Origin of the sequence: Parabacteroides sp. AF14-59, assembly GCF_003479515.1 — a bacterium.
Classification (GTDB): Bacteria; Bacteroidota; Bacteroidia; order Bacteroidales; family Tannerellaceae; genus Parabacteroides; species Parabacteroides faecis.
This window is the reverse complement of the sequence record NZ_QUHH01000003.1, coordinates 380,638-424,587: the sequence shown is the minus strand read 5'-3', so window position 1 is coordinate 424,587 and position 43,950 is coordinate 380,638. Positions and strand designations below refer to the sequence as shown.

Sequence of the window (43,950 nt, the reverse complement as noted above, 5' to 3'; positions counted from 1 at the left end):
ATTTATCGCGATTGGCGCAATACGTTGGAGTATGCAGTGGAAGAAGCTGAAGAGAAAGGGTTGAAAAAAGGCGTGAAGGAAGGTAAAGCGGAAGAACAGCGTCTTATTGCTGCGAATTTAAAAAATCAGGGAGTAGATATCGAAACGATTGCCCGCTGTACCGGTTTGTCGGTAAAAGAGATTGACGATTTGTAGTTTCGCTATTGACTATAAATAATTTATCAGCCAGGTTGTTATGTTCTTACAACCTGGCTGATTTTGTCTTATATTCCTTCTATAATTGGCAGATCCTCTCTGGAGTTGAGTCATTGCAACCGGTAGGAACAGGTTCAGCTCTACCCTTGCAGCAATATATAAAACAAAAAAGGGCAGGTTTAGAACCTGCCCCTACGAACGAAACCGTCTGTTTATTTTTATTTCCTGCATTTAATTGCAAAATATAATATGTATAGGAATGCTACCAGCGGCACGACAAACCCTATTGCCATATTGTTCTCGCCGATATATCCCATCAGCATCGGGCTGAAAGCACCTCCGGCAACGCCCATCACAATATAGGAAGAGGCTTTTTTGGTATATCCCCCCATCCCTTCCAGTCCCAGCGCAAAGATTGTCGGGAACATGATCGACATGAAAAAGAAAGAAATATACAACGCATACAACGATACCGCTCCGGCCGAAACGATCACCAACGCCATACAAACCGCATCCGCCAGTGCAAACCATGTCAACAGTTTTCCGGGTGACATCCATTTCATTGTGAAACTGCCGGAAAGACGGCCGATCATAAACAAAGCCATCCCACCGAACGCCAGTATCCGCGAAGCCTCGATGTTTGTCATTTGCGGATCAGCCTCGGTCACGTAATTTATGAAGAAGCTGAAAATTCCCGTCTGCGCCGCGCAATAACAGAACTGCGCCAGCACTGCCCGCACAAACTGACCGTGCCGCCACATGGAAGTGGCAGGAAGGGCGGCAGACGCGGTTGTTTCTTCCTGATCCTCTACCTTCACCTCCGGCAGACGGGTGAAAAAGAACAGGACAGCCACCAGCAACACGACTCCGCCGACCAGGATATAAGGCTTGGTCAACGTGAACGGGTCATCCTGTGCACCGCCGAATATCAGGGCGCCACCTACCAGCGGGCCTAATATCCATCCCAACCCGTTGAACGACTGCGAAAGGTTCAACCGCTGTGCACCCGACTCCGCAGGGCCGAGGATGGTCGAATAAGGGTTTGCCGCCGTCTCGAGAATGCATAACCCGCAAGCGATGACGAACAATGCCACCAGAAAAGGGGTTGCCGAATGCAGGAAAGCGGCAGGTATAAAAGCAAATGCGCCTGCTGCAAAAAGTAGCAGGCCGAGGATGATTCCTTTTTTGTAGCCGTAGCGCTTCATAAACATGCCCGCAGGCAGTGCCATGAGGAAATAAGCGATATAGGTGGAGAATTGCACCAGGCCGCTTTCGGCTTTCGTCATGGTGAAAGCACCCTGGAAATGTTTGTTGAGGACGTCCAGCAGTCCGTGAGCGAATCCCCATAAAAGGAAGAGGCTCGTGATAAGGATGAAAGGGACAAGATATGACTTGCCGTTCGGGGCGGCGAACAGGCTTTGTTTAGTTTTCTTTTCCATTGGATTATTTTGATATTGTTTTTTTCACCTTTTTATTTTAATGGTTGCAAAGGTAAGTTTTTCATTTAACAAATGAAGGGATTGGGAAGAAGGATGATTGTAATATCCGGTTGCAGTGCTATCGAATTAAAATAAACCGGTGCGGAAATTATCAGATTTGAATGTTTCAAAGATTGTCAGTTTGAGCTATCCCCTTATCAAAGAGACTTCGCCATTACAGGTTCATTTGCCGTCTGCTTCAGCTGACGGTTTGGTAAATGATCTACTTCTTTGGACTTTAGTCCCATTTTAAACGCACTCTCTATGCTAAGAGAAATGTGGCTAAAGCCAAAAAAAGAAACAACTTGTAATCCGTCAGCTGAAGCAGACGGCAAATAAACCTGCAACTAAGCATGTCTTATTTATGATTGATTGCTTATGTTCGAATAGGCTTAAATCTTTTTAAATTGATACATTGGCAGATCGCCTTGCAGACTCATTTTTATTATTATCAAACATTTGCCACATATATTTGCACGAATTATATTTATTTTTTCTTCTCCAGATAGAACGCCGGTATCATATAAGAAACGGTATAGGCCGAATCGGCAGAAGGACGATACAGATGGATACTCTGGAAGACCAGCTTTGCCGAATCCATATCCAGCACGAGCAGGTCGGGATAGGCGGATTCGGGGATCGTATCCGACGGATTCACTCCTGCATTCTTCAATTGCCCCTCCCAGAAGGATGGAATATCTTTGGTATATAAAACTTCGTCGTTTTTACCGAACAGCCGCAACGTGTCATTGCTATTAACCGCATACATACAATCGTCATTCTTATATCCCGTCACAGGCACCAACGTCCGGTAGCCGGACAGATCGAGCGGATATTTGTTATCTATCTGCATATACGAATTCCGGTCGTATCCTTTTTCGTTCCCCGGCTCATTCTCCCTTCCTTCCTGCGAGATCCTTTCGATATCTTTCGCCGTGATACCCGGAATATAAGTAACCGCCGACAGCAGGACGACCGCCAGGCAGGCCGCATACAAAAACCTTCCCCACCGCTTCGTCAGGAACAGCACGACCAGTCCCGTCAATATTCCTCCCACGGCTACCAGATAAACACGCGGTTCCGTGAACCCGTACTGGTTGATGCGGTAATAAGTCCCGATCCAATACATCGCCAGCGCAGGCAATACTACCCAGCTCGCCTGTTTATAAAACCAGTCGTAATACCTTTTGGAAAGGAACACCTGGCACCCTTTCAACACGAACGTGGCGGATATAAAGCTGACCACGATATAAGCCACCGCCCCTTTCGGCAGCGACCATAGTACGGCCACTTTTATAAAATAAAGGTACAATATCACCGCATAGATCAGCAGCACCGGCGAAAGCACGTAGTTCAGCAAGACTTCAAACAGCCGGTTGCTTCCTTCGTCCCTCTCCTCTTTCTCCTGGTTGAACATCAGGAACAGCAAAGACATCCCGCATATAAATATCAAATAGGCAGCCTCCGTATAGAACCATCTGTAGCTGTCTTCCCATATCTCAAAGATATACCGTACGGATGCATTGACGGATATCGCCAGCAGATAGGCGATCCCGGCAAGCAGCCCCGCCGACAACACTGCTTTGAGATAGCGCAGGGCAACACGGACAAAATCGTCATTGTCGCGTTTCCATCCGCTTATCAGGTAGACGAGCTGCACCACGACCAGCGAAACGAGATAGGTAGGTGTCCAGATAGCTTTGTCGTCCATCCAGAGGAACGGTATGAAAAAGAATGCGGAAAGATAATACAGTACCCGTAACCCGACGGCTCCCTTCGTGTCTGCCTGCCGCATCAACCCGTTCAGCGTATAAGTCGCCAGGAACAGCACCGGAAAATAGACCAGCGGACCTACGAGGAAACTATATTCATACCCGCTCTCGTAGTGGATGCATCCCGCCAGACTGAAAACGACGGACATCACGACCTCTACCGGATGTTGCCTGACAGCCGAACGCAGGCGGTTCACGAGGGCTTTTATTTTCTTTTTCATATGAGCTTCTATTTATTAGCGTGAAACGAAGATAAGAACTTCTTATTTTTGGAACAAATCAGATAGCTGTTTGTTTTATTAATAAACATAACATAAAATACAGCTATGACACTAAGTAGAAAATTATCCGATGCTCTCAACGAGCAGATATTGGCAGAGATGTGGTCTTCCAATCTCTATTTATCAATGTATATCCACTTTACACAGATCGGCCTCGACGGCTGTGCGCACTGGATGAAGAAGCAATCGCAGGAAGAACTGGAACATGCATATAAAATGATCGACTATTCCGTTCAGCGTGGCGGACAGGTGAAGTTGGAGCAGATCAATGTGGTGCCGACGGCTTTCGGTACGCCGCTGGAGGTGTTCGAGCATGTCTACCAGCATGAAGTACATGTGTCGGGATTGATCGACAAATTGGTCGACATCGCCCATGCCGAAAACGACAAGGCTACGCAGGATTTCCTTTGGGGATTCGTCCGCGAACAGGTGGAAGAAGAAGCGACTACCAAGAATATTGTCGAAAAACTGAAATTATACGGCGAACATCATGTGGCCATCATGGACCACCATCTCGCCAAAAGATAAAAGAATGTCCTATTACTTACAACAGACTTTTACATTGAATGACCGGATGCGGCTTTTCTGCCATTAAGCTGCGTTCGGGAAAAATAAGAAACCCTTCCGGACGTGAAAGATGATTTCAGCCGGGAGGGTTTTTATTTTGTTATCAATAAGTATCCGGTTTATTCGACAGCCTTCAGGATGGCTTTTCCCCAGAACTCGCCCAACACCGCTGCACCTTTCTCGTTGGGATGGAGATAGAAGGTTCCGGCATTCCCGTCTTCAGGGAAAAGGTCGGTCAAGTAGTTCTCCTTGAAATAATCGAATGCCTCTGTGTCGCCCATGAACACTTGTCCGGGGAAACGTTTGGCATATTCTTCCACGAGCGATTGCAGTACCGGGTAGTAACTCTGCAAACGGTTCAGCCCCTCCTTCAAATACATCGCCCCGTTGTATGTGTTCGGACTGTACCATACCGGACGGTTCAGGACAATCTTGCAATTCGGGTACAAGGCGAGCAACTGGTTGATGATGGCTTTCATGTTTTCCTCGTATTTCTCCGGCGAAGCGGGTGCACCGTTCGGACCAGTGATGGCGCTGTCGTTCGTCCCCAACATAATGGAGAAGATCAGGGTCGCCCAGGTTTCATCGGCAAACTTGTCGGCGGCGGCTCTCGCTTTCGGGAACAGGGTTTCCGTAGCCGGAAGATAATCCGTGGTCGTGCAGCCGCTTACTCCCTGGTTGGAGTATTTGACCGAGGTGACGGAGGGTTGTTTGGTCAGGTACAAGGCAGCTTTCACCGGAGGGGCATCGTGCGCAGGGTCTGCGATCAATGCACCGGCAGTAATGCTGTTTCCTATAAATACGATGTTCATACTCTTTTTATTTTCCGCCTTCATAAAAGGACTACTGATTGCCAGTCCCAGCAGCAGGCAGGCTATTTTCGCGATCTGTTTCATATCCGTTCAGTTGAGTTAGATTATTTGCCTGCGAAGGTAAAAATAAATCCATTATTTCGGGGTGCTTTTTCAACCAAACTTTTGCGCCTTCCAGTTCGCGTAAGGGATAGTCTTCCATGATGTTCATCAGTTCGCTCAACTGCTCGTTGGTGAATCTGAAGTTTCTGAAGAAGGCTGCCACGAATGGGTGCGTCTCGGAGAAGCCTTTGGTGGCAACGGCTGCAATATGCTCGGTATCGCCATAAACACCTTTGTCGTCGTCGAGGAACTTGAGGTCATAACGGGCGAACATCCAGTGGGGGGTCCAGCCTGTGACGACGATCCAGTCGTTATGCTCCACGGACTTCTGGAGGAAGGCGGTCATGGTCGGGCCGCTGGAAGGCATTAATTTGAGTTGCAGGCCGTAATCGTTTACGGCGTCTTCCGTCAGGTTCATCAGGCTGGCACCGATATCGATACCGATAATTTCGCCTTTGAAGCGTTCCTTATTGGCATTCAGTTCTTCGATTGTATTGATCGTCACGTAGGATGGGACGGCCAGACCTAAACGGGCGTTCTCAAAAGGGATGCCGATCGTTTCCAGGCGGTCGCCGTATTTCTTCATGTAGTCGACGTGAGTATCCGGAAGCCAGGCATCCAGAAAGAGGTCGACTTTCCCGGAAGCTACCGAGGTGAAGATCGGGGCGATGTCGGCATTCTTCAATGTTACTTTGTAGCCCTGCTCCTCCAGCATCGCCTTGGCCAGATAACTCATGGCGATGCCTTCCGACCAGTTCACGTAGCCGATCGAAATTTCTTTCGGGTCTTTGGCACGGTTGCAGCTGACCAGAAACATCAGGACAGCCAGCAGCAGGATCAGGTTGATAAGTATAAATAATCTTTTCATGTAAATTCTTTTATGGAGTGAATAACTGAGTTCCGCTTATTTCTTGCGGACAAATCCCTGGGTGATACGGTCGAGGATGATTGCGAGGATCACGACGGCAATACCGCCTTCAAAACCGAGGCCGATCTTCATCTGGGTGATTCCTTTGAGGACTATCTCGCCCAGACCGCCTGCCGAGATCATCGCGGCGATGACTACCATCGAGAGCGCCATCATGATTGTCTGGTTCACGCCGGTCATGATCGTCGGCAATGCCAGAGGAAGCTGTACTTTGAATAGCAGCTGTCCGGAGGTGGCGCCAAAAGAACGGGTCGCCTCGACTATATCTTCCGGTACCTGCCGGATACCGAGGTCCGTCAGACGAACGACGGGCGGCATGGCGAAAATAACGGTCGCGAATGCGCCCGGGACGGGCCCCAGTCCGAAGAACAAGACTGCGGGGATCAGGTAAACGAAGGCGGGCATGGTCTGCATCAGGTCCATGACGGGGCGGATTATCTTGGCAGCAACCCGGTTACGCGCCGTCCATATTCCCAGCGGTACGCCGAGGATCAGGGCAATCACGGTAGAGGACAGGACCAATGCGACGGTCTGCATAGTCTGTTCCCAGAAGCCCATTCCATAGATAAGGAACAAACCCAGCAGTGTCAGGGCGGCTGTTCCTTTTCCGGCTTTATACCAGGCCAATACGGTCAGGGCCGCGATCATTATATAAAAGGGTATCCATAGCAGGCCGTTCTGGAAAGCATCGATAAAGCCTCCGATTATATTATTGACGACATCAAAAAAATGCGCCCAGTGTTCCGTCATCCAGTTGATGGCGATTTCTATATATTTTCCGATATTGATCATAAATCTATTGCGTTTTGAATTATTTCTTCTATTTCTTTTTCATCCTTTCCTGTCATTTCAATGATGATGGCGGATGGGGGGATAACGCCCAACAAGCGGTTGTTCTCATCGACTACCGGCAATGCCTGCCGTACTTTGGACAGCAGAGGGAGCATATCTTCCACAATGGTGTTTTCGAGGACGGACGGGACTTCCTTTTTGATAATGGGACCGATATCCTTCCCGCCTTCTTTCCGCAGGTTCAGTACATCTTTATAGTGTATCTCTCCGATGAATTGGTCGTCATTGCCGATGACGGGCAGTGCGTAGAGGCGTCTTTCACGCATCTTCCGGAGAATGGTTTCCGGACCGTCTCTTTTGACTCTGACAACGATGGGTTGCCTGAGCATGATCGACGAGGCTGTTACGATTCGGCCGCGGTCCACGCTTTCCGTAAAACGGGTGACGTAATCGTTGGCGGGGTCGGTCAGTATCTCTTCCGGCGTTCCCACCTGCACGATGACGCCGTCTTTCATAATGGCGATACGGTCGCCCAGCTTGATCGCCTCGTCCAGGTCGTGGGTGATAAAGACGATCGTCCTTTTCATCTTCTCCTGCAGGAGCAGCAACTCGTCCTGCATCTGTTCGCGGATCAGCGGGTCGAGTGCAGAGAAGGCTTCATCCATCAAAAGGACCTCAGGATTGTTTGCCAGGGCACGTGCCAGTCCGACGCGCTGTTGCATTCCGCCTGATAATTCATCGACCCGCTGGTTTTCGTACCCTTTCAGGCCGACCTGAAGGATGCTCTCCAGGGCTTTCTTTTCGCGTTCCTGTTTAGGGACGCCTTGCAGTTCGAGGCCGAAGGATACGTTATTCAGGACGGTGCGGTGAGGTAGCAGCCCGAAGTGCTGGAAAACCATCGCCAGCTCTTTTCGCCGGATCTGCAACAGTTCCTTGTCCGACGAACGGGTTATATCTATCCCGTTCACCCGGATCTCTCCCATCGTCGGCTCGTTCAGCCGGTTGATACAGCGTAATAAAGTCGATTTACCGCTACCGGAGAGGCCCATAATGACGAACATCTCGCCTTCTTCTATTTCCAGGTTCGCGTTACGCACGGCAACGGTACAGCCTGTTTCTTTTAGTATTTCCTGTTTGCTTTTTCCTTTCAGGATCATCTTTTTCGCCCGGCTCTTCTCGGGACCGAAAAGGATGGATAAGTTTTTTATTTCTATTTTTGCCATATCTCGTTTATTATTTAGGTTTATGATACAAGGGGTCGTGCTCCGGTTCATACTGGCCGGATAAGCAAAGTTCCTCTTCCGGACGCACGCAGTGAATCCGGAATGACTTTTTAATCGTAAATTTATCTGCTAATTTTTATACCTTAATGGTAGACGAAAATTTTACTCTTTCGTTTATATAACAAGTAAGCCTTGAATTTGTTCATTTATATCAGGAAGTTAATGCTGATGGAAGCATCCGATAGGCTTAGTTTCAGGAAATAAAGAATTATCTTATTTTTGAATGAAATTACGTGAATAAATTCGTACCTGACGAAAGGTGATAACCAATCATATTCAGGAAACCTATCGGTTGCCTGCTAAACAAAAGAAGCGTGGAAACTGTTGATATATAGACATTGAGGCTCTCGACAGGCCCCCCAACAATATATATAACAGTACCACGCTCTTATCCATATACACGAATCAATTTCTACAATTCTCTCGGTGTGTATAAATAGAAAAGAACATTTGCATTTACAGTACTATTATTTGTTGGGATGAAATTGTCGAGATTTCAATGTCAAATAATATTTAAAAACGCTTATGTCTAACTAACAAATCGCCCATGTTGCAACACCTTGCATTTCATGTGCGGAACAAAGATACACAGAAGATTCAAATAATCAATTTTTCGCTAAAAAATATATACATATCTTCCATCCTGCACCAGGCTTCATGCCTACTCCTCATTTAGTTATCCCCAAAGGGATTTGTCTGGCGGTACGTTGAAATTTTTTATGCCTCCCTCGTTTCTGTTTTTCAGGATGCTGAAAACTGATTTAGCGCGAACTAATTTCGTTTATCTATTCGGTAATTCGGAGATAAACATGTACATTTGCATTTTAAAGTATTCAATTAAATCTGTATCACAATGAAGACGCAATTATGCCAAAAGCTTGTAGCTCTTTTTCTCATAAGTATAATTGTCAGCGGTTGTAACACCGGGACAAAAAAAACGGCGGATAATGATATTACATTTGATTCGATCAGTGTGGACAAGACCTATCATCTTCTGGAAAACCCGGAGAATCCGAATTGTAACCTTCAGATAAACTTTACCTATCCGGCCAAATACGACGACAAAGAGATCCTGAAAAAGATACAGCAGCAATTTGTGTCTGCATACTTCGGGGACAGTTACGAAAAGCTATCTCCTGAAGAAGCGGTAGCCAAGTACACGGAGGATTATCTGAATAATTATAAGGACCTGGAGGGCGAATACAAAGAAGAAGTGGCAAAAGCCGACGAAACGCCGGTCGGAGCCTGGTTCTCTTATTACGAAATGTCTACCAACGATATCGCCTATAACCAGAACGATATCCTCAGTTACTCAATTTACGTAGAAAACTATACCGGAGGAGCGCATGGCTCGCATGCGACCGCCAACCATGTCATCAACATGAAAACCGGTGCTCCGGTTACGGAGTCTGATATATTCATCGAAGATTTCCAGGACGACCTGGCGCAGATCCTTGTAGACCGGATCGCCAAACAGAACAGCGTGGAGAATGCCAAGGATCTGGAAAACATCGGTTTCTTCAGCATCGACGAGATTTTCCCGAACAACAACTTCCTGATCGACGAGAATGGGATTACCTATACATTTAATGAATATGAGATAGCAGCCTATGTGGTCGGCGCAACGAGTGTACATCTCCCTTATGAAGAGATACAGTACCTGCTCAAGAAAGAGAGTCCGATCGCACATCTGGCATTTTAAATACAATTTATGGAACTGATAAAAACTTATTTTCCGGAGCTAAACGAAACGCAACTTGCACAATACGAAGCTCTGTACGACTTATATACAGACTGGAATGCAAAGATTAACGTCATATCGCGCAAAGATATCGAGAATCTTTATCCGCATCATGTGCTCCATTCGCTGGGGCTAACCAAAATGATGAAATTCAAAAACGGTTCTACCGTAATGGATATCGGTACGGGAGGCGGATTTCCGGGTATTCCGCTGGCTATCTTCTTTCCTGAAGTACAATTCCATCTGGTAGACAGTATCGGAAAAAAGATCAAGGTCGGGCAAGCCGTTGCCGAAGCGATCGGTTTGAAAAATATCACTTTCCGCCATTGCCGCGCCGAAGAAGAAAAGCAACTGTTCGATTTTGTTGTCAGCCGGGCTGTTATGCCGCTGGGCGATCTGGTTAAAATTTCCCGTAAAAACATACGGAAGGAACAACAGAACGCACTGCCGAATGGTTTAATATGTCTGAAAGGTGGTGAGTTGGAACACGAAATACAGGCTTTTCGGAAACAAGCGATTGTTGTCGAGTTAGGCGACCATTTCAAAGAAGAATTTTTTAGTACTAAAAAAGTAGTTTACGTACCATTATGATCACAATAAAAGCGTTTGAGTTCAATTACTTCCAGGAAAACACATTCGTGTTGTATGATGATACCAAAGAGGCGGTTATTATCGATTGCGGATGCCTTCGTCCGTCGGAAGAAAAAGAATTAAGTGATTTCATTGCAGAGAACAAACTGACGGTAAAGCACCTGTTATGTACTCACTTGCATCTGGACCATATCTTTGGTAATCCGTTCGTATTCAAAACATATGGGCTGTCGCCGCAGGCACACAGGCTCGATGTGGAACAGCTTCCACCTCCCGACAAGCAGGCGCAGGCTTTCGGATTGCCGGGACATTATCAACATGTTCCGGTCCAGAAACTGTTGGTCGGCAATGAAGTGGTCAAGTTCGGCCATTCGGAGCTGCTGGTACTGACTGTTCCCGGTCATTCTCCCGGAAGCGTTGCCTTCTATAATAAGAAGAACGGTTTTGCCATCGTGGGAGATGCCTTGTTTGCCGGAAGTATCGGGCGTACGGACTTGTGGGGCGGCAATCAGGAAGTATTGATCGCAGCCATCAACGACAAGTTGTTGTCACTGCCGGACGAAACGGTCATTTACCCCGGACATGGCCCGGAAACGAGAGTTATCGATGAAAAATTAAACAATCCTTATTTATAAAACACATTAAATACTATGGACACAAATAAATTTGTAAACCGCCACGTCGGCATTGCAAAGGAAGATATTCCGGCTATGCTTGAAGCTATCGGTGTTAAATCGGTTGACGAACTGATTGACCAGACAATCCCGGCCAATATTCGTCTGAAAGAACCTCTGAACCTTCCGGAGCCAATGACTGAAAGGGAGTTTGCAGAACATATCGCAGAACTTGCCTCCAAAAACGAAGTCTTCACTTCTTACATCGGAATGGGATGGTATGACACAGTCTGTCCTGCTCCTATCCAGCGCAATGTTTTTGAAAATCCGGTATGGTACACTTCATATACCCCGTATCAGGCGGAAGTTTCTCAGGGACGCCTCGAAGCGTTGCTGAACTTCCAGACTGTCATCAGTGAACTGACAGCTCTGCCCCTGACCAACTGTTCTCTGCTGGACGAAGCTACCGCAGCAGCAGAGGCTGCCACGATGTTTTACGGAACTCGCAGCCGCGCACAGGCAAAGGCAGGAGCTAACACTTTATTTGTAGATGAAAATGTTTTTGAATCTACATTGGCCGTGATCCGTACACGTATGGTTCCGCAGGGAATCAATGTTGTGGTCGGCAATTACAAGACATTTACATTCACTCCTGAAGTATTCGGTGCGATCGTACAGTTCCCGAATGCAGACGGTTCGGTTGAAGATTATAAAGAATTCATTGCGAAAGCCAATGCGAACGAAGCCCGTGTTGCCGTGGCTGCCGACCTGATGAGCCTGGTATTGCTGACTCCTCCGGGAGAATGGGGTGCCGATGTCGTATTCGGTAGCAGCCAGCGTTTCGGTGTACCGATGTTCTACGGCGGTCCTTCTGCTGCATTCTTCGCTACGAAAGATGAATACAAGCGTGCTATCCCGGGACGTATCATCGGTATCTCGAAAGATGCTTACGGACACCCGGCTTACCGTCTGGCTTTACAGACACGCGAACAGCATATCAAACGCGAAAAGGCGACCTCCAACATCTGTACCGCACAGGCTTTACTGGCAACAATGGCCGGATTCTACGCTGTATATCACGGAGCAGATGGGTTGCGCAACATCGCCGGACGTATCCATGCTTCTGCCGGATTCCTGGCTGCCGAATTGGAAAGGTTAGGCTACAAACAGCTGAATAAAGATTACTTCGATACCTTGAAGATCGAATTACCTGCCAACGTATCCATCAACGCGCTCCGCGAGATCGCATTGGAATGCAAGGTGAACCTTCGCTACTTCGAAGGCGGTCAGGTAGGCATCAGTATCGACGAAACAACACAGCCTACCGATATAGGCGTATTGTTGTATATCTTCGCCGGTGCTGCCGGAAAAGATTATATGCTGGAAGATGCGATCCCGGAAAAGACTTATTTTGATCCGAAATTCGCCCGTACTTCGGACTTCCTGCAAGAAGATGTATTCAAGAAATATCGTACGGAAACCGAGTTGATGCGTTACATCACTCGCCTGGGACGCAAAGACGTGTCGCTGGCTCAGTCAATGATCTCTCTGGGATCATGTACGATGAAGCTGAATGCTGCTTCTGAAATGCTTCCGTTAAGCCGTGCAGAGTTTATGAATATTCACCCGTATGCCCCGGAAGAACAGGTAGAAGGTTACAAAGAGCTGATCGAGAACCTGTGTTGCTACCTGGCTGAGATCACCGGATTCAAAGGTGTTACTTTACAACCGAATTCAGGTGCTGCCGGCGAATATACAGGTCTCCGTGTTATCCGCGCTTACCTGGAAAGCATCGGACAAGGACATCGCAATATCGTATTGCTGCCTGCTTCGGCTCACGGTACAAACCCGGCGAGTGCCATCCAGTGCGGTTATACGACTGTTACCGTTAAATGCGACGAGAATGGCAATATCGACCTGGAAGATTTCCGTGCCAAAGCGGAAGCCAACAAGGAGAATCTGGCTGCCAGCATGATCACTTATCCGTCTACACACGGTATTTTTGAAGCCGACATTAAAGAAATGTGCGACATCGTTCACGCTTGCGGCGGTCAGTTATACATGGACGGTGCCAACATGAACGCCCAGGTAGGATTGACAAATCCGGGAACCATCGGCGCAGACGTTTGCCACCTGAACCTGCACAAGACATTTGCATCGCCTCACGGTGGTGGTGGCCCGGGTGTCGGTCCGATCTGCGTAGCCGAACATCTGGTTCCGTTCCTGCCTTCTCATCCGGTGGTCTGGGGCAGCGATCTGAATACGGTTTCTGCCGCTCCTTACGGAAGTGCCGGTATCCTGCCGATCACATACGCTTATATCCGCATGCTGGGTACAGAAGGATTGGAAACCGTTACAAAAACAGCCATCCTGAATGCGAACTATCTGGCTTCTAAATTCAAAGATACGTACGGTATCGTTTATACAGGTGCCACAGGACGTGTCGGCCATGAATTGATCCTCGAATGCCGCGGCGTAAAAGAAGCATCCGGTATCGACGAAGGCGATATCGCCAAACGTCTGATGGACTTCGGCTACCATGCTCCTACGCTCTCATTCCCGGTACACGGTACCCTGATGGTCGAACCGACCGAAAGCGAAAGCAAAGCCGAACTCGACCGCTTCGCCGAAGTAATGGACTGCATCTGGAAAGAAATCAAAGAAGTAGAAGAAGGTAAGGCATCCAAAGAAGATAATGTGCTCAAAAATGCTCCGCATCCTGAATACGAAGTAACAGCCGATGAATGGAAGCATGAATACCCTCGTAGTAAAGCAGCTTTCCCGCTGGAATGGTTGCATGACAGTAAATTCTGGATCAATGTGGCACGCGTAGACAATGCATACGGCGACCGCAACCTGATCCCGACTCTCTGTGCTTGTGAAATTTAATAACAAACAAATCTGAATGAAAAAAGTATTTATCGCTTTAGCAGCCGTTGCCCTTCTGGCAACGGCTTGCACGAAAGCACCGGAATCAAAAATCAAAGTGTACGGCTGGCAAGGCGAAGGTGGTAACACGACCGAAGAGACCTTACAAGCCGATTTTAGTAAATGGAAATCTCATGGCCTGGACGGTATGTGCTATAATGCCGGACACGACTTACAGAAAATTCAGCGTGCAGCGAAAGTCGCTCATGCAAACGGCATGGAGTATCATGCCTGGATCCCTGCCATGCTGCAAGGGGATATGGATTCAACTCTTTATGCCGTAAACCGTAAAGGTGAACCTGCTTACGAAGTACAGGCATATGTTCCTTATTACAAATGTCTTTGCCCGAACCATGAAGGTACGGCAGAATTCCTGACTGACCTGTATGGCAAAGTGGCTGATATCCCGGAAGTGGATTATGTCCACCTGGACTACATCCGCTATGTAGACGTGATCCTGGCAAAAGGTCTTTGGGAAAAATACGGCTTAGTGATGGATGAAGAATATCCGACTGCCGACTATTGCTATTGCGATAAATGTGTAGCCGACTTCAAAGCTGCTACCGGCATCGACATCAAATCGGTTGAAGATCCTTCCAAATGCAAAGAATGGGCACAATTCCGCTGCGACCTGATCACGAAGCTGGTCGACCGCATTGCCGATACTGTTCACGCAAAAGGTAAGAAGGTAAGTGCTGCCGTATTCCCCGGTCCTGACTCTCATGCCAAATGGATGGTTCGCCAGGAATGGAACAAATGGAATATCGATGCATTCTTCCCGATGAACTACAACGATTTCTATCTGGAAGATGCTGCCTGGGTAGGCGAAGTGACCAAAGAAGAAGTGAACTCTGTCAAGGGGGAAAAACCTGTTTACAGCGGTCTGTTCATCTGTCGTGACTGGCAAAACAAAGCCAACATCAAAGATCCGGAAGGACACGGATTGATCCCGTCGGAGATCGAAGAAGCCGTTCGCGGATCAATGGAAGCCGGTGCAGCCGGTGTAGCCCTGTTCACACCTGGTAGCATGACTGACGAACACTGGAAGGCTTTCGACAAGGCTATTCATCAAACTTACACTGTAAAGAAATAAAAAAAGACTTACACGAAATGTAAATACACGCAGGTATACGCAGCTCTAATTTTCTCATCTGCCTATACCTGCGTTTTACGTTTTATATTCTATATTCTAAAAACAAATAACTATCATATGAATACAACGACAAAGAAAGAGAAAATCAAATTCAGTAAAGCGTTTTGGGTAGCCAATACCGTCGAACTATTTGAGCGTGCTGCCTACTACGGCGTATTTATCGTAATAACCCTTTATCTCAGCCGCATCCTCGGGTTCAACGACATACAGGCGGCAACTATCGCCGGAACATTCTCTGCATTTCTTTATTTTCTTCCAACTTTTGCCGGTGCATTGGCCGATAAAATCGGATTCCGCAATTCCATGCTGCTGGCTTTTTCTTTACTGACTATCGGTTATGCCGGTCTAGGACTTTATCCTACCTGGCTTCAGTCTGCCGGACTGGTCGAATACGGGACTACGACTACATTTACCGGATTGCTTGAAAGTAATCTTCGTTATGGGATTATCCCGATCATGATACTGATCGTTATCGGCGGCTCATTCATCAAGAGTGTGATCTCCGGAACGGTAGCCAAAGAAACGACTCCCGAAACCCGTGCCAAAGGTTTCTCCATATTCTATGCAATGGTAAATATCGGAGCTTTCTCCGGCAAAACGATTGTAAAACCATTGCGCGAAGCATTAGGGAACGAAGGATTGATCACCCTCAACTATTTCTCCGCTTCGATGACTTTTCTTGCCTTACTTGCGATCTGGTTCTTCTATAAAAGCAGCCAGCACTCGGGAGAAGGAAAGACATTCGGACAGATATGGAAAGCATTGATCAAAGTATGTACAAACGGACGCCTGATCACACTAATCATCATCATCTCCGGATTCTGGATGGTTCAGCACCAGTTGTATGCAACCATGCCTAAGTATGTTTTACGTCTGGCAGGCGAAGGGGCTTCTCCCTCCTGGTATGCCAACGTAAACCCGTTGGTGGTTGTGCTGACCGTTAATCTGGTCACCCAGTTAATGCGTAAAAAGACAGCACTGACCTCTATGACATTCGGCATGTTCATTATGCCGATATCCGCACTTTGTATGGCTTCGGGAAATATGCTCGATGGAAATACAACGATTCTGGGTATGCATCCGGTTGCCTTTATGATGGTAGTCGGTATCGTTTTCCAAGGATTGGCTGAGACATTTATATCTCCCCGTTTCCTCGAATATTTCTCATTGCAGGCCCCCAAAGGAGAAGAAGGGTTATATCTAGGCTTCAGTCATCTCCACTCGTTCCTGTCGTCCATTCTCGGATTCGGATTATCCGGTTTCTTACTAAGCAAATATTGTCCGGAACCGACCCTGTTCGCTACGCATGAAGAATGGGTGGCAGCCAGTGCCAATGCCCATTATATCTGGTATTATTTCGGTGCAATCGCCCTCGTTTCGGCATTCGCCCTGATCATTTACGGGCAAGTGGTGAAACGATTGGATGCTGGGAAAGGGTAGGAAAAAAGAAACAAATAATTTTATTAAAAAGAAGAGAGACTATGTTATTCTTGACATAGTCTCTCTGTATACATACTTCACCGAAAAAACCGGTTACAAGTTCTTTATCCATCTTTTCCCGGACTTCGTGTAGGATGTCCAAAGAAGCAAAATTACCACAATGACATCTACAACAATAAAAAGAAATCCTAATGTTGTCATACCTTCTATTTTAAAATTTTATTCGCAAATAAAGCCAATACTATAGTTCCAAACACACCTCCCAGAACAATATACCATTGAATATGATTCTGAGGATTTCCATACAATGGAACAACACCTCCAATCACAATACCCGCAAAAATTAATTTTGCCAAATCATAAACAAACTTGCAGAGATTCTCTTTTCGAACTATATTCAGTTCCTTTTCCTCTCGCTTCAATTCCTGTTGAAAACTCCATTTTCCCATATGCTAAGATTTTTATCGATTCAAAGGTAAAATTAATCATCTACACAACAAAGAATATATGGAAAAACCTGTCTCAGAGTGCTCAAAAAACCCTAAAGTGTGCACATTTCAGGTTAAAGTTGTTTGATATAAAGAATGTTTGACTACTTTTGCAATCGGTAACTTTTTTACTAATTACCGAATAATTTTCAGACAATAGAAATCTAATATTCCTATTTAATATGAGTTTAAGAATTATTGTTTTAGCGAAGCAGGTTCCGGACACACGCAACGTGGGAAAGGATGCGATGAAAGAAGACGGAACGGTAAACCGTGCCGCACTTCCCGCCATCTTTAACCCGGAAGACCTGAACGCATTGGAACAGGCTCTGCGCCTGAAAGATGCCTACCCCGGATCAACTGTTACATTACTGACTATGGGCCCGGGACGTGCCGCCGAAATTATCCGTGAAGGTTTATACCGCGGAGCAGACGGCGGCTTTTTGTTAACCGACCGCGCCTTTGCCGGAGCCGATACACTGGCTACTTCATACGCTTTGGCTACGGCTATCAAAAAAATTAATGATTATGACATCATCATCGGTGGCCGTCAGGCTATCGACGGAGATACAGCACAGGTTGGTCCCCAGGTAGCAGAAAAGCTGGGATTGACACAGATCACGTACGCTGAAGAAATCCTGAATGTGGATGAAGCAGCACGCCGTATCACCGTTAAACGTCATATCGACGGAGGTGTGGAAACCGTAGAAGGTCCGCTGCCTATCGTCATCACAGTAAACGGCTCGGCAGCTCCCTGCCGTCCGCGCAATGCCCGATTGGTACAGAAATACAAACGTGCCATGGGCGCACAGGAAAAAGCAGCCCACCCGACTGCCTGCCATCCGGACGTTCCGAGCGAACTGCCGTATGCAGATCTTTACGAAAAACGTCCGTATCTGAATATCCAGGAATGGAGCGTGAACGATGTAAACGGAGATCTGACACAGTGCGGTCTGTCCGGTTCCCCTACAAAGGTAAAGACTATACAGAATATCGTGTTCCAGGCAAAGGAAAGCAAAACGCTGACCAGCGCGGATAAGGATATAGAAGAGATGATTGTTGAACTGTTAGCTAACCATACCATCGGATAAGATTATGAATAACGTATTTGTATATTGTGAGATTGAAGGCACAACCATTGCCGATGTAAGTCTCGAACTTCTGACCAAAGGTCGTAAGTTAGCGAATCAGTTAGGTTGCCAGCTGGAAGCAGTTGTTGCCGGTAGCGGCCTCGAAGGTATAGAAAGCCAGGTACTGCCTTACGGCGTCGACAAAGTACACGTGTTCGATGCTCCGGGTCTGTTCCCTTACACTTCATTACCCCATTCTTCTGTCCTGATCAACCTGTTCAAGGAAGAAAAACCTCAGATCTGCCTGATGGGTGCTACCGTTATCGGTCGCGACCTGGGCCCTCGTGTATCTTCTGCACTGACCAGCGGTCTGACTGCAGACTGTACTTCATTGGAGATCGGTCCTCACGAAGATAAACGGGCAGGTATCACATATGAAAACCTGTTGTATCAGATCCGTCCAGCTTTCGGTGGTAACATCGTGGCAACCATCATCAACCCGGAACACCGTCCTCAGATGGCTACCGTTCGCGAAGGTGTGATGAAGAAAGAGATCCTGGATGCCAATTATAAAGGCGAAGTGGTAAAACACGACGTAGCAAAATATGTATCCGATGCTGATTATGTAGTAAAAGTAATCGACCGTCACGTTGAAAAAGCGAAACACAACCTGAAAGGTGCTCCTATCGTAGTTGCCGGAGGTTATGGCGTAGGGTCGAAAGAAAACTTCAACCTGCTGTTCGAATTAGCTAAAGAACTTCATGCAGAAGTAGGTGCCAGCCGTGCTGCTGTCGACGCCGGTTTCTGTGACCACGACCGCCAGATCGGACAGACCGGTCTGACCGTTCGCCCGAAACTCTATATCGCTTGCGGTATTTCCGGACAGATCCAGCACATTGCCGGTATGCAGGACGCAGGTATTATCATCTCTATCAACAACGACGAGAACGCTCCGATCAACACCATCGCTGACTATGTGATCAACGGTTCGGTTGAAGAAGTGATCCCGAAGATGATCAAGTATTACAAACAGAACAGTAAATAAGATATGGCTAACTTTTATTTAGATAATCCCAGCATGAAACATCACCTGCATCACCCGTTGATGCAGCGGATCGTAGAGCTGAAAGAACGCGGCTATGCCGACAAGGATAAATTTGACTATGCTCCTCAGGATTTCGAAGATGCAATGGACAGCTACGAAAAGGTACTGGAAATTGTAGGTGAAATCTGTGGTGAGATCATCGCTCCCAATGCTGAGGGCGTAGACCATGAAGGCCCGTCTGTTGCCAACGGACGTGTGACGTATGCCAAAGGTACCCAGGAAAACCTGGATGCCGTACGCAAAGCCGGCCTGATGGGTATCGCAATGCCCCGCCGTTACGACGGTCTGAACTTCCCGATCGTTCCTTACATCATGGCAGCCGATATGGTATCGCGTGCCGATGCAGGTTTTGAAAACCTTTGGGGATTGCAGGACTGTGCGGAAACATTATACGAATTCGGTAACGACGACCAGCGTCAGCGTTATATCCCGCGCGTTTGTGCCGGAGAAACGATGTCGATGGACCTGACAGAGCCGGATGCAGGTTCCGATCTGCAGTCTGTTATGCTGAAAGCTACTTACTGCGAAAAGGACGATTGTTGGTATCTGAACGGAGTAAAACGTTTCATTACCAACGGTGATGCCGATATTCACCTGGTACTGGCACGTTCCGAAGAAGGCACACGCGACGGTCGTGGTTTGTCCATGTTCATCTACGACAAACGCAACGGTGGTGTGAATGTTCGCCGTATCGAGAACAAGATGGGTATCAAAGGATCCCCTACTTGCGAATTGGTATTCAAGAATGCCAAAGCCGAACTTTGCGGTGACCGCAAACTAGGTTTGATCAAATATGTAATGGCATTGATGAACGGTGCCCGTCTGGGTATCATGGCACAGGCCGTAGGTTTGAGCGAAGCGGCTTACCGCGAAGGTTATACCTATGCAACGGAGCGTAAACAGTTCGGCAAAGCGATCATCGAATTCCCGGCTGTATATGAAATGGTAGCCCTGATGCGCGCCAAAGCGGATGCTTCCCGTTCCATGCTTTACGAAACAGCTCGTTTCGTAGACGTTTATAAGGCGTTGGACGATATATCCAAAGAACGTAAGCTGACTCCGGAAGAACGTCAGGAAATGAAGAAATACAGCAAACTGGCTGACGCATATACACCGATGGGTAAAGGTATGACCACCGAATATGCCAACCAGAATGCGTATGACGCAATCCAGATCCATGGTGGTTCAGGTTTCATGAAAGACTATGCCTGCGAACGTATCTACCGTGATGCCCGTATCACAAACATCTACGAAGGTACTACCCAGTTGCAGGTGGTTGCAGCGATCCGCCACGTCACCACAGGTACTTACCTGGCTCAGATCCGTGAATACGAAGCCATCGAATACAAACCGGAACTGGAAGGTCTGAAGAACAAGCTGAAAGCAATGACTGACAAGTACGAAAAAGTAGTTGCCACGGTTACAGAAACTAAAGACAACGAATACATCGATTTCCAGGCACGCCGTATGGTAGAAGCTGCCGCTCATTGTGTCTTCGGTTACTTGTTACTGCAAGATGCCAACAAAGACGACAGTTACCGCCGTTCAGCCGAAGTATATATCAACTACGGCCAGGCAGAAGTTGACAAGATCGAATCTTTCATCAACAACTTCAACCGCGAAGATCTGGCGTATTACAGACAAGCATAATACAACCATCTCATAAAAAAGAAAATCCGGGTATCGTTTGATATCCGGATTTTTTATTTCAAAAAAGGCAGGTGTTATCGATGGTAATGCCATAACATCCATTGCATAATTCCTCGTAACGATAAATAAATCAGAAATGCCATCCATAATGCATGGTTTCCCATTATTCCGTAAAACAGATAATAAACGACGAAGAATGTACCTGAAGCGACCAGCATCGAATAAAGCATCAGGCGGGTAGCTGTAGCCCCGATCAGGATGCCATCCCAAAGAAAAGCGGCAAAACCGGCCAATGGGATAGCCAGCACCCAGTAATAATAAGTTCCGGCAGCCTCTATGACAGTTGTGTCGTTGGTCAATAAACCCAAAAAGCCTTGACCGCCTATCATATACAGAATTGTAAAGGATAATGATAAACCCCATCCCCAACGGAATAATAGCCGGATCATCCTTTGTAATCCATTCCGGTTCTGTGCACCGACATAACGCCCTGTCATCGCTTCACCGGCATAGGCAAAGCCATCCATAATATAAGAAAACAAGGTGAACAACTGCATTAATAAGGTATTGACAGCCAATACGACATCTCCCTGCCGCGCCCCTGTCGACGTGAAAAAGGTTGTGACAGCCACCAGGCACAATGTACGGAAAAAGATATCGCTATTTACCTGAAAGAAACGATGCATAGCTGTCCAGCCCAGGATCTCCCGCCAGCGAAAAGGAATTTTCAATCTTCCGTAATAACGTAGCCAAAGCAGTAAAGCCATAAATAGTCCGGCATATTGGGCAATCAGCGTACCCAATGCCACACCCTCGATCTTCATATCCAACAGATAGACAAAAGCCAGACTCGCCACGATATTCACTATATTTTGTGTAATCGCGATAAACATCGGGAAACGGGAATTCTGCATGCCGATAAACCACCCGGCAAAACCATACAACCCCAGTACAGCGGGTGCTCCCCATACACAGATACTAAAATAAACCGTAGCCAACTCGCGAACCTCGGCAGTAGCATCTATCAAAAGAAAAGCGACTTTCCGAATCGGATACTGAAGCAGTAACAGGCATAAAGCGATAAAAAGTCCTACTCCCACCGCCCTCAACAAAACACGGGTCACCTCGTTCAGATCACGTTTACCAAAAGCCTGCGAAGTCATCCCACTCGTCCCCATCCGCAGGAAACCAAACAACCAATAGATTATATTAAACAGCATCCCTCCCACTGCGATCGCTCCGATATAGGAAGCCGATCCCAAATGCCCCACAATGGCGACATCGATCAATCCCAATAGAGGAACGGTTATATTAGAAATGATAGAAGGTATTGCTAGTTGAAGAATTTTTTTATTCATGGTGTTGTATATAATAAAAGCTTATTCTTAAATTTGTAGACAAAGTTACAGATTACTTTATATATAACATTATTACACAACAATGTTTCAATTGTAGATAAAACGCGAACCATAAGTGATAACAAAAACATAGGATGTTCGCACTCCCAGTAATACAGATGTTTACATTCTTTATTGATAATAAGACAGACATTGTTTATTGTCTTATATCATTATTCGCAGAATCATTCGCTGAAAATGTTATAAATAAAGCTTTTAACAAACATGCAGTCGTATCCTTTACGGGTACGTGGGTTGAAATCTGTAAGTCGAGTACAGCGTGGCCGATCTTGTCGTCGTACCTTATATAGGTACATGGGTTGAAACATAGTATTTTGGAAAGCAGGTTCTTACGCATGAGTCGTACCTTATGTAGGTACGTGGGTTGAAACAATCCCAGGGACTATGAAAAGTACTGGAATTTTGGTCGCATCCTTTACGGGTGCGTGGGTTGAAACCACATTGTTGTCCTGTTTCGGTATTTTGATATCAAGTCGCACCTTATGTAGGTCGGTGGGTTGAAACTTCAAGTGTTACAAATATTTTACCAACTCCTTTGTCGTACCTTATGTAGGTACGTGGATTGCAACTTTGTCTAATACGATCGTAAGATACGCGAGGTAGGTCGTACCTCATGCAGGTATATAGATTTCTCTGCGAGAAGGTTCTCGCAGAGAAATCCAATCCCATTTACACAATCGCCCTAATTTTATTCTATCAGCAACAGTTCTTCCGCCCAAGCCCCATCCAATACCAGTCCTGCCTGCGGATCATAGCTACTCGGATCCTCCAAAATGAAAACGCCTGAATATTCGATAACCTTACCACTCCGTACCAGCTCTTCAAAATCCCACTTTTTCACAGATACACTATATTGCTGTAACTTGCGTAACAGCCAAAACTCCGGACCTTTTTCTTTCAATTCTCTGATAAGATCTGCTCCATCTCCATAATTGACCAGGATGGAAACAGAGTTCTTATCATCAATCAGGCAAAACTTCTCGGCAGCAGTTGCAAACATAAAGTTCATTTCTGCAAAACCTTTATATAACAGACCTTTTATATCTGCTTTATCAAAGATATTACAATCACCATAAAAGAGTGTAAAATAACGAGCCATGACAGCCGGATCAAACAAATCCGTACGATCAGACACCCGAAGCAGTTCTCTCAAGGCAGCAGCCCCCTTCCCCATCAGACCACGTAAAAGAGTATTCTCTAAATTAAAGACAAAAACCTGACCTAATTGACTCACATGATTCAGTTTACCTTCCCGGTTACATCGGCCTGCCGCCTGTATGACAGAATCCAATCCGGCAAAAGCCCGGTATACCACTGGAAAATCGATATCGACACCGGCTTCCACCAGTTGTGTGCTAATCACCCGAACCGGCTCATTGTTCTTCAGCTTTTCCTTTATCAGTCCGATCACTTCCATTATATGTGCGGAACACATCATACGAGATAGGTGTAAAGTTCCTTTTGGCATCCTTTGATAAAGCTCCCGAGCCTCCTTACGGGTATTAACGATACAGAGCACACATTCGTAGCCGGTCAGTTCGTCGGCCAGATCATCGAAAGTCGTTGTCGACTCCGGCCAGTGTAATTCCACACGCTTAAAAGCTTCGAACAGATTTTCATGGGCAGAAGTTATTTCCTCAACCTGACTCTTCAACCCGTTAAAAGCATCTTGCCCCGTACCGATACGACCACTAAATACAGGCAACGTAGCGGTAGTAAACAAAATACTCACATTGAAAGCCGATTGCAAACCTTGTAATACATCCAACACCGGTCGTAGAAATTCGACCGGTAACATCTGTGCCTCATCCAAAATAACAATAGAATTACAGATATTATGGAGCTTACGACACCGCGAACTTCTACAGGCATATAATGACTCGAAGAACTGTACATTGGTGGTTACAACAATAGGAGCATCCCAGTTTTCTGTCGCCAACAAAGAAGCCGACCGTTCATCCTGCCGATCCACTTGCAGATTACTATGATGTTCCACCACATTTTCTTCTCCGAAGATTTTGCGTAATACGGCTGCCGTTTGCACAATGATGCTGGTGTAAGGGATAACGACTATGATACGATCCTTTTTATAACGAACCGCATGATCTAAAGCCCAGGCCATCGAAGCCAACGTCTTTCCTCCCCCCGTAGGTACCGTCAGACTGAAAAAGCCGGGGATATCTTTAGCTTTCTCCCGACAACGCGACAAAATAGATGCTCTCTTTTCATTGATAAAAGAAGAGGGAGCATTCACCGACAACTCTTCCATGTATTTATCAAAACATATTTTCAGCTCTTGCAAACTATCGTACTTACCTCTTCGCTCTGCTTGGTCAGGCATCATAAATTGCTCCGTATCCAAATAGTCGGCATCCACCAGACAAGAAAACAACATACGTATCCACAGATGAAACTCTTTTTCCGGATCACTCAATGCCGGAGCTTCCAAAGGCAGCAATTCTTCCAGCACTTCCACCGGAGCATCCTTTCGCATCTCCCCGCAGCACGACTCCTTTTGATAACGCCGACTCATATTCGCATCTCCGCCCGAAACCCAATCCAGTAAACCTGAATGATGTCCGGCAATACAATAGGACAACGGAGGATAACAATGCGGCAATTTCATTTTCGCCCAGATAGCTCCCGCTGTCGAATGATCCGGTTTATTCATCGGCTTCTTACTCTCTCCGGTCATTCCCGATGCATTACGAATATACGGCTGAAAATCTTCTGTAGTATACTTTCCCAGATCGTGCCATAACCCGGCCTGTTTTCCCCAGCCGGAAGCACCAAATACAGATGCAAAAGATTCACTGAATACGGATGTCCCTGTCAAATGCTCCTGCAATGTTTGAATTTTGAAAGATTCTTCATCCTTCCGGACATGAGCTATAAAGATATTTTTATCTACCTGTTCTTTCATACACAAAGTTTTCCTGTTTTATTTGTTATTTGCAATATCAAATCACACAAAGCTATATTACAATAATTTACGGCATTGCAAACACCTTATTCATTTGCAATACCGTTTGTCATCTGTCATACATCATTCATTCTTTACAACTGAATAACACGTTCCTTTCATGGTACGCCGCGAAGGTATTTTATTTTTCTGCAATAGACGACCGAAGTAAGTCAACCGCTTGTTTCCCAACTTCACTCCACTTTTAGCTTGCAGATATTGAAGAATTTCAATAGCAGAAATACTTTCACAAACCTCCTCGGGATATGGCGCACGAAAATACTGCAGGAATAACTGCTCTTCTACGGGAAGTTGCTGAAAAGCCTCGTTGTTTTTTGTCGTTGAAAACTCCTCTTCCGAAGTAAACCAATAACGTTCGCCAGCCGCTAAAGCAGCAGAAGCCTGTGCATAAAGCTGCTCGTAATTAATTGAAGCGGTATTGTCGATCGTCCCCGTTATGTCGATACAGATAAAACGTCGGCTTCCGGTCGGATCGGTCAACAAATCATAATTATTGCAGGTCGCGATAAACGAGGCATAACGATGTAAAGCCTGAACACTTCGTTTATAAGGCTGCCGGGCGTTCACTACCGGCTTCTGAAGCACATGCTTCAGGAAACTCTGATAACCGGAACTGACCGAGTCGAACTCATCAATGTTTATCAGCGCAAAGCGAGTAAGCAGTAACTCCGCATCACGTTTATTTCCAAAATCGATACTATCCGTATAATACATACGTAAAGTTGGCGGCAACAAATTCCGGCACCATGTCGATTTGCCGCATCCCTGTGGACCGACCAGCAAAGGCAACGAACTATTAGCATGCAAATGATCGCGCCGACGCCAATGTGCCACCATACTCAAAAACCAGATATAAAACAGATTACGCCACGCCGGATTATCTGTCGGTAACGTATCTGCCAATGCCCGGATGTGATCTTTACCATCCCAGATCGGCAGATAATCCAGAAAATCTTCCAGCGGATAGAAAACCGGAACCCGGTCTGAATAGATATAACGTTTCACATCCCTGTCCCATAAAGGCAACCCTTCCGCTTGTGCGTTAAGCCCGATACTGTTCAACACCGTTTCGGTAACCGGGGCAAAATGAATATAAAAGGACCCTCTTGCCCGAAACTCCACCTCACCGGACAGCATATTCCGTCGAAACTCGTAACGGCGCTTCATAAACTCATTCGTTTTCACAAACAATAATTGCTCGGGAGCAACAACCGGCTTCTTTCCGAAATTATTCGACAACTGATAAGTCGTATGAATCATATCCCTTACCTCTTCTTCAAAAATAGACAAATATTGATAAACCATTGTCCAGCGTACGGCATCTTCTTCGGGAATACCGGAATGAAAACAGTTTTCGGCCAACCTGACAAGAAAAGGCCTGAGCTCTTTTCCCTCATCCAATCCCCCCGTTTTATCCAAAGCGTCCTGCATACAGGCATTATAAAAACGGGAAATGATACGACTACGGTCGTAACCCGGCATCATACGCAGCAAAGGATCTTCATATTCTCCGACCATTTCCCGGTAAGTCGCTTCAGCTGGCATTTGTAAAGGTTGCTCTTGTGTAAGTGGGATAGCCTGAGGATTATAATACAGCTCCGGATCATACGAATGCCGACAACCCTGATCCAGTACCGGTTTTTTCTGTTCTATATTCCGATTCAACTGAGCCTGGAAATAATTCACCGCACGCCGATAAGCTGCCGCATGAAAATATTCAGCCAGTTCTTTTGTCTGCGGCAGTGAGCCGTCCGGCAAAACGAAAGGTACCAGAATTTTTACGCTCTTTCCGCTTGAACCGGCAAAAGCAGCCAGCGTTTGCGGAGCCTGCGAAGCCAATGCTTTCATTTTCAATACCTCCTGCCGATCAGCCAAGCGGTCGACTTCCACCAGGACCAATCCGTTATAAGCCTGAAACTCCTGATTATTTTGTTTTCTCCGGAATACCGCGGCAAACAGCAATACCGGAATTTTACCTGCATGTATATTCCTGTCGCAAGGCATTGATGAAGATAATAATTCCCGCAGGTAATTTACTTCCCGGCTTTGTTCACCGGACTCAATGGCAGCCATCACTGCTGATAATTCTATATTTTTCAACGACTTACCATCGCCTTTTATTTGTGTAATTTTCATTCTTAGATCTATAAGTGCAACAATTCCATATGACAGATGACAAATAACAAATACTTTCCCAAAACTTTATGTATAAACGATTATTTCAGCTTCGTAAACTCAATACCGCTCAGCTTTTCTTTTAGTTTCGGACTGGGTTTAAAGCTGATACTTTTCAATTTGATCGATTCGGCACGTATTTTAGAAGGAACTTCCACTTCCCGGTTCGGTTGGGCGGTGATACTGAACGTACCCAAACCGTCTATTGTAACGGTATAGCCATCTTTCAGATGAAATGCGATCATACGGGTCAGGTTTTCGATCATTCCTTTCACTTCTCCATAGTTGAAGGTGCTGGCATCGGCCATCTGTTCTGCCAGGGCGTCGAGATTAACATTACCGTTGCTTACGGTGGTTACTGAGTACTTCACCTGCTCTTTATTGGTAATATTGTCATTGATTTTCGTGAGTTTGTACTTTACAGCCATGCGGTTCCCTTTCTTTTAGATTTAATATTACTACTAGTTATATCATAGCTTACCACCTTCTATATCAAAGGTTACAATCCGGTAATATCAGCCTGTACAGGATAGTCGATTATGGTGTATAGGATAATCGGATAAAGTGTACACCGTGGTCTGCCGAGGTGTAGAGGATGGCTTTACTAAGTCAGGACTAAAGATATAAAATATCGGGAGAAAAGCAATAGTTTTCAGTAGTATTCTTTCTAATAAACAGTGAGGAAGAGTTTTTCAGCCATACTGTCAAAGAAATGACAGCGGTTAAAAACTCTTCCTCCGCTATATATAAAGGCGTTCCAAGTATTAAATGGCACGCAGAATCACACAGATCAATAGCCCGGATTCTGTTCCAGTTTCGGATTCTTATCTATGCTACTCTGGGGGATCGGCAAGTAACGGTTCTTTGCGGAGAACTGGCGGTTTTCGATGAACTCCGAGCCTTTTACGACAGCACGTTTGTAAGGATTCGTTTCTTTGTAGTCGATAGTACCGGAAATACGGTTCAATGTACCGTTCAATACTGTCTCAGCCAGCATTTTATTATTGGCATCTTTCCAACGCAGAATATCAGCACGACGCAAACCCTCACCGGCAAACTCGACAGCCCGTTCGCGGCGGATCAGTTCGCGCAATTGGTCTTTAGATGCATACTTCGCCCTGTCTACCACCGGCATACCTGCACGGGTACGGATCTGATCCAGATAGTCGTACACCTGAGCCGAAGGACCGTTCAACTCGTTTTCGGCTTCAGCATAAGAAAGCAATACCTCGGCATAACGGAATACGATCACACAAGCTCCGGTATTCCACACATTGGGATATTGTTCAAAGGGGTCCAGGTATTTCGCCCAGGTAAGAGCCGTCTTGGAAGCATTGTCCGTATAGGTCGGATAGTTGATGTTCTTCCCGCCTTCCGGTGTCAGTTCGTCCAGTGTATTCAATACCTCACCTCTCCAGTCCTGTCCCGGGAACAGGATGGTCATTTCCATACGGGGATCGCGGTTGGCGAACGGATGAGCCGCATCGTACAGGCTCGACTCTTCCTTCATTTTACCGTCCGTCATTTCATACATATCCACCAGGTTCTGAGTCGGAACGATAGACGACCAGCCGGCATCCTTGTTGTTATACATCTGGCCGATCGTACCCAGACCGAAGGTATTGGGAATACGCTGGTCGGCAATGATAATTTCTTTCGAGTCGACACCGGTCAGTTTGAACAGGTTGGAGAAATCAGGATCGAGCTCATACTGTTTCAGGTCGATGATAGCCTGGGCAGCCTCTTTGGCTTTCTGCCATTCGCCATAATACAAGGCTTCACGCATTTTAATAGCTAAAACGCCACCTTTGGCAATACGTCCGCGTTCGGAAGGAACCGTATTGATACCGGCCAGGGCATCATCCAGGTCCTGAGCGATCTGTTTACGCACTTCTTCTTCCGTATTACGGGGCACCTGGGCCTCCTCGGCCGTCAGGTAAGAGTCGATGATAGGCACACCGCCATACCACCAGTTCATCAGGAAGTATTTGTAAGCACGGATCGCCTTGGCTTGTGCGATCAGGTCTTTTTTCTTTTCTTCCGATTTGAACTCTACGTTATCGATATTATCGAGTACCGTATTACAACGGCGGATAATGGTAAAACTATAGAACGAAGCACCTGTATTGGAGCTTGACAAAGAGCCGTCTCCCCACGGACGCCATCCTTCCCAGGAGAAGTTGTTATACCCCAGATCGGAACCGCAATCCAGATACAGGATCGAGCCCGGATCCCACAAACCGTTATAACATCCTACCACAAAGCTTTCGGCATCGGCCTCTGTCTTCCAGGTAGTGGAAGGCGACAGGGCATCATGTGGAGCTGTATCTAAAAAGTCAGAGCAGGAGGCAGACAAAAGAGCTACTCCGGCCAATAAATATATAGATAATCGTTTCATAAAATTCAACTTATATTAGATAATCATTAATCGTTTAGAAGGTAACATTAACACCGAATGAATGGGTTGTCGACAAAGGGTAGCTCGACAAGCGCGTACTTACAGTTTCCGGGTCTACATTCAACGGCATAGAGTCGAATGTCAACAGGTTTTCTGCCGAATAATACACTCTCAGGTTCTGGATACCAGCTTTTTCCAGGAGTCCTTTCGGGAAAGTATATCCCAACTGGGCCGTTTTCAGACGCAGATAGCTTGTATTCATTACCCAGAAATCGGAGAAAACGACGGATGCTTCACTCGGTGACATACGGGCTTCCGCAACGCGAGGCATACTTGCGTTCTTATTTTCGGGTGTCCATGAGTCCAACCAGGCTGTCGACGGGTGGCCGGCACTCCCTGAGAATTCACCGAAGGCTTCTTTTGTATAAGCAAAACCGACATTCGCAGCACCTGTAAAGTTCAGGGTAAGGTCGAAGTTCTTATAACCGGCGTTCAGGTTCAGACCGAAAGTCATCACCGGGTCTTTTGTCTTATATAGTTCGCGGTCTTCGGCCGTGATCTTGCCGTCGCCGTTCGTATCCACATACTTCAGGTCGCCGCCTTTGAACTTAAGACCGAACGGATAACCGTCCTGTCCGGCATATTTATCCATCCAGGCCTGTGCTTCGTCATCCGACTGGAAGAAACCGTCGGTTCTGTACACATACCATGAATTGATCGGCGAACCGACCTGGCGCATGAAGTCGCCGTCTGCCATACGGTTTACACCGCCCAGGTTTTCAATCTTGTTCTTATTGTAGGCAAAGTTACCGACAACGCCCAGTTTCCAGTCGCCCCAGGTATTGTTGTAACCCAACTGGATTTCAACACCGCGGTTACGCATAGCACCGACATTGTCTTTGTAAGCTCCCAATGCAAATTCGGTCGGCACAGGTACTTCCATGATAATATCCGTCGTCTTACGATCGTAATAATCGAAAGTGAAGCTGATCTTATCATTGATTATAGCATCCAGTCCCAGCCCCCAGGTGGTCGACTTTTCCCATGAAAGGTCTTCGATCTTATAACTTCCCTGATAATAACCGGTTGTCAGCGAACCGCCCATCGGATAATTTGCCCCCAGGTTATAGGTATTCAGCCAGGGATAGAAGTCACCGCCGGTAGGTGTTCCGTCACTCAAGGCATCCTGGTTACCGAGCATACCCCACGATCCTCGGATCTTCAGGCTGTTCAACCAGTCTCTCGTATTCTCCATAAAACTCTCTTCGCTGATACGCCATGCGGCAGAGAAAGAAGGGAAATAACCCCAACGGTGTCCGGGAGCGAAGCGGGAAGAAGCATCCGAACGGAAATTGGCTTCCAACAAATACTTCCCGGCATAGTCGTAGTTCACACGACCGAAATAGGAAAGCATGGCTAGTTCGCGGGTAAAACCGGAGTTGGTCTGCGTTGCGGTAGCACCGGCATTCATATCGTCCAGTTCATTGTTCGGGAAGTTTTCGCGATACATATCATTATAACGTACATCGTATTGTTCGGTATGGTATCCCAACATTACTTTCAGTCCGTGTTTACCGAATGTCTTGTCGTAGTTCAACAAAGCATCGAAGTTATAACGTGTCCAGTTCGTGAAACGTTCTTCGAGACTGTTCGGACGGTTTGCCTGCGCCGGATCTTCGGCCAGTTTCATAACAAATGTCTTGAAATGTTGGTCATCATTTACATACGAGCCGGATAAGGTTGCTTTCAAGCCATCTATGATCTGATAGTCGACAGCCAGTGAACCTGTGAAGTTCTGGTTGTATTTATCGACCGTCTGCCCCGAGTTCAGCCAGGCAATAGGGTTTCCGTCATTCGTAGAACCGTAAGTTCCGTCTTCATTATAAATAGGGATCATCGGACTCAGAATATTCAACTGGCGAATGATCTGGTCGGACCAACCGCCGCCATAGTTGGAGTTCGGGTCTTTATAGTCATTCTTGATATAAGCCATATTCAAATGGACGGTCAGTCTCTTGGTGATATTCATGTCCAGGTTCGTACGACCGTTAAACTGCTTACGTTCCGAATTGGGAAGAATACCGGTCTGTCCCAGATAGCCGACAGAAGCCATATACTTCGTGTTCTCATTACCACCGCTCACATTCACATTGTGTTTATGCAATACTCCCGTACGGTAAGCGGCATCATTCCAGTCGGTGTTCGGATGTCCGTATGGGTCGGAACCATCCTGGAACAGACGGATATCTTCATCGCTGTACCGGTGCGGTTGCCCGTTGTTATCGTCGATCCGGTTATACAGCATAGCATATTCGGCCGAACTTACACGGTCGATAACGGCAGTGGGACTCGATACACCGACATAGCCATTGTAAGAGATGCGGGGAGCACCCGATTTACCTCGTTTGGTGGTTATCAGGATTACACCGTTAGATGCTTTCGAACCATAGATGGCTGCGGAGGATGCATCTTTCAGGACAGAGATACTTTCGATATCATTAGGGTCGACACTGTCCATCGAACCACTTTCGATACCATCGATCAGGATATAAGGGGAAGCGTTGTTCAGGGTTCCGACACCACGGATACGGATATTACTACCATCCTGTCCCGGACGACCCTCACCGGCTGTGATCGTTACACCCGGCATCAATCCCTGCAATCCGGATGATACATTAGAGATGGGGCGATTGGTCAACTCGTCACTGGCCACAGATGCCACGGCTCCCGAAAGGTTGGCTTTCTGCTGTGTTCCGTAACCCACCACTACAACTTCATCCAGTTTTTGTGTATCCTCGACCAAACTGACTTTCAGAGAAGATTGCCCCGTATACTTAATCTCCTGAGTCAGATAACCGATGAAAGAAATCTGGATCACATCTCCGTTTCTGACGTCCAGAACAAAATTACCGTCCATATCGGTAACTGTTCCGTTCGTCGTACCTTTTACGACAACAGAAGCTCCGGCAACAGGGCCGAAATCATCACTCACTGTCCCTTTCAAACTTTTTTGTTGCTGAGAAATGTCAACTTTGGGAATTGCTGTATGACCGGATGCATAAGCTCCCCCGGAGCATAATGCAACAGACAATAGCATAAGGCTGACTGGTCTTGCGATTTTCAACATAACAATTGCTTTTTGTTTAATAATAATACTAGTAACTATATGAATTAGATCCAAGGAGCTGAAACTCACCACTACTTATAGATTACATATTTTCTATGGCATTCAGATTCTCACGTCTCTAAGGATTTAAACCACCAAACATAGTTCTGATAGAACTAGTGCAAGTCGCGCACCAATAAAGACCAGAAATACAATAAGATAAACAAAAAGGAATTGAAAACTACCGCTACTTAAGATTAACTTATTTTCTTAGATCAATTATTAACATTACTCAGTTTAAAGATTGACTATTATTAATTTAATTGTTTCAATAAGCTATTTATAATAAAAAATATACTATATTTGCAGCATAAATATAAAATAGTTCTATCAGAACTATGTCATAAATGGCCTGTATTATAGATGTTCACCGTCTACAATAAAAGCCATTTTATACAATAAGTATTTTTAATTCTTCTCTGACAAGTTATGGAATAAAGCTATCTCGCAACTTTCTTATCGACGGTACGAAAAATGAAATTACCCCGATCATCCCGACCAGTACACCGCCAATTATAAAGGTATTCCCTATTCCGATATTATCAGCCAGAAAACCAGTACTCAATAATCCTATCATCGAAGGAAGAAGGCTGACACTCATATAAAACGAGAATACCCGCCCCATCACTACCGGATTGATACGGGTTTGCAGTACGGTAGTGAAGGAAGCCATATAAAGAGAACCGGATATGCCGCCAATGGCCGTCAACCCCACAAACAAAGGATATCCTGAAACAGGCAGGACACCAGACAACAAGAATGTAAATCCGAGCAGAAGATACATCCAGTTTATCAATGAGATCTCGTTCAGTTTAAACTTCTTGATTCCCAGGAAGGCTCCTCCTAGCAAAGCACCTATCCCCCAAGCTGCCTCGACCAAGCTGATCTGATAAGCATTCCCCGAATAGTGATTCAGTGTCATCAAAGGGAACAACACACCGACCGGCATAATAAAGAAAGTAGCCAGGATAGACAGGACAAACAACCACGACAATCCATTTTGCGCACGTACCTCCGTATAGGCTTCTTTGGCTTCCTTCAATAGTTGTACCTTTTGACTTCTCTCTTCATTCTCCGGATCAGGAATCTTTACAAACAGAAGTGAAGTACAAGCCAATGCTGCCCCGATCACATCCAACAGCAATATATTCGTCATCTCCATAAAGGAAATAAAAAGTGCTGCCAGAGCAGGTCCGGCAATATTACAGGCCGACTGAATAATCTGATTGATCCCGGCTATACGGATCAGTTCCGACTTAGGAGCCAGTAAAGGTACGGAAGCCTGCATCGCCGGCATATGAAATGCCGATCCTACCGAACGCAAAGCCAGTAGGATATACACATGTCCGAGCTTCGCTACATCCAGATAGAACAGGAAAGCAAGGATCAGCGTACAGAAAGCAATGAAGCTATCCGCCATGATCATGACCCGCTTCCTCTTCCAGCGGTCGACAAATATACCTGCAAACAACCCGAGTATCGACTGCGGAAGCATGGCGGCTATGGCAGCAAAAGCCAATACCTCAGCCGATTTAGTTTCAAAACTAAGCCATAAAATGATAGCGAAATTAACGATCGAACTGGTCAGGATAGAGAAGAACTGACCTGTCCATATAATAGCGAATACTTTTTTCCAGTTATTCATAACTTCTTTTTAATTAAAATAAAATATGTAGAAAAGAGGGTTCCCCATAGCCATGACAGGGAATCGAAACGTAGGTTCAAAAGATAAGATGGCTCTTATCTGCCGTTACACAAAGTAAACGAAACCAAATTTAGAAGTTATTGAACACATAAGATGATTTAATTTGATGCAATGATACGAATAAATTCCGATATACCAAACTCTAAAAAAACGAAGGCTGCGGGATTCACATCCGACAGCCTTCTACACTAACCCTTAACTTTAACCAATGAAAAACAATAATCTACTTAATTAGTTTTTTAGCGAAGCGATTGCGGCTTCGTAATTCGGTTCGTTGGTAATTTCGGAAACGAGTTCCTCATAAACCACTTTACCTGCTTCGTTGACAACTATCACGCCACGGGCCAATAGACCTTTCAGCGGACCGTCAACCATCAGCATCCCGTACTTATCTTCAAAACATGAACACCGGAATGCAGAAAGTGTGATCACTTTATCGATGCCTTCCGTCGTACAGAAGCGTCCATGTGCAAAAGGTAAATCTTTTGATACGGCAAGTACCACAGTGTTGGGTAAAGAAGCGGCTTCTTTGTTGAAACGTCTCACCGAAGCGGCGCACACAGCAGTGTCCAGACTGGGAAATACGTTAATTACAACATTCTTACCTTTCAATTCTTTGAGAGATAATTCCGTTAGATCACTTTTTACTCCTTTGAAATCCGGAGCCTCTGCTCCAACTGCTGGTAATGTACCGTTGGTATTTACTTCATTACCTTTAAATGTTATTTTTGCCATCTTTGTAGTATTTTATGTTTTACGTTAAAAGCGGCTCACAAATATAAGCGGCTTTGTATGACTAAAACAAAAGTTAAAGAATAATGTTTTTCCTTTTAACTCTTTTTAATTACTTGTTCAGAGAACAGTTTTTCTATCTTTGACGCAAAATTGAATGACATGGATTGGTTGATTATTTGTACATTACTTATCATCATTGTTTTACAGATCTTATTCCGTCCTAAAAAGGACAATACCGATACACAAAACGAATTGAAACGCCTGCTGGATGAAATGCAGCGTTCCTTCGAACGCATTGAAAAAAACTTCCGGGAGGACTTCCGCCTGAACCGCGAAGAAGGCCGCATCGTTGCCCGCGATAACAGGGAAGAGCTGACCCGTTCCATGAACGAATTTCGGGAAGCTTTCGACCGGGGGATCGCTTCCTTTAACAACCTGCAACGGGAAAAGTTCGCCAACCTGGACGAACAGCAGCGCATGTTGGTAGCAAACACCGAAAAACGTTTGGAGGAGATCCGTGTTACGGTAGACGAGAAATTACAAAAAACATTGAACGACCGGATCGGTCAGTCGTTCCGCCTGGTCACCGAACAACTGGAGAGTGTACAGAAAGGACTCGGGGAAATGCAGACACTGGCACAGGATGTAGGCGGCCTGAAACGGGTATTGAGCAATGTCAAGACACGGGGGAATATCGGAGAGATACAACTGAGCATGTTGCTGGAACAGATACTGGCTCCGGAACAATATGAGGCCAATGTTCATACCCGTAAAGGTTCGGATGCTGTCGTCGAATTTGCCGTCAAGTTGCCGGGACGGGATGATATACGCGAATACGTTTATCTTCCGATAGATGCCAAATTCCCGAAAGATATCTACGAACAGTTGCTGGATGCCTACGACAATGCCGATCCGCAGGCGATCGAGGCTGCCGGGAAGTTACTGGAAACGACTATCAAGAAGATGGCTAAAGATATTTCCGACAAATACCTGGCTCCGCCTGCGACGACCGATTTCGGTATCATGTTCCTGCCGTTCGAAGGTATTTATGCCGAAGTGGTACGCCGTTCTGCTTTGATGGAAGAGTTACAGCGTACTTACAAAGTGGTTGTAACGGGGCCTACTACGCTTGCCGCCATCTTGAACAGTTTGCAAATGGGCTTCCGAACACTGGCTATCCAGAAACATTCGGGAGAAGTATGGACCATTCTCGGTGCCGTAAAAAAGGAGTTCGAAAAGGTGGGCGGCATGCTGGAGAAAGCACAAAAGAACCTGCAAACGGCCAGCGGCCAGATAGAAGAAGTACTCGGTACCCGTACCCGCGCTATCCAGCGAAAGCTGAAAGATGTCGATACATTGAGCGACCGCGAAGCTCGTGCGATCATTCCGGAATTGGGACCGTTGACGGAGGATGAGGATAATATAGAGGCTTAATTTTAGATCATACTAATTTGCAGAGATAAAGAATTATTATTTCCTTTGTATCAGTAAACATGTTCGTATGAAAAGGGATATAGTACTAAAAAAGCTCGCATTCTTAAAAGAGACGCTCTCGTCCCAATACGGGGTAAGCAAGATCGGCCTTTTTGGTTCCACTATACGCGGTGAGAACAAAAAGAATAGCGATATTGATATTTTGATAGATTTCCAGGAAGGAAAAGAAACCTATCAAAACTATATTTCAGTATGTGATATCCTGGAAAATTTCTTTCATAAACATAAACTGGATATAGTCACATTAAAAGGTCTCAGCCCTTTCATTGGCAAACAAATCCTCAATGAAGTAGAATATGTCTAAATCACATATCGTTTATTTACAGCATATACTTCAAGAATGTTACTACGTCACATCTGTTGTAACGGATAGTTTGCCTATGTACCAGTTCTTATCGGATGAAACATTAAAAAGAGCTGTTACCCGTAGCCTGGAAATCATAGGTGAAGCGACTAAGAAAATTCCGGCTGATGTAAAATATGAATGGAATGACATTTCATGGAAACAAATGGCAGGTATGAGAGATAAGTTAATTCATGATTATATGGGCGTTAATTATCTCATTGTGTGGGATGTTGCTAAAAATATTATACCGGTTCTTATTCCTCAGATTGAAGCCATTATTGATAATGAAAAAGAGAACAGGATAAACAGATGAAAAACGACGGTTTTACTTTCCGCAAACGGTTACGGAGTTTCGGGTATGCTTTCAATGGGATACGTTTATTGATTACCCGGGAACATAATGCCTGGATACATTGTTTTGCTGCTGTTTGTGTGGTTGTCGCCGGTATTTTGCTGGGACTGTCAGAAATGGAGTGGATCGCTGTCGTGATCGTGATCGGGGCCGTACTGGCTGCCGAAGCAGTCAACTCGGCACTGGAAGCGATAGCGGACTTCGTTTCGCCGGAATACAGTGAAGCCATTAAACGAACCAAAGACCTGGCGGCGGGAGCCGTATTGATCATGGCTATTGCCGCCGCAATCGTAGGCGGAATTATCTTTTTCCCTAAACTAATCGCTTTATGCTGAAACCACACGTTTTAAACAAAATAGAATCAATAACAGTTATTTAATTTAAATGATGAGAACAATGAAACTTCCCGAAGATCCGATGATGCTCTTCAGCGTAGTCAACATGAAACTGCGCGACCGTTATGCATCACTCGATGAATTATGCAGTAAGATGGACGTAGACAAGGATATGCTTGTCCACAAGTTGGCAATTGCCGGCTTTGAGTACAGTGCCGAGAACAATAAGTTCTGGTAACCTCCGTTTCTATATTTGCACTAACAATAAATATATGAAACGTACAACCTATCTCTTTGTCTTCCTCCTGGCCTTTATCGCCTGTTTCCACGGTCATGCACAAGAAGTCAAGTTAAGCGGCAGCCGGAAAGCCGTCCGCACCTCGGGCGACGTACTTGCCTGCCTGACTCCGGCAGCCAGCCTGGCGACGGTATTGATCTTACAGGACTGGCAAGGATTGAAGCAAGGAGCACTGGCTGGTGTAAGTACCGTCGGAATGACATATGCCCTGAAGTATCTGATCAAGAAAGAACGTCCGGACGGCAGCGACAATCATTCCTTCCCTTCCATGCACACCTCGGTATCTTTTACCGGAGCAGCTTTTATCCAACGCAGATATGGTTGGAAATGGGGTATTCCGGCATATGCCGTAGCGACCTATGTAGGTTGGAGCCGTACGTATGCCAAGAAACATGACTGGTGGGACGTGGCAGCCGGAGCCGCTATGGGTATCGGCAGTGCCTATATCTTTACCCGTCCGTTCGCCCAAAAGCATAACCTGACACTCAGCCCGCTTGCCGGTGACAAACATTTCGGTATTTATGCCTCGATGACTTTCTGACGACATACGGCACAGATAAAAAACAGCCCGGACATGTACTCGCTACAGATCCGGGCTTTATTAGCTCTATGTGGCTAATGTAATTTATATGAGAAATAATCACTCATAATGTAAAGCCTCCGCCGGTTGCAGGCGCGCCGCCTCATTGGCCGGATACCAGATTCCGGCAATGATCATCCCTACGATCAACAGATACGTGATCAGCATGCCTACGACAAAACGAAGGACCGTGTTATCCATCAGCACCGTATTCGTCAGATCTGCCAACATGATATTGACACAGATCACTACCGTCGGAATAAAGGCTAGAGTCAGCAACAAGATGCCTTCTCCCAGGACAGTGCTCCGCAGCTGGCTGCGGGTAGAACCTAATGCCATGCGAAGTCCCATTTCCCCCTGCCGCTGACGGGTACGAAACCAGAACGTACCGACTATTCCCAGAAATATATTGATCAGCAGGAAGAGCAGGATAGACAAACGGGTATTCATCTCCCCTTTGCCGTCACGTATGCCGTCCTCCCGTAAAACAGACAGGGGTGTGATACTCTGCAGATAAAGATTTCCAATCTCCACCTGATTACTATTCTCTTTCATAAAGGTATCGGCAAAATCCCTGTCCGCTTCCGGTTTCACCCTTACCGAGACTTCGGCCCAGGGAAGGAAATCGGCATTTATCGTTTTTATATTCCCTTCCCCCATACAGAGATACACATTCGGTCTGGGCCGCTTAAATTCCGAACTACGGACAACCCCACAAATAGCTCCTACTTTAGTCGTCCAGGTATTATCGCCGGAATAGACAATCTTTCCGAAGGCATCCTCCCCCTCGAATATCTTATCGGCTGCATCTTTTGTCAGGACAATGCTATTGGCAGTCACACCCTCTCCCGGCTGCCGATTACTTCCCGGTGCCGCAGGGATACGGTAGACATCGAAATATTCCGGCGTTACGTAATAGATACGGCAAGCCGTTTTCTCCACCACCGTATCACGTCCCAAAGACATATAATTGATTATATCGTTATACGGTACACCGAATCTCGACAAAGCAACCGCTTCCACCCCCGCATGCAGCCTGAGCCTGTTCATCGCATCCCACAAATCCTCACCTACGGTTGCCGGATGTTCTTCGGACGACAAATATCCTTCGGCACCTTCTTCACGTGCACTGAACTGGAACTTATAGGTATGGTCGATATCAAACCCCATAGGAGCATTGAAAGCATACAGCGTCACCAGCAAAAAATCGACTATGTACCACAGGCAAACGGCAACAAGCAGCAGTTCGCCGAACAACCAGCCGTTACTCTTCCGCTGGTTCCATATTTGTTTTAATATATGATTGATCATCTTCGTATGAGTTTAGTATTCGTTCAACGCTTCCATCACATTCTTCCGGGCCATCCGGTAAGCCGGTATTCCCGCCGACAACAAATTCAGTATCAGGCAGAACACAAAGGCATAGAGGAATATCACCGGGTTAAGCAGCTCCGTCACCGACAACGCCGGCGTACCTCCAAAGACAGAAGAGATAGAAGCAAAACTGTTGCTCAGCAACCAGGTACGCATCAGCCAGATCGCGATATAAGAGATAAACAATCCGATGAGACCTCCCAGCAGGGTCAACAGCATACTCTCCGAAAGGATCTGCACCACCAGCGTTCCCCGGGTTGCCCCGAATGCCTTACGGATACCGATCTCCGACATACGCTTCCGCATCTGCGACAAAGTCATTCCCGACAGGTTGATGGCAGGTACAAGCAACAGAATAACGATCACCAGCACATATTGCAGGATAGTCTTTGTCTTATCGGGGCCTATTGCCGTCAACCCTTTGATCTCCCACTCCAGATGGGTGTCGGGCTGGTCGTACAGATTGAGTTTGTAATCGGCCAGCGAACCATTATAGCGAACCAACTGTCTGTCCAAATTCTGCCGGATGGCATCGAAATCGGAAGGAGAATGTGCCAGGATAATAGCCTGGTACCAGCCGGTGATACTCTCCGCCCAGGGATCATCAGGGAAAGGCTCTGCCGAATAAGACACCCATACTTCGGAATACGAAGCTTTGGCAATCGTAGACACATCCTTCACCACGCCACTGACGGTATAGGGCTTATAGCTAATCATGATCGTCTTGCCAGCTGCATCGGAAGTACCATAAAGCCTATTGGCAAGCGACTCTGCGATAACGACCTTTTTGATACCCGACTGCACCTCCTCTTTCGTATACGGGCTACCGGACACAAAGTCGAAGTTGAATATCTTCCAGAATACATCGTCGGTAAACAGCATCAGGCAATCTTTCTTCTCCTGCCCTCCCGGAATGGAAGCCAGCTGGCTGCGCCAAGGGGAAACGATGGCGACGGCTTCCGGCGTTTCCATCGTTTGGATACATTCCCGGATCGTTTTCAGAGAGAGGTAACCGTTACCATGATTTGCACCTTTAAAGTCACGTCCGCCCCACCGCACATACATGGTCCGGTCGCGGTTGTCCTCTGGCGAATAGTTATTTACCCTCACCTCGTAAGTGATCACCATCACCATGATCATACAGATAGCCAAAGCTGTTCCCAGAATAGAGATCAGGCTGAGAAGTTTATTCTCCTTCAGCATGGCCAGGGCTTGTTTGAAATAGAGTTTATACATAGTCGTTATTGTTGTTTATGCAAGGGCGGTTCGCGAACCGCCCGTACGAGATAGTTTATTCATAACGCAAGGCTTCCGCCGGTTTCATTCTCACGGCGCGCCATGCCGGATACAGGATACCCGAGATGATCATCAATGCCATGAGCAAGCCGGTCAGGGCAATCCCCGTCAGGAAACGGACAGCGGTAAAGTCCGCCCAATTAAGGTTGACCAGTTCGGCTATCCCCAGGTTGAAACTGATAACAACGGCAGGCAGCATAGCCAAAGCAAGCATGACCAGCCCTTCGCCTATCAGCAATGCCCGTAGGCCGTGCCTGGTGGAGCCCAGGGCTACACGTAACCCCATCTCTCCCCAGCGATGCTGCGTGCGGAACCAAAATGTACCGGAGATTCCCAAAAAGATATTGATACTCAGGAAAACCAACAAATTCAGACGCATCCGGATATCACTTCCCACCGGACTCACTATTGCTTCCCTTATCAGCGAAGAAGAGCGGACATCCATCAAATAAAGGTTTCCAACCGACAGTTGCGCTCCCATATCCCGGCGGAAATCCTCACTGAAACGGGCCGCGGCATCGGGACGGATACGGATACACAGTTCCATATTCTCCAGGTCACCCGAACCAAGCTCACCGGCTATCTCATCTTCCGACAATAAGGAGTAATAGCAAGGTCTGCTCTTCTCATATTCCGTCCAGCGGATAGGTATGCAGAGCGCCTTCACCTCTTTAAAGTAACCATCCTTCCCGATCTGCAGGCTCTTGCCCGGAGCACTTTCTCCCGGCAGCAACTCTTCGGCACCATTGGCAGACAAGATGATAGAATGTACGTCGAGTGCATCCGCCAACGCCGGACCATTCCCACTTTCGCGCTCTATACGGAAGACACGGAAGAAAGAAGGTGTCACTTTATATCGTTGCATAGTCACTCCCACTGTATCTTTATAGAACAGGCGGCTGTAATAAACCTGGCTGGTATATCCCGTCGAAGCATACGGCTGAGAGCCGATCGACATAGATACTTCTTCTACGGACGGATACTGCCGGATACGCTCCATGATTGTCAGCAGGTCGGCTCCGGTAGTCGTTCCTTTCGTTTCGGGATCGATATAGCCGTCGCTTTCCGGGGTACGTTCTTTGATATCGACGCGGTAGGTATCCGCAATATCAAATCCCAGCGGGGTACGGACTATCGTGGACAGCACGCTCATATAATCGATGACGTACCACAGGCAGACAGATATTAACATCAGTTCCGTCAGGATCCAGATATTCCTCTTGCGCTGGTTCCATATGATTGTAAACAGGTGTTTGATCATTATATGTTCCTCCTCATTCTCCTTTTAACGATTCAACAATAGGTATCGATGACACACGCCATGCGGGAACGCAGGCACTCAGCAGGTTCAGAAAAGAACAGAACAGGAAGGCGATCAGGAACACCTCCGGACGGATCAGAGCCGATACCGGAACCTCCGCCGTCACATCCATGCCGAAATAGGTAGACGACGTGAACATCGAATCTTTCAGCAGATAAAGGAACCAATAAGAGAGCAGTAACCCCAGCATTCCGCTGATCACCGACACCACGATATTCTCGTACACGATCTGTCCGAGCAATCCCGCCCGTGTACTGCCGAAGGCTTTACGTACGCCCAGTTCGCTCACCCGCTCCTGCATCCGCGACAAAGTCAGTCCCGACAGGTTGATGGCAGGTACCAGCAAGGCGATCAGAATCGGGAGGATGGCACTGAGATAGATAGACTGCATATTGGGCATCCCCGGTCCGAAGCGCATCTCTTCCACATATTTCGTATCGGGCTGGTCATAGAAATAGACTTTATGATCGACCAGCGTATTATTATACTGTTCCGTTTGCCGGGTGATCTCGTCGCGTATCTCATCGAAGTCGGACGACGAACGGGCAACGATCATACATTTGTAATGCCCCATGATATTTTCCGAACCTTTTATCTCCGGAATACCGGCTGCGGTAAAAGGCACCCAGGCATGAGCATAGGAGAATGTAGTACGGGGTGTGACATCCGCCACCACGGCACAGACCGTATAGGTTATAAAACTAAACTGCATGGTCTTGCCCACCACCTGATCGATCGTACCGAACATCCGGCGTGCCAGCCATTCGCTGATCACCACTTTCCGGATACCGGCATCAAACTCGGCTTTGGTGTAGAGATTTCCCCTCAGTACGTTGAAGGAACAGATTTTCCAGAACACATCGTCGGTAAAGAGCACGAAACAGCGTTCGCCCGGATTACCGGGAACCGTTGCCAGGCGTGACTGTGCCGGCGAAGTGATGCTCACCGCTTCCGGTATCTCCAGCGACTGGAAACACTCGCGGA

Annotated in this window: 35 protein-coding genes and 1 pseudogene (1 of these 36 only partly in view); 17 read left to right on the top strand and 19 right to left on the bottom strand. The window is 46.5% G+C overall.

All coding sequences use genetic code 11. From position 1 onward, the window contains the following. Positions 1 to 195 (top strand): annotated as a pseudogene (locus tag DWW23_RS05950) (hypothetical protein); the annotation flags it as partial. Between the two features lie 218 nt (positions 196 to 413). On the opposite strand, the gene DWW23_RS05945 reads toward DWW23_RS05950, so the two are convergent. Continuing rightward, positions 414 to 1,634, bottom strand: a complete 1,221-nt coding sequence (locus DWW23_RS05945) for a sugar MFS transporter (RefSeq protein ID WP_122352346.1) — start codon at positions 1,632 to 1,634, stop codon at positions 414 to 416. A gap of 526 nt (positions 1,635 to 2,160) precedes the next feature. After that, on the bottom strand, positions 2,161 to 3,666 hold the full coding sequence (locus tag DWW23_RS05935; protein ID WP_122352344.1) for a DUF4153 domain-containing protein: 1,506 nt from the start codon (positions 3,664 to 3,666) through the stop codon (positions 2,161 to 2,163). Between the two features lie 105 nt (positions 3,667 to 3,771). On the opposite strand from DWW23_RS05935, the gene DWW23_RS05930 reads away from it, so the two are divergent. Beyond that, positions 3,772 to 4,254: a ferritin gene (locus DWW23_RS05930; protein ID WP_122352343.1), complete on the top strand. Its 483-nt coding sequence runs from the start codon at positions 3,772 to 3,774 to the stop codon at positions 4,252 to 4,254. A 158-nt stretch (positions 4,255 to 4,412) separates the two neighbouring features. Here the strand turns inward: DWW23_RS05930 and DWW23_RS05925 are convergent, their stop codons facing one another. The 4 genes from DWW23_RS05925 to DWW23_RS05910 are packed head-to-tail and all read right to left on the bottom strand — an operon-like array spanning position 4,413 to position 8,150. After that, a complete protein-coding gene (locus DWW23_RS05925) occupies positions 4,413 to 5,189 on the bottom strand; it encodes a GDSL-type esterase/lipase family protein (protein WP_233564268.1) in 777 nt (258 codons plus the stop codon). Then, on the bottom strand, positions 5,137 to 6,075 hold the full coding sequence (locus tag DWW23_RS05920; RefSeq protein ID WP_122352342.1) for a glycine betaine ABC transporter substrate-binding protein: 939 nt from the start codon (positions 6,073 to 6,075) through the stop codon (positions 5,137 to 5,139). The genes DWW23_RS05925 and DWW23_RS05920 overlap by 53 nt, the downstream gene beginning before the upstream one ends. Before the next feature lie 36 nt (positions 6,076 to 6,111). Continuing rightward, positions 6,112 to 6,927, bottom strand: a complete 816-nt coding sequence (locus tag DWW23_RS05915) for a proline/glycine betaine ABC transporter permease (RefSeq protein WP_122352341.1) — start codon at positions 6,925 to 6,927, stop codon at positions 6,112 to 6,114. Next, the gene (locus tag DWW23_RS05910) at positions 6,924 to 8,150 is read right to left on the bottom strand and encodes a glycine betaine/L-proline ABC transporter ATP-binding protein (protein WP_122352340.1); all 1,227 of its coding nucleotides are present in this window, start codon (positions 8,148 to 8,150) and stop codon (positions 6,924 to 6,926) included. The genes DWW23_RS05915 and DWW23_RS05910 overlap by 4 nt, the downstream gene beginning before the upstream one ends. A gap of 913 nt (positions 8,151 to 9,063) precedes the next feature. On the opposite strand from DWW23_RS05910, the gene DWW23_RS05905 reads away from it, so the two are divergent. The 6 genes from DWW23_RS05905 (at position 9,064) to DWW23_RS05880 (ending at position 16,677) form a co-directional block, all read left to right on the top strand. Next, on the top strand, positions 9,064 to 9,912 hold the full coding sequence (locus DWW23_RS05905; RefSeq protein WP_122352339.1) for a DUF3298 and DUF4163 domain-containing protein: 849 nt from the start codon (positions 9,064 to 9,066) through the stop codon (positions 9,910 to 9,912). 9 nt (positions 9,913 to 9,921) lie between these two features. Next, entirely contained in the window at positions 9,922 to 10,542 is a 621-nt protein-coding gene (gene rsmG, locus DWW23_RS05900) for a 16S rRNA (guanine(527)-N(7))-methyltransferase RsmG (RefSeq protein WP_122352338.1), read from the top strand. Next, positions 10,539 to 11,177 carry an MBL fold metallo-hydrolase gene (locus DWW23_RS05895; protein ID WP_122352337.1) on the top strand — a complete coding sequence of 213 codons (639 nt, stop codon included), beginning with the start codon at positions 10,539 to 10,541 and terminating at the stop codon, positions 11,175 to 11,177. The genes rsmG and DWW23_RS05895 overlap by 4 nt, the downstream gene beginning before the upstream one ends. Before the next feature lie 15 nt (positions 11,178 to 11,192). Continuing rightward, positions 11,193 to 14,045, top strand: a complete 2,853-nt coding sequence (gcvP, locus tag DWW23_RS05890) for an aminomethyl-transferring glycine dehydrogenase (protein WP_122352336.1) — start codon at positions 11,193 to 11,195, stop codon at positions 14,043 to 14,045. A gap of 16 nt (positions 14,046 to 14,061) precedes the next feature. After that, complete coding sequence (locus tag DWW23_RS05885; protein ID WP_122352335.1) at positions 14,062 to 15,177, top strand: hypothetical protein; 1,116 nt, start codon at positions 14,062 to 14,064, stop codon at positions 15,175 to 15,177. A 117-nt stretch (positions 15,178 to 15,294) separates the two neighbouring features. Beyond that, a complete protein-coding gene (locus DWW23_RS05880; protein ID WP_122352334.1) occupies positions 15,295 to 16,677 on the top strand; it encodes an MFS transporter in 1,383 nt (460 codons plus the stop codon). Between the two features lie 206 nt (positions 16,678 to 16,883). Here the strand turns inward: DWW23_RS05880 and DWW23_RS05875 are convergent, their stop codons facing one another. Continuing rightward, positions 16,884 to 17,126: a hypothetical protein gene (locus DWW23_RS05875; protein WP_122352333.1), complete on the bottom strand. Its 243-nt coding sequence runs from the start codon at positions 17,124 to 17,126 to the stop codon at positions 16,884 to 16,886. A gap of 221 nt (positions 17,127 to 17,347) precedes the next feature. Between DWW23_RS05875 and DWW23_RS05870 the strand changes: the two genes are divergently transcribed. The 3 genes from DWW23_RS05870 to DWW23_RS05860 are packed head-to-tail and all read left to right on the top strand — an operon-like array spanning position 17,348 to position 20,990. Beyond that, the gene (locus DWW23_RS05870; RefSeq protein WP_122352332.1) at positions 17,348 to 18,256 is read left to right on the top strand and encodes an electron transfer flavoprotein subunit beta/FixA family protein; all 909 of its coding nucleotides are present in this window, start codon (positions 17,348 to 17,350) and stop codon (positions 18,254 to 18,256) included. Positions 18,257 to 18,260: 4 nt separating this feature from the next. Next, positions 18,261 to 19,280, top strand: a complete 1,020-nt coding sequence (locus tag DWW23_RS05865) for an electron transfer flavoprotein subunit alpha/FixB family protein (protein ID WP_122352331.1) — start codon at positions 18,261 to 18,263, stop codon at positions 19,278 to 19,280. Positions 19,281 to 19,283: 3 nt separating this feature from the next. Continuing rightward, positions 19,284 to 20,990 carry an acyl-CoA dehydrogenase family protein gene (locus DWW23_RS05860; protein ID WP_122352330.1) on the top strand — a complete coding sequence of 569 codons (1,707 nt, stop codon included), beginning with the start codon at positions 19,284 to 19,286 and terminating at the stop codon, positions 20,988 to 20,990. Between the two features lie 74 nt (positions 20,991 to 21,064). Here the strand turns inward: DWW23_RS05860 and DWW23_RS05855 are convergent, their stop codons facing one another. From DWW23_RS05855 to tpx, 8 genes are all read right to left on the bottom strand, one after another. Beyond that, on the bottom strand, positions 21,065 to 22,348 hold the full coding sequence (locus tag DWW23_RS05855; RefSeq protein WP_122352329.1) for an MATE family efflux transporter: 1,284 nt from the start codon (positions 22,346 to 22,348) through the stop codon (positions 21,065 to 21,067). Positions 22,349 to 23,096: 748 nt separating this feature from the next. Continuing rightward, positions 23,097 to 25,331, bottom strand: a complete 2,235-nt coding sequence (cas3, locus tag DWW23_RS05845) for a CRISPR-associated helicase Cas3' (protein WP_122352327.1) — start codon at positions 25,329 to 25,331, stop codon at positions 23,097 to 23,099. 123 nt (positions 25,332 to 25,454) lie between these two features. Further along, positions 25,455 to 27,527, bottom strand: coding sequence for a BT4734/BF3469 family protein (locus DWW23_RS05840; protein WP_122352326.1), 2,073 nt, complete (start codon positions 27,525 to 27,527; stop codon positions 25,455 to 25,457). Between the two features lie 80 nt (positions 27,528 to 27,607). Then, positions 27,608 to 27,994 carry an HU family DNA-binding protein gene (locus tag DWW23_RS05835; protein WP_122352325.1) on the bottom strand — a complete coding sequence of 129 codons (387 nt, stop codon included), beginning with the start codon at positions 27,992 to 27,994 and terminating at the stop codon, positions 27,608 to 27,610. Between the two features lie 362 nt (positions 27,995 to 28,356). After that, positions 28,357 to 29,964, bottom strand: a complete 1,608-nt coding sequence (locus tag DWW23_RS05830) for a RagB/SusD family nutrient uptake outer membrane protein (protein WP_122352324.1) — start codon at positions 29,962 to 29,964, stop codon at positions 28,357 to 28,359. 34 nt (positions 29,965 to 29,998) lie between these two features. Then, positions 29,999 to 33,091, bottom strand: a complete 3,093-nt coding sequence (locus tag DWW23_RS05825) for a TonB-dependent receptor (protein WP_122352323.1) — start codon at positions 33,089 to 33,091, stop codon at positions 29,999 to 30,001. A gap of 466 nt (positions 33,092 to 33,557) precedes the next feature. Then, on the bottom strand, positions 33,558 to 34,775 hold the full coding sequence (locus DWW23_RS05820) for an MFS transporter (protein WP_122352322.1): 1,218 nt from the start codon (positions 34,773 to 34,775) through the stop codon (positions 33,558 to 33,560). Between the two features lie 291 nt (positions 34,776 to 35,066). Beyond that, on the bottom strand, positions 35,067 to 35,570 hold the full coding sequence (gene tpx / locus DWW23_RS05815) for a thiol peroxidase (protein WP_122352321.1): 504 nt from the start codon (positions 35,568 to 35,570) through the stop codon (positions 35,067 to 35,069). A gap of 159 nt (positions 35,571 to 35,729) precedes the next feature. Between tpx and DWW23_RS05810 the strand changes: the two genes are divergently transcribed. From DWW23_RS05810 to DWW23_RS05785, 6 genes are all read left to right on the top strand, one after another. Continuing rightward, positions 35,730 to 37,004: a DNA recombination protein RmuC gene (locus DWW23_RS05810; RefSeq protein WP_122352320.1), complete on the top strand. Its 1,275-nt coding sequence runs from the start codon at positions 35,730 to 35,732 to the stop codon at positions 37,002 to 37,004. A gap of 67 nt (positions 37,005 to 37,071) precedes the next feature. After that, positions 37,072 to 37,368, top strand: a complete 297-nt coding sequence (locus DWW23_RS05805; RefSeq protein ID WP_122352319.1) for a nucleotidyltransferase family protein — start codon at positions 37,072 to 37,074, stop codon at positions 37,366 to 37,368. Next, positions 37,361 to 37,723, top strand: coding sequence for a DUF86 domain-containing protein (locus DWW23_RS05800; RefSeq protein WP_122352318.1), 363 nt, complete (start codon positions 37,361 to 37,363; stop codon positions 37,721 to 37,723). Before DWW23_RS05805 ends, DWW23_RS05800 begins: the two co-directional genes overlap by 8 nt. Further along, the gene (locus DWW23_RS05795; protein ID WP_122352317.1) at positions 37,720 to 38,097 is read left to right on the top strand and encodes a diacylglycerol kinase; all 378 of its coding nucleotides are present in this window, start codon (positions 37,720 to 37,722) and stop codon (positions 38,095 to 38,097) included. Before DWW23_RS05800 ends, DWW23_RS05795 begins: the two co-directional genes overlap by 4 nt. A 61-nt stretch (positions 38,098 to 38,158) precedes the next feature. Continuing rightward, positions 38,159 to 38,335, top strand: coding sequence for a DUF4250 domain-containing protein (locus tag DWW23_RS05790; protein WP_122352368.1), 177 nt, complete (start codon positions 38,159 to 38,161; stop codon positions 38,333 to 38,335). A 34-nt stretch (positions 38,336 to 38,369) separates the two neighbouring features. After that, the gene (locus DWW23_RS05785; protein ID WP_122352316.1) at positions 38,370 to 38,936 is read left to right on the top strand and encodes a phosphatase PAP2 family protein; all 567 of its coding nucleotides are present in this window, start codon (positions 38,370 to 38,372) and stop codon (positions 38,934 to 38,936) included. A 99-nt stretch (positions 38,937 to 39,035) separates the two neighbouring features. On the opposite strand, the gene DWW23_RS05780 is transcribed toward DWW23_RS05785, so the two are convergent. The 4 genes in view from DWW23_RS05780 to DWW23_RS05765 are tightly spaced (at most 55 nt apart) and all read right to left on the bottom strand, a layout consistent with a single transcriptional unit that may run on beyond the window. Further along, positions 39,036 to 40,286, bottom strand: a complete 1,251-nt coding sequence (locus DWW23_RS05780) for an ABC transporter permease (protein WP_122352315.1) — start codon at positions 40,284 to 40,286, stop codon at positions 39,036 to 39,038. Positions 40,287 to 40,298: 12 nt separating this feature from the next. After that, complete coding sequence (locus tag DWW23_RS05775; RefSeq protein ID WP_122352314.1) at positions 40,299 to 41,585, bottom strand: ABC transporter permease; 1,287 nt, start codon at positions 41,583 to 41,585, stop codon at positions 40,299 to 40,301. A gap of 55 nt (positions 41,586 to 41,640) precedes the next feature. Continuing rightward, positions 41,641 to 42,906, bottom strand: coding sequence for an ABC transporter permease (locus DWW23_RS05770; protein WP_122352313.1), 1,266 nt, complete (start codon positions 42,904 to 42,906; stop codon positions 41,641 to 41,643). 13 nt (positions 42,907 to 42,919) lie between these two features. Then, positions 42,920 to 43,950, bottom strand: the 3' portion of a protein-coding gene (locus tag DWW23_RS05765; protein ID WP_122352312.1) for an ABC transporter permease. It continues 250 nt past the right edge of the window; 1,031 of the gene's 1,281 nt are visible here — the last part of the coding sequence; the start codon falls outside the window, past its right edge — the gene reads right to left on this strand; its stop codon occupies positions 42,920 to 42,922.

Excerpts from the sequence above, each read along its gene's own strand:
- DWW23_RS05810 (WP_122352320.1), top strand. The coding sequence starts at position 35,730 with ATGGATTGGTTGATTATTTGTACATTACTTATCATCATTGTTTTACAG.
- DWW23_RS05775 (WP_122352314.1), bottom strand. The coding sequence starts at position 41,585 with ATGTATAAACTCTATTTCAAACAAGCCCTGGCCATGCTGAAGGAGAAT.
- DWW23_RS05925 (WP_233564268.1), bottom strand. The coding sequence starts at position 5,189 with ATGAAACAGATCGCGAAAATAGCCTGCCTGCTGCTGGGACTGGCAATC.
- DWW23_RS05770 (WP_122352313.1), bottom strand. The coding sequence starts at position 42,906 with ATGATCAAACACCTGTTTACAATCATATGGAACCAGCGCAAGAGGAAT.
- tpx (WP_122352321.1), bottom strand. The coding sequence starts at position 35,570 with ATGGCAAAAATAACATTTAAAGGTAATGAAGTAAATACCAACGGTACA.
- DWW23_RS05885 (WP_122352335.1), top strand. The coding sequence starts at position 14,062 with ATGAAAAAAGTATTTATCGCTTTAGCAGCCGTTGCCCTTCTGGCAACG.
- DWW23_RS05795 (WP_122352317.1), top strand. The coding sequence starts at position 37,720 with ATGAAAAACGACGGTTTTACTTTCCGCAAACGGTTACGGAGTTTCGGG.
- DWW23_RS05840 (WP_122352326.1), bottom strand. The coding sequence starts at position 27,527 with ATGAAAATTACACAAATAAAAGGCGATGGTAAGTCGTTGAAAAATATA.
- DWW23_RS05935 (WP_122352344.1), bottom strand. The coding sequence starts at position 3,666 with ATGAAAAAGAAAATAAAAGCCCTCGTGAACCGCCTGCGTTCGGCTGTC.
- DWW23_RS05895 (WP_122352337.1), top strand. The coding sequence starts at position 10,539 with ATGATCACAATAAAAGCGTTTGAGTTCAATTACTTCCAGGAAAACACA.
- DWW23_RS05910 (WP_122352340.1), bottom strand. The coding sequence starts at position 8,150 with ATGGCAAAAATAGAAATAAAAAACTTATCCATCCTTTTCGGTCCCGAG.
- DWW23_RS05830 (WP_122352324.1), bottom strand. The coding sequence starts at position 29,964 with ATGAAACGATTATCTATATATTTATTGGCCGGAGTAGCTCTTTTGTCT.
- DWW23_RS05920 (WP_122352342.1), bottom strand. The coding sequence starts at position 6,075 with ATGAAAAGATTATTTATACTTATCAACCTGATCCTGCTGCTGGCTGTC.
- rsmG (WP_122352338.1), top strand. The coding sequence starts at position 9,922 with ATGGAACTGATAAAAACTTATTTTCCGGAGCTAAACGAAACGCAACTT.
- DWW23_RS05805 (WP_122352319.1), top strand. The coding sequence starts at position 37,072 with ATGAAAAGGGATATAGTACTAAAAAAGCTCGCATTCTTAAAAGAGACG.
- DWW23_RS05945 (WP_122352346.1), bottom strand. The coding sequence starts at position 1,634 with ATGGAAAAGAAAACTAAACAAAGCCTGTTCGCCGCCCCGAACGGCAAG.
- DWW23_RS05905 (WP_122352339.1), top strand. The coding sequence starts at position 9,064 with ATGAAGACGCAATTATGCCAAAAGCTTGTAGCTCTTTTTCTCATAAGT.
- DWW23_RS05820 (WP_122352322.1), bottom strand. The coding sequence starts at position 34,775 with ATGAATAACTGGAAAAAAGTATTCGCTATTATATGGACAGGTCAGTTC.
- DWW23_RS05880 (WP_122352334.1), top strand. The coding sequence starts at position 15,295 with ATGAATACAACGACAAAGAAAGAGAAAATCAAATTCAGTAAAGCGTTT.
- DWW23_RS05855 (WP_122352329.1), bottom strand. The coding sequence starts at position 22,348 with ATGAATAAAAAAATTCTTCAACTAGCAATACCTTCTATCATTTCTAAT.
- DWW23_RS05875 (WP_122352333.1), bottom strand. The coding sequence starts at position 17,126 with ATGGGAAAATGGAGTTTTCAACAGGAATTGAAGCGAGAGGAAAAGGAA.
- DWW23_RS05915 (WP_122352341.1), bottom strand. The coding sequence starts at position 6,927 with ATGATCAATATCGGAAAATATATAGAAATCGCCATCAACTGGATGACG.
- DWW23_RS05870 (WP_122352332.1), top strand. The coding sequence starts at position 17,348 with ATGAGTTTAAGAATTATTGTTTTAGCGAAGCAGGTTCCGGACACACGC.
- DWW23_RS05780 (WP_122352315.1), bottom strand. The coding sequence starts at position 40,286 with ATGATCAATCATATATTAAAACAAATATGGAACCAGCGGAAGAGTAAC.
- DWW23_RS05790 (WP_122352368.1), top strand. The coding sequence starts at position 38,159 with ATGAAACTTCCCGAAGATCCGATGATGCTCTTCAGCGTAGTCAACATG.
- DWW23_RS05865 (WP_122352331.1), top strand. The coding sequence starts at position 18,261 with ATGAATAACGTATTTGTATATTGTGAGATTGAAGGCACAACCATTGCC.
- DWW23_RS05860 (WP_122352330.1), top strand. The coding sequence starts at position 19,284 with ATGGCTAACTTTTATTTAGATAATCCCAGCATGAAACATCACCTGCAT.
- DWW23_RS05835 (WP_122352325.1), bottom strand. The coding sequence starts at position 27,994 with ATGGCTGTAAAGTACAAACTCACGAAAATCAATGACAATATTACCAAT.
- DWW23_RS05800 (WP_122352318.1), top strand. The coding sequence starts at position 37,361 with ATGTCTAAATCACATATCGTTTATTTACAGCATATACTTCAAGAATGT.
- DWW23_RS05785 (WP_122352316.1), top strand. The coding sequence starts at position 38,370 with ATGAAACGTACAACCTATCTCTTTGTCTTCCTCCTGGCCTTTATCGCC.
- cas3 (WP_122352327.1), bottom strand. The coding sequence starts at position 25,331 with ATGAAAGAACAGGTAGATAAAAATATCTTTATAGCTCATGTCCGGAAG.
- DWW23_RS05930 (WP_122352343.1), top strand. The coding sequence starts at position 3,772 with ATGACACTAAGTAGAAAATTATCCGATGCTCTCAACGAGCAGATATTG.
- DWW23_RS05825 (WP_122352323.1), bottom strand. The coding sequence starts at position 33,091 with ATGTTGAAAATCGCAAGACCAGTCAGCCTTATGCTATTGTCTGTTGCA.
- gcvP (WP_122352336.1), top strand. The coding sequence starts at position 11,193 with ATGGACACAAATAAATTTGTAAACCGCCACGTCGGCATTGCAAAGGAA.